Annotated in this window: 48 protein-coding genes and 1 rRNA gene (1 of these 49 cut by a window edge); 36 read left to right on the top strand and 13 right to left on the bottom strand. The window is 67.1% G+C overall.

Features of this window, described 5'->3' with window-relative positions; all coding sequences use genetic code 11:
- The 3 genes from rrf to IEV56_RS03920 all read left to right on the top strand — a co-directional run.
- A 5S ribosomal RNA gene (rrf, locus tag IEV56_RS10695) occupies positions 1–76 on the top strand; the annotation flags it as partial.
- A gap of 142 nt (positions 77–218) precedes the next feature.
- Positions 219–2,264, top strand: a complete 2,046-nt coding sequence (locus tag IEV56_RS03925) for a tetratricopeptide repeat-containing sulfotransferase family protein (protein WP_188447923.1) — start codon at positions 219–221, stop codon at positions 2,262–2,264.
- A 10-nt stretch (positions 2,265–2,274) separates the two neighbouring features.
- Entirely contained in the window at positions 2,275–4,842 is a 2,568-nt protein-coding gene (locus IEV56_RS03920; protein ID WP_188447921.1) for a TonB-dependent receptor, read from the top strand.
- Positions 4,843–4,939: 97 nt separating this feature from the next.
- Here the strand turns inward: IEV56_RS03920 and IEV56_RS03915 are convergent, their stop codons facing one another.
- A complete protein-coding gene (locus IEV56_RS03915; protein WP_188447919.1) occupies positions 4,940–5,878 on the bottom strand; it encodes a carbohydrate kinase family protein in 939 nt (312 codons plus the stop codon).
- 157 nt (positions 5,879–6,035) lie between these two features.
- On the opposite strand from IEV56_RS03915, the gene IEV56_RS03910 reads away from it, so the two are divergent.
- The 9 genes from IEV56_RS03910 (at position 6,036) to ubiM (ending at position 16,248) form a co-directional block, all read left to right on the top strand.
- Positions 6,036–7,085, top strand: a complete 1,050-nt coding sequence (locus IEV56_RS03910) for a rod shape-determining protein (RefSeq protein ID WP_188447917.1) — start codon at positions 6,036–6,038, stop codon at positions 7,083–7,085.
- Between the two features lie 3 nt (positions 7,086–7,088).
- Positions 7,089–8,012, top strand: a complete 924-nt coding sequence (gene mreC, locus IEV56_RS03905; RefSeq protein ID WP_188447915.1) for a rod shape-determining protein MreC — start codon at positions 7,089–7,091, stop codon at positions 8,010–8,012.
- Positions 8,009–8,491: a rod shape-determining protein MreD gene (gene mreD / locus IEV56_RS03900; RefSeq protein WP_188447913.1), complete on the top strand. Its 483-nt coding sequence runs from the start codon at positions 8,009–8,011 to the stop codon at positions 8,489–8,491. Before mreC ends, mreD begins: the two co-directional genes overlap by 4 nt.
- 2 nt (positions 8,492–8,493) lie before the next feature.
- Complete coding sequence (gene mrdA / locus IEV56_RS03895; RefSeq protein WP_188447911.1) at positions 8,494–10,383, top strand: penicillin-binding protein 2; 1,890 nt, start codon at positions 8,494–8,496, stop codon at positions 10,381–10,383.
- On the top strand, positions 10,376–11,485 hold the full coding sequence (gene rodA / locus IEV56_RS03890; protein ID WP_188447909.1) for a rod shape-determining protein RodA: 1,110 nt from the start codon (positions 10,376–10,378) through the stop codon (positions 11,483–11,485). Before mrdA ends, rodA begins: the two co-directional genes overlap by 8 nt.
- A gap of 63 nt (positions 11,486–11,548) precedes the next feature.
- Positions 11,549–12,667, top strand: a complete 1,119-nt coding sequence (gene mltB / locus IEV56_RS03885) for a lytic murein transglycosylase B (RefSeq protein ID WP_188447907.1) — start codon at positions 11,549–11,551, stop codon at positions 12,665–12,667.
- On the top strand, positions 12,664–13,620 hold the full coding sequence (locus tag IEV56_RS10680; RefSeq protein ID WP_308419388.1) for a septal ring lytic transglycosylase RlpA family protein: 957 nt from the start codon (positions 12,664–12,666) through the stop codon (positions 13,618–13,620). The genes mltB and IEV56_RS10680 overlap by 4 nt, the downstream gene beginning before the upstream one ends.
- A 42-nt stretch (positions 13,621–13,662) precedes the next feature.
- Positions 13,663–14,877, top strand: a complete 1,215-nt coding sequence (locus tag IEV56_RS03875) for a D-alanyl-D-alanine carboxypeptidase family protein (protein WP_188447904.1) — start codon at positions 13,663–13,665, stop codon at positions 14,875–14,877.
- A gap of 129 nt (positions 14,878–15,006) precedes the next feature.
- Positions 15,007–16,248, top strand: a complete 1,242-nt coding sequence (gene ubiM, locus IEV56_RS03870) for a 5-demethoxyubiquinol-8 5-hydroxylase UbiM (RefSeq protein ID WP_188447902.1) — start codon at positions 15,007–15,009, stop codon at positions 16,246–16,248.
- Between the two features lie 70 nt (positions 16,249–16,318).
- Here ubiM and IEV56_RS03865 read toward each other — a convergent pair whose 3' ends face one another.
- On the bottom strand, positions 16,319–18,496 hold the full coding sequence (locus tag IEV56_RS03865; protein WP_188447900.1) for a M3 family metallopeptidase: 2,178 nt from the start codon (positions 18,494–18,496) through the stop codon (positions 16,319–16,321).
- A 128-nt stretch (positions 18,497–18,624) separates the two neighbouring features.
- Between IEV56_RS03865 and IEV56_RS03860 the strand changes: the two genes are divergently transcribed.
- The 6 genes from IEV56_RS03860 to yedA all read left to right on the top strand — a co-directional run bounded on the left by IEV56_RS03860 (position 18,625) and on the right by yedA (position 24,535).
- Positions 18,625–18,900 (top strand): DUF493 family protein, encoded by a 276-nt coding sequence (locus IEV56_RS03860; RefSeq protein WP_188447898.1) that lies wholly within the window; start codon positions 18,625–18,627, stop codon positions 18,898–18,900.
- Positions 18,888–19,571 (top strand): lipoyl(octanoyl) transferase LipB, encoded by a 684-nt coding sequence (gene lipB / locus IEV56_RS03855; RefSeq protein WP_188447896.1) that lies wholly within the window; start codon positions 18,888–18,890, stop codon positions 19,569–19,571. Before IEV56_RS03860 ends, lipB begins: the two co-directional genes overlap by 13 nt.
- Positions 19,571–20,560, top strand: a complete 990-nt coding sequence (gene lipA / locus IEV56_RS03850; protein WP_188447894.1) for a lipoyl synthase — start codon at positions 19,571–19,573, stop codon at positions 20,558–20,560. Before lipB ends, lipA begins: the two co-directional genes overlap by 1 nt.
- 62 nt (positions 20,561–20,622) lie before the next feature.
- Entirely contained in the window at positions 20,623–22,782 is a 2,160-nt protein-coding gene (locus IEV56_RS03845; protein WP_188447893.1) for a carboxy terminal-processing peptidase, read from the top strand.
- 46 nt (positions 22,783–22,828) lie between these two features.
- A complete protein-coding gene (locus tag IEV56_RS03840; protein ID WP_188447891.1) occupies positions 22,829–23,650 on the top strand; it encodes a bifunctional transcriptional activator/DNA repair enzyme AdaA in 822 nt (273 codons plus the stop codon).
- A gap of 6 nt (positions 23,651–23,656) precedes the next feature.
- Positions 23,657–24,535, top strand: a complete 879-nt coding sequence (gene yedA / locus IEV56_RS03835; RefSeq protein WP_188447889.1) for a drug/metabolite exporter YedA — start codon at positions 23,657–23,659, stop codon at positions 24,533–24,535.
- Between the two features lie 10 nt (positions 24,536–24,545).
- Here yedA and IEV56_RS03830 read toward each other — a convergent pair whose 3' ends face one another.
- The 8 genes from IEV56_RS03830 to IEV56_RS03795 form a co-directional block, all read right to left on the bottom strand.
- Entirely contained in the window at positions 24,546–25,391 is an 846-nt protein-coding gene (locus IEV56_RS03830) for an alpha/beta hydrolase family protein (protein ID WP_188447887.1), read from the bottom strand.
- 64 nt (positions 25,392–25,455) lie between these two features.
- Positions 25,456–26,637 carry an ABC transporter permease gene (locus IEV56_RS03825; RefSeq protein WP_188447885.1) on the bottom strand — a complete coding sequence of 394 codons (1,182 nt, stop codon included), beginning with the start codon at positions 26,635–26,637 and terminating at the stop codon, positions 25,456–25,458.
- A 1-nt stretch (position 26,638) separates the two neighbouring features.
- Positions 26,639–27,796 (bottom strand): ABC transporter permease, encoded by a 1,158-nt coding sequence (locus tag IEV56_RS03820; RefSeq protein WP_229730157.1) that lies wholly within the window; start codon positions 27,794–27,796, stop codon positions 26,639–26,641.
- Position 27,797: 1 nt separating this feature from the next.
- Positions 27,798–28,502 carry an ABC transporter ATP-binding protein gene (locus IEV56_RS03815; RefSeq protein ID WP_188448009.1) on the bottom strand — a complete coding sequence of 235 codons (705 nt, stop codon included), beginning with the start codon at positions 28,500–28,502 and terminating at the stop codon, positions 27,798–27,800.
- 14 nt (positions 28,503–28,516) lie between these two features.
- Positions 28,517–29,737 (bottom strand): efflux RND transporter periplasmic adaptor subunit, encoded by a 1,221-nt coding sequence (locus IEV56_RS03810; RefSeq protein ID WP_188447882.1) that lies wholly within the window; start codon positions 29,735–29,737, stop codon positions 28,517–28,519.
- Between the two features lie 44 nt (positions 29,738–29,781).
- The gene (locus IEV56_RS03805; protein WP_188447880.1) at positions 29,782–31,176 is read right to left on the bottom strand and encodes a leucyl aminopeptidase family protein; all 1,395 of its coding nucleotides are present in this window, start codon (positions 31,174–31,176) and stop codon (positions 29,782–29,784) included.
- Positions 31,173–31,868 (bottom strand): HAD family hydrolase, encoded by a 696-nt coding sequence (locus IEV56_RS03800; protein ID WP_188447878.1) that lies wholly within the window; start codon positions 31,866–31,868, stop codon positions 31,173–31,175. Before IEV56_RS03800 ends, IEV56_RS03805 begins: the two co-directional genes overlap by 4 nt.
- A gap of 43 nt (positions 31,869–31,911) precedes the next feature.
- Positions 31,912–33,318, bottom strand: coding sequence for a trypsin-like peptidase domain-containing protein (locus tag IEV56_RS03795; RefSeq protein ID WP_188447876.1), 1,407 nt, complete (start codon positions 33,316–33,318; stop codon positions 31,912–31,914).
- Between the two features lie 283 nt (positions 33,319–33,601).
- Between IEV56_RS03795 and IEV56_RS03790 the strand changes: the two genes are divergently transcribed.
- The 7 genes from IEV56_RS03790 to IEV56_RS03760 all read left to right on the top strand — a co-directional run bounded on the left by IEV56_RS03790 (position 33,602) and on the right by IEV56_RS03760 (position 40,303).
- Positions 33,602–35,764: an adenosylcobalamin-dependent ribonucleoside-diphosphate reductase gene (locus tag IEV56_RS03790; protein WP_229730156.1), complete on the top strand. Its 2,163-nt coding sequence runs from the start codon at positions 33,602–33,604 to the stop codon at positions 35,762–35,764.
- A 45-nt stretch (positions 35,765–35,809) separates the two neighbouring features.
- The gene (locus IEV56_RS03785; RefSeq protein ID WP_188447872.1) at positions 35,810–36,280 is read left to right on the top strand and encodes a hypothetical protein; all 471 of its coding nucleotides are present in this window, start codon (positions 35,810–35,812) and stop codon (positions 36,278–36,280) included.
- Between the two features lie 66 nt (positions 36,281–36,346).
- The gene (locus IEV56_RS03780; protein WP_188447870.1) at positions 36,347–37,129 is read left to right on the top strand and encodes a TSCPD domain-containing protein; all 783 of its coding nucleotides are present in this window, start codon (positions 36,347–36,349) and stop codon (positions 37,127–37,129) included.
- Positions 37,130–37,226: 97 nt separating this feature from the next.
- Positions 37,227–37,931 (top strand): hypothetical protein, encoded by a 705-nt coding sequence (locus tag IEV56_RS03775; protein WP_188447868.1) that lies wholly within the window; start codon positions 37,227–37,229, stop codon positions 37,929–37,931.
- Between the two features lie 108 nt (positions 37,932–38,039).
- On the top strand, positions 38,040–38,627 hold the full coding sequence (locus IEV56_RS03770) for a hypothetical protein (RefSeq protein ID WP_188447866.1): 588 nt from the start codon (positions 38,040–38,042) through the stop codon (positions 38,625–38,627).
- Between the two features lie 36 nt (positions 38,628–38,663).
- Positions 38,664–39,461, top strand: coding sequence for a PhzF family phenazine biosynthesis protein (locus tag IEV56_RS03765; RefSeq protein WP_188447864.1), 798 nt, complete (start codon positions 38,664–38,666; stop codon positions 39,459–39,461).
- Positions 39,462–39,535: 74 nt separating this feature from the next.
- The gene (locus tag IEV56_RS03760; RefSeq protein ID WP_188447862.1) at positions 39,536–40,303 is read left to right on the top strand and encodes a class I SAM-dependent methyltransferase; all 768 of its coding nucleotides are present in this window, start codon (positions 39,536–39,538) and stop codon (positions 40,301–40,303) included.
- 7 nt (positions 40,304–40,310) lie between these two features.
- Here IEV56_RS03760 and IEV56_RS03755 read toward each other — a convergent pair whose 3' ends face one another.
- Complete coding sequence (locus tag IEV56_RS03755) at positions 40,311–41,387, bottom strand: fatty acid desaturase family protein (protein ID WP_188447860.1); 1,077 nt, start codon at positions 41,385–41,387, stop codon at positions 40,311–40,313.
- On the bottom strand, positions 41,384–42,457 hold the full coding sequence (locus IEV56_RS03750) for a ferredoxin reductase (RefSeq protein WP_188447858.1): 1,074 nt from the start codon (positions 42,455–42,457) through the stop codon (positions 41,384–41,386). The genes IEV56_RS03755 and IEV56_RS03750 overlap by 4 nt, the downstream gene beginning before the upstream one ends.
- A gap of 116 nt (positions 42,458–42,573) precedes the next feature.
- Here IEV56_RS03750 and fabR point away from each other — a divergent pair, with 116 nt between their 5' ends.
- From fabR to IEV56_RS03700, 10 genes are all read left to right on the top strand, one after another.
- Positions 42,574–43,230 (top strand): HTH-type transcriptional repressor FabR, encoded by a 657-nt coding sequence (fabR, locus tag IEV56_RS03745; protein ID WP_229730155.1) that lies wholly within the window; start codon positions 42,574–42,576, stop codon positions 43,228–43,230.
- A gap of 43 nt (positions 43,231–43,273) precedes the next feature.
- Positions 43,274–43,996 carry an HAD family hydrolase gene (locus IEV56_RS03740; protein WP_188447856.1) on the top strand — a complete coding sequence of 241 codons (723 nt, stop codon included), beginning with the start codon at positions 43,274–43,276 and terminating at the stop codon, positions 43,994–43,996.
- A gap of 7 nt (positions 43,997–44,003) precedes the next feature.
- A complete protein-coding gene (locus IEV56_RS03735) occupies positions 44,004–44,825 on the top strand; it encodes a DUF3025 domain-containing protein (protein WP_188447855.1) in 822 nt (273 codons plus the stop codon).
- Positions 44,826–44,866: 41 nt separating this feature from the next.
- Entirely contained in the window at positions 44,867–46,612 is a 1,746-nt protein-coding gene (locus IEV56_RS03730) for an autotransporter assembly complex protein TamA (RefSeq protein WP_188447853.1), read from the top strand.
- A 2-nt stretch (positions 46,613–46,614) separates the two neighbouring features.
- A complete protein-coding gene (locus tag IEV56_RS03725; protein WP_188447851.1) occupies positions 46,615–50,340 on the top strand; it encodes a translocation/assembly module TamB domain-containing protein in 3,726 nt (1,241 codons plus the stop codon).
- Positions 50,341–50,350: 10 nt separating this feature from the next.
- Entirely contained in the window at positions 50,351–51,337 is a 987-nt protein-coding gene (dusA, locus tag IEV56_RS03720; protein WP_188447849.1) for a tRNA dihydrouridine(20/20a) synthase DusA, read from the top strand.
- The gene (locus tag IEV56_RS03715) at positions 51,334–52,242 is read left to right on the top strand and encodes an arginine deiminase-related protein (RefSeq protein WP_229730154.1); all 909 of its coding nucleotides are present in this window, start codon (positions 51,334–51,336) and stop codon (positions 52,240–52,242) included. The genes dusA and IEV56_RS03715 overlap by 4 nt, the downstream gene beginning before the upstream one ends.
- A gap of 82 nt (positions 52,243–52,324) precedes the next feature.
- The gene (locus tag IEV56_RS03710; protein ID WP_188447847.1) at positions 52,325–52,714 is read left to right on the top strand and encodes a hypothetical protein; all 390 of its coding nucleotides are present in this window, start codon (positions 52,325–52,327) and stop codon (positions 52,712–52,714) included.
- Between the two features lie 40 nt (positions 52,715–52,754).
- Entirely contained in the window at positions 52,755–53,435 is a 681-nt protein-coding gene (locus IEV56_RS03705) for a response regulator transcription factor (protein WP_188447845.1), read from the top strand.
- Positions 53,436–53,451: 16 nt separating this feature from the next.
- The gene (locus IEV56_RS03700; RefSeq protein WP_188447842.1) at positions 53,452–54,852 is read left to right on the top strand and encodes an ATP-binding protein; all 1,401 of its coding nucleotides are present in this window, start codon (positions 53,452–53,454) and stop codon (positions 54,850–54,852) included.
- On the opposite strand, the gene IEV56_RS03695 is transcribed toward IEV56_RS03700, so the two are convergent.
- Complete coding sequence (locus IEV56_RS03695; protein WP_188447840.1) at positions 54,849–55,055, bottom strand: hypothetical protein; 207 nt, start codon at positions 55,053–55,055, stop codon at positions 54,849–54,851. The two genes, IEV56_RS03700 and IEV56_RS03695, sit on opposite strands and share 4 nt — an antisense overlap.
- A gap of 131 nt (positions 55,056–55,186) precedes the next feature.
- Here IEV56_RS03695 and IEV56_RS03690 point away from each other — a divergent pair, with 131 nt between their 5' ends.
- A protein-coding gene (locus IEV56_RS03690) for a DegV family protein (protein WP_188447838.1) crosses the window boundary here: on the top strand, positions 55,187–56,641 show its 5' portion. It continues 366 nt past the right edge of the window; 1,455 of the gene's 1,821 nt are visible here — the first part of the coding sequence; it begins with the start codon at positions 55,187–55,189; the stop codon falls past the right edge of the window.

Genomic DNA, 56,641 nt, shown 5'->3' with positions numbered 1-56,641 from the left:
TCCCGAACTCGGAAGTGAAACGCAACTGCGCCGATGGTAGTGTGTGCATACATGCAAGAGTAGGTCATCGCCAGGGTCTTTACCCCAAAACCCCAGCCCCAAAAGGCTGGGGTTTTTTATTGCGCCGGGGCGGCTGGCAAATAGTGACTTCCGGGGGCTTTTAATACGCGGAATCTGTGCTAGATTTAATCCATAATTAACAAAATCGGGAGATGGGGATGTCTGCCGTTAGCAGCGCCGAGGCCACGCCCGGCCTCGAAGACGCGCTTGCCCTGGCCGCCAAATCGGTGGCCGGCGAGCCGCGGCTCGCCCTCGCGCAGACATCGGAAATCCTCAAGGTGCTACCCGAACAGCCGAACGCCCTGCTGCTGCAGGGGGTGGCGCTGGCGAAATTGGGCGAGCTCAAGCCGGCGTTGACCGTTCTGGCCCGGCTTGCCGCATTGCGGCCGAAATGGCATGCCGTCCACCTCGAGCTGGGATTGCTGTTGCGCCGGCTCGGTGAGGGCGATCGCGCCATGGCGGCATTCCGTGAGGCGGTGGCGTTGAAGCCGGATTCGCCGAAAGCCTGGTTGGCGATCGCCGACCTGCACGCGGCCAACGGCGACGCCAAGGCCGCCGACGACGCCTACATGATGCAACTGCGCCATTCCGACGGCAATCCGCAGCTGTTGGCCGCCGCCGCCGCGATGACGGAAAACGACGTACCGGTCGCCGAGCGCCTGCTTAAGGCCTATCTGGCCGCCAATCCGACCGACGTGGCGGCGATCCGCATGCTGTCGGAAGTGGCGGCCCGGCTCGGCCGCGACGCCGACGCCGAAGTGCTGCTGCAACGCTGCCTAGAGCTCGCGCCGGGCTTCAATTTCGCGCGGCAGAACTACGCCTACATCCTGAACCGCAACAACCGCTTCGCCAAGGCGCTGGAGCAGGTGGAGATCCTGCTGCAGGGCGATCCGCGCAACATGAGCTACCGCAACCTGAAGGCGGTCGCGCTCGGCAAGGTCGGCGATTTCGACAACGCCATCAAACTGTACGAAGAGGTGCTGGCCGAGCATCCGGGCTATTCGCGCATCTGGCACAGCTTCGGCCACACCTTGAAGACCGCCGGTCAGACGCAGCGTGCGGTCGAGGTCTACCGCCACAGCATCGCGCTGGAGCCCAACTACGGGGAAGCCTATTGGAGTCTGGCCAACCTGAAGACCTTCCGTTTCAGCGACGACGACATCGCCGCCATGCGGGCGCAGCTTGCGCGCAGCGACCTCGGTGAGGAAGACCGTTTCCACTTCGATTTCGCTCTGGGCAAGGCCCTAGAAGACAAGAAACTGTACGAGTCCTCGTTCGCGCACTATGAGGCCGGCAACCATCGGCGCAAGCGTCTCATTCAATACAGCGCCGACCGCAACACCCTGAAGCTGCGCCAGAACCAGCGCCTGTTCGATGCCGCGTTCTTCGCCGAACGTGCCGATTTCGGCGTACCCGACCGCGACCCGATCTTCATCCTCGGCATGCCGCGTGCCGGCTCTACGCTGCTCGAGCAGATCCTCTCCAGCCATTCGCAGGTGGAAGGCACGATGGAGCTGCCCGACGTCATCGCGGTGACCAAGGACCTGTACCGGCGCGAAACCGATCCGGCGGCGCGCACCTATTATCCGGCGCTGGCGCGGATGTCCGCCGCGCAGGCGGCCGCTTACGGCCGGCAGTATCTGGAAAACACCCGCATCCAGCGCCGCAGCGGCGCGCCGCTGTTCATCGACAAGATGCCGAACAACTACGCGCATGTGGCATTGATCCAGCTGATGCTGCCGAACGCGAAGATCATCGACGCCCGCCGGCATCCACTGGCCTGCTGCTTCTCCAACTTCAAGCAGCATTTCGCCCGCGGCCAGAACTTCAGCTACAGCCTGGACGACATGGGCCGCTACTACCGCGACTACGTCGAGCTGATGGCGCACTTCGACGCCGTGCTGCCCGGCCGCGTCCATCGCGTGCACTACGAGAACATGGTGTCCGACACCGAGGCGGAAGTGCGCCGTCTGCTCGATTACTGCGGCCTGCCCTTCGAGGAGGGCTGCCTGCGCTTCTTCGAGAACGACCGGCCGGTGCGCACCGCCAGTTCGGAGCAGGTGCGCAAACCGATATACACCGAAGGCGTCGACCATTGGCGCAATTTCGAACCCTGGCTGGGGCCGCTGAAGGACGCACTGGGCCCCGTGCTTGAACTGTACCCGGAAGTTCCGGTTTTCAACTGTGGCAAATACCAACAATAAGGGAGAGACGATGAAAACACCGAATAAAGGCAAGACGCGGGCGGCTGCCGCCCGGCTGCCGCTGACCGCCGCGATCTACGTGGCGCTCACCGCCGCGGCGATGGCGGAGGACCAGGCCGCCGTCGAGGAGAAGAAGGCGGTCCTCGACACCGTGACCGTGACCGCGCAGAAGCGCACCGAAAACCTGCAGGAAGTGCCGATCAGCATCCAGGTGCTGGGCACGCAGAAGCTGGCGGAGATGAACGTCAACGATTTCGACGATTACGCCAAACTGCTACCGGCCCTGTCCTATACCCAGGGCGAGGGCGGCGGCTCCGATCCGTACATGCGCGGCGTGGTCAGCGGCGGCGACGGCAACCACTCCGGACCTTCGCCGTCGGTCGGCATCTACCTCGACGAGCAGCCGGTCACCGGCGTCGGCGGCTCGATCGAACCGCACATCTACGACATCGAGCGCGTGGAAGCGCTGGCCGGCCCGCAGGGCACCTTGTACGGCGCCAGCTCGCAGTCCGGCACCATCAAGATCATCACCAACAAGCCGGATGCCAGCGGCTTCGCCGCAGGCTATGGCCTCGAGGTCAACAGCCTGACCAACGGCGGCACCGGCCATGTGCTGGAAGGCTTCCTGAACGCGCCGATCACCGACAATGCCGCCATCCGCGTGGTGGCCTGGAACAAGCACGAAGCCGGCTGGATCGACAACGTCTACAACGAACGCACCTTCCCGACCTCGGGCATCACCGACGACAACGCCGATTTCGTCGAGAAGGACTACAACGACTCGCACACCGTCGGCGCCCGCGCCGCGCTGAAGATCGATCTGGGCGAGAACTGGTCGATCATGCCGACCATCATGCACCAGACCGAGAAGACCGGCGGCAGCTTCGCCTTCGATCCGGTGGTCGGCGATCTGGAGATTTCCCGTTACTATCCGGAATCCCTGACCGACAAATGGACCCAGGCCGCGTTGACCGTGACCGGCAAGGTCGGCAACTTCGACCTGGTGTATTCGTTCTCGAATCTGGACCGCGACACCGCCTCCGAATCCGACTACAGCGATTACGGCTTCTGGTACGACGTGGTGTCCGGCTACGGCGCCTACGCATACGACAACAACTACGAATACATCAACCCTTCGCAGTTCATCCAGAGCTCGGGCGAGCAGAAGAAGCGCAGCCACGAAATCCGCATTTCCTCGCCGCAGGACCAGCGCTTCCGCTTCATCGCCGGCTACTTCCAGATCGACCAGTACCGCGATATCCAGGAGCGCTACCTGATCGCCGACTGGTACGACGGCTACGAAGTGACCGGCTGGGAAGACACCATCTGGCTGACCAAACAGGACCGACGCGACAGCGAGCGTGCCGTGTTCGGCGAGTTCAGCTTCGACTTCACCGACAAGCTGACCGCCACCGCCGGCTTCCGCCATTTCGAAAGCGAGAGCAGCATCCGCGGCTTCTTCGGTTTCTCGCGCGCGTTCAGCAGCCAGGGTTCGCGTCCGGGTAACCAGCGTTACGGCGAAGCGGGTTGCGCTTTCGTGCACGGCAGCACCGATCCGGCCGACTGGCCGAAATTCAACGGCGCGCCCTGTGAGTTCATCACCAACCCGGATGGCAGCTTGGGCAAGACCACCGAGGAATCCGGCACGCTCGGCAAGTTCAACCTGACCTACAAGATCGACGACAGCAAGCTGATTTACGGCACCTGGTCGGAAGGCTACCGTCCGGGCGGCATCAACCGCCGTGCCACCTTGCCAGCCTATCTGTCCGACTACCTGACCAACTGGGAGCTTGGCTGGAAGACGAGCTGGATGGACAACCGCCTGACCTTCAACGGCGCGCTGTTCCGTCAGGAATGGAAAGACTTCCAGTTTACGATTCTTGGCCAAAACGGCCTGACCGAAATCAAAAACGCCAACCAGGCCCAGATCGACGGTCTGGAAATGGATGTCAATTTCGCGGCTACGTACAACCTGCAGCTCAGCGCCGGCGTGGCGTTCTACGACGCCAAGTTGACTGAAAACTACTGCGGTGCGACGCTCAATGGCTCTCCGATTACCGAGTGTCCTGTGGGCTCATCGCTGTTGACCGATGCCGGACCGTTGGATTTCGCAGGTGGTCCTGAAGCGCCGAAGGGTACCCGTCTGCCAGTCACCGCCAAGTTCAAGGGCAATCTGACCGCCCGTTACACCTTTGACTGGAATGGCTATGAGCCGTTCATCCAGGGATCCATGGTGTATGAGGGTAAGCGTACCTCCGATTTACGCACCTTGCTCTACGACAACGACCACGAGGACTTCATCAATAACGATATCTTGGGCAGCATGCCGTCCTACATGATGTTCGACCTGTCGGCCGGCATCCGCAAGGACAATTGGACGCTGAATCTGTACGTGAAGAACCTGTTCGATGAGCGGGCGGAGTTCAATCGGTTCGTTATGTGCCCCGATACCGTTTGCGGCAACGCGTTCCCGGGCAACAACGCGTTCCCGGCGCCGTCCGAGTACGCCAATGGCCAGGTCTACACGGTGGCCGCGCAACCGCGCACCATCGGCCTGCGCTTCTCGCAGGAGTTCTGATCCAAGGCGTCATGCGCAACGGAAAAACCCCCGGCTTGCCGGGGGTTTTTTCATGGCCGGAAGAAAGCGGCCGAAGCGCCGGCGGCGGAGCGCCGGATCAGTCCAGCGCGTAGCCGAACTGCTGCTTGAACTGCAACGCGAACTCGGCATAGCCGAAGCGCTGGTTCTGCGGGCCGAGGTTCTCGATCTTCAACGCGCCCATCAGCGACGCGATGCGGCCGGCGGTGGCCATGTCCATGCCTTTCATCAGGCCGAAGATCAGGCCGGCGCGGTAGGCGTCGCCGCAACCGGTCGGGTCGACCACGCGGATGGCGTCGGCGGCCGGGATCTGCAGCAGGCCGCCGGCGGTATGGATTTCCGAGCCTTTGTCGCCGCGGGTGATGATATAGCCCTTGACCCGCTCGGTGATGTCCTTGACGCTCAGGCCGGTCTTGTCCGACATGAGTAACGATTCGTAATCATTGACGGTGACGTAGGTGGCCTGCTCGATCATGCGCCGCAGTTCCTCACCGTTGAACAGCGGCATGGCCTGTCCGGGGTCGAAGATGAACGGGATGCCGGCCGCGCTGAATTCATCGCAGTTCTGCAGCATGGCCTCGTAGCTGTCCGGGCCGACGATGCCGAACGCGACGTCCGGCACGTCCGCCACGTGGTTCTCGAACGAGCGCATCATCGCGCCCGGGTGGAAGGCGGTGATCTGGTTGTCGTCCAGGTCGGTGGTGATGAAGGCCTGCGCGGTGTACAGGTCCGGCACCACCTTGACGTGGGTCAGCGGGATGCCGCAGGCCTCGAAATGCTCGCGGTAGGGCTCGAAATCCTGGCCGACGGTGGCCATCGGCACCGGGCTGCCGCCCAGCAGCTTCAGGTTGTAGGCGATGTTGCCGGCGCAGCCGCCGAACTCCCGGCGCATGCGCGGCACGAAGAACGACACGTTCAGGATATGGACCTTGTCGGGCAGGATGTGGTTCTTGAACTGGTCCTGGAACACCATGATGGTGTCGTAGGCGAGCGAGCCGCAGATCAGCGCACGAGACATCGTAAATCCCTGAAATCCATGAAGTCGGCCATTTTACCCGATTGCCCGGCATCTGTCTGAATCATAAGGGCTCCCGGCGCAGGAATCGCTTGTCCGGCCGGGGCGGAAACGGTATCCTAGTGGCCTGCCAAACCCCCATTTCATAAGGCTTTCCCCGATGTTCAAGAAGCTGCGCGGCCTGTTCTCCAACGATCTCTCCATCGACCTGGGCACGGCCAACACCCTGATCTACGTCCGCGGCCAGGGCATCGTGCTGAACGAGCCGTCGGTGGTCGCCATCCGCACCGGCCGCAACAGCCACCATTCGCATATGGTCGCCGCGGTCGGCGCCGACGCCAAGCAGATGCTCGGCCGTACGCCCGGCAACCTCACCGTGGTGCGCCCGATGCGCGACGGCGTCATCGCCGACTTCACCTACACCGAAGAGATGCTCAAGCATTTCATCCGCAAGGTGCACACCTCGCGCATCCTGCGCCCGAGCCCGCGCGTGCTGATCTGCGTGCCCTGCGGTTCGACCCAGGTCGAACGCCGCGCGATCCGCGAATCGGCGCTTGAGGCCGGCGCGCGCGACGTGTTCATCATCGAGGAGCCGATGGCGGCCGCGATCGGCGCCGGCATCCCGGTGGCCGAAGCGCGCGGCTCGATGGTCATCGACATCGGCGGCGGCACCACCGAGATCGCGGTCATCTCGCTCAACGGCATCGTCTACTCGCAGTCGGTCAAGATCGGCGGCGACCGCTTCGACGAAGCCATCATCAACCACGTGCGCCGCACCCGCGGCACCCTGATCGGCGACGCCTCGGCCGAGAAGATCAAGCTCGAGATCGGCTGCGCCTTCCCGCAGCAGGAGATCAAGGAAATGCGCATCTCCGGCCGCAACCTGGCCGAGGGCGTGCCGCGCGAAATCGTGCTGAACTCCAACGACGTGCTCGAAGCCCTGCGCGAGCCGCTGTCCGGCATCGTCAGCGCCATCAAGCTGGCGCTGGAACAGACGCCGCCCGAGCTGTGTTCGGACATGACCGAGCGCGGCATCGTGCTGACCGGCGGCGGCGCGCTGCTGAAAGACCTCGACAAACTGATCTCCGACAAGACCGGCCTGCACGTGCACGTCGCCGACGATCCGCTGACCTGCGTCGCCCGCGGCGGCGGCAAGGCGCTCGACCTGATCGACATGCACGGCGGCGGCGAGTTCTCGACGCGCGAATGATCCGTGGCGTCGGATAAATTCAGTCCGTCCCCCTCCAGTAGCGGCCTCGGCGCCTGGCTGCCGGCCCTGTTCATGGCCTTGCTGTCGGTCAGCCTGATGGCGGTCGACGCCCGCTTCGGGCTCGGCCCGGTCATCCGCGCCTACACCAGCGAGCTGGCTTCGCCGGTGTGGTGGCTGGCTTCGCGTCCGAAAGCCCTGTTGCAGGGCGGCATCGACGCCATGAACACCAACGCCGCGCTGCATGAACGCGTGACGCGCTTGGAACGCGAGCGCCTGCGTTCCGATTTGGCCCTGCAGCGCCTGATCGCCCTGCAGGCCGAAAACGCCGAACTGCGCGTCCTGCTCAAGGTGCAGACCGAAAGGGCGCCGGGTTCGCGCGCGGTCGAACTGGTCAACGTCAATCCCGAACCGTCGCTCAAACGCCTGGTGATCGGCGCGGGCCGCCGGCAGAACGTGCGCGTCGGCCAGGTGGTGATCGACGCCGGCGGACTGGTCGGCCAGGTGTCCGAGGTCTATCCGTCCAGCGCGGTGGTCATCGCCATCACCGACGCCGACCATGCGGTGCCGGTGATGGTGGCGCGGTCCGGCTTCCGCGCCATCCTGTTCGGCCAAGGCAACGACAACCGCCTGTCTTTGGCCAACCTGACGCCCAGCGACGACATCAAGGCCGGTGACGTGCTGCTGACCTCCGGCCTCGGCGGCCGTTTCCCGCCGGGGATTCCGGTCGGCGTGGTCAAGACCTTCCGCCAGGATCCGGCGTTGACCTTCCTCTCGGCCCAGGTCCAACCGTTCGCGCGCACCGGCTATGGCCGTCATTTGCTGTTGCTCGACGCGGTTCCGGCCGCGCCTGCGGCGGCAGCCGCCGCACCGCCTGCGGCATCGGCTCCGGCAACTCCCAAACCGGCCGTGGCGGAGGCCAAGCCGTGATCCGCCGCGACACGCCCGGTTTGCGCTGGACCAGCCTGGCGTTGGCCTTCTTCGTCATGCTGCTGCCCTTGCCGGAATGGCTGGCCGCGCTGCGGCCGTTCGTGCTGGCGCAGGTGATGGTGTATTGGGTGCTGGAGACCCCGCAGCGGATGGGTTTGGCCCGCGTGTTCCTGATCGGTCTGCTGCTGGATCTGGCCAGCTTCAGCCTGCTCGGCGAGCATTCGCTGCGTCTGCTGCTGATCGCCGCCGTGGTGCATGCCTTCCGCAACCAGTTCCGCTTCTATCCGGTCTGGCAGCAGTCGCTGTTCCTGCTCGCGATCCTGTACGCCGACTTGATCCTGCTGTGGTTGCTGAGGCGTTTCCAGGACGCGCCGTCGCCGTCGCCGGAGACTTGGCTCGCGCCGATCCTGGCCTTCCTGCTCTGGCCGTGGCTGTACATGCTGCTCGATAACCTGCGCCTGCGCAGCCGTTCGAAGTAGGCATGGCGGCGCCGATCAAGAACCCGTCGTTCGAAGCCGAGCTGTTCCGGCGACGGGCGCTCGTGGCGCTGGCCGTAGCCGCGGCGGCGCTGGCGCTACTGGCCGTCGGCTATTTCCGGCTGCAGGTGCTGCAGTTCGACGAATACCGCCGTCAGGCCGACAGCAACCGCGTCAAGCTGCGGCCGACCATGCCCGCGCGCGGACTGATCTACGACCGTGACGGCATGCTGCTGGCCGATAACGTCTCGGCCTACCGGCTGGAACTGATTCCCGAGCAGGTCGAGGACGTCGACGCCACCTTGGCCCGCATCGGCAAACTCATTTACCTCTCGCCCGACGACCTGCGCCGCTTCAAGCGCGCGCGCGACAACTCGCGCCGCTTCCTGCCGATCACCGTCAAGCTGCGCCTGAGCGAAGACGAGGTCGCGCGCTTCTCGATCAACCGCTTCCGCTTTCCGGGCGTCGAAGTGGTGCCGTACCTGACCCGTCGCTACGCCCATGGCGACCTGTTCGCGCATGTCATCGGTTATGTCGCGCGGCTGGACGAAGCCGACCTGAAGGCGATGGGCGACGAACGCTACTCGGTGCTGACCCATACCGGCAAGACCGGCATCGAGCGCGCTTACGAAGAAAAGCTGCGCGGCACCATCGGCTACGAAGCGGTCGAGACCAACGCCCGCGGCCGCTCGCTCGGCGTGCTCAACCGGCATCTGTCCGAGGCCGGCACCGACCTGCGCCTCAGCCTCGACATGGACCTGCAGCAGGCCACGGTCGAGGCCTTCGGCGAACGCACCGGTTCGGCGGTGGCGGTGGATCCGCGCACCGGCGAAGTGCTGGCGATGGTCAGCCTGCCGGCGTTCGACACCAACCTGTTCGTCAACGGCATTTCGACCACGGACTACCGCGCGCTGTCGACCGATCCCTCGCAGCCGCTGTTCAACCGCAACGTGCGCGGCGGCACGCCGCCGGGCTCGACCATCAAGCCGTTCGTGGCCTTGGCCGGGCTGGAGTCGGGCCTGCGCAAGCCGGAAGACACCATCTATTCCAGCGGCGAATTCTTCATTCCGGGCCAGCGCCGCGGCTACCGCGATTCGCACCGCGGCGGACACGGTATGGTCGACCTGTATTCCTCGATCGCCGAGTCGGTGAACACCTACTATTACAAACTGGCGATGGACATGGGCATCGAGAAGTTCGATTACTACATGCGCCGGTACGGCTTCGGCCGACCGACCGGCATCGACCTGGTCGGCGAGGTCTCCGGCATCCTGCCCTCGCCGGAATGGAAGCGGAAACGCTTCAAGCAGCCTTGGTATCTGGGCGAGACGGTGATCGCCGGCATCGGCCAGGGCTACTGGGTGGTGACGCCGCTGCAGCTGGCGCAGGGCACCGCCAGCCTGGCCAACGGCGGCCGCCGGATTCCGTTGCGTCTGGTCAAGCAGACCCGAACCGGCCTGAATGCGCCCTGGAAGGCCTTGCCGCCGCCGGCGTGGAGCTCGATCGGCGCCACGCCGGAACAGCTGCAGGCCATCCGCACCGGCATGGAGGCGACCATGCATTCGCCGCGCGGCACCGGCTGGTCGATCGCCGCCGGCGCGCCGTACCGCATCGCCGGCAAGACCGGCACCGTGCAGAAGATCAGCCGCAAGGGCAGCATCAGCATGGATCCGCGCAGCCTGCCGCTGCATCTGCGCCACCAGGCGCTGTTCATCGGCTACGCCCCGGCCGAGGATCCGCGCATCGCCGTGGTGGTGGTGGTCGAGCACGGCGGCTACGGCGCCAGTTCGGCCGGCCCGATCGCGCGCCGGATGATGGACGCCTATCTGCTCAAACCAAAGCCCGCGCCGGCCGCCGCGCCGGCACCGGCGCCAACGGAGCCGCGTGATGGTTGAGGCGATTATCTCCCTGCGCCGCTTCATCCGCCGCCTGCTGGCGCGCGTCGACGCGCCGCTGATGCTGGCGCTGATGACGGTGATGGCGGTCAGCCTGCTGGTGCAGGCCAGCGCCGGCGAAGATCCGTTGCGCGCGGTGCTGGCGCAGGGCGCGCGTTTCGTCATCGGCTCGGCCGCGCTGGTGCTGATCGCCAACACCTCGCCGGCCAATCTGCGCGCCTGGACGCCCTGGGTGTACGGCTTCACGCTGGCGTTGATGCCGCTGGTGTTCCTGTTCGGCAGCGGCCGCAGCGCCAACCTCTGGCTTGATCTCGGCGTGTTCTACCTGCAGCCCGGCGAGCTGCTGAAGCTGAGCGTGCCGATGATGCTGGCCTGGTATCTGAACCGGCAGACGCTGCCGCCGAGCTGGCGCACGCTGTTGGTCAGCGCCGTCATCGTCGGCGCGCCGGTGGCGCTGATCGTCAAACAACCCGATTTCGGCACCGGCATGCTGGTGCTGGCCTCCGGCGGTTTCGCGCTGTTCCTGGCCGGTCTGCAATGGCAGCGCATCGCGTTCGCCGCCGCCGCCGCCGCCGCCGCCATTCCGATCGGTTACCAGTTCCTGATGCCGTACCAGAAAGACCGCATCCATGTGTTCCTGAACCCGGAAAGCGCGCCGCAGGGCGCCGGCTGGAACATCATCCAATCCAAGATCGCCATCGGTTCCGGCGGCCTCACCGGCAAAGGCTGGGGCGACAGCACCCAGGCCAATCTCGACTTCCTGCCCGAACACACCACCGACTTCGCGTTCTCGGTGTTTTCCGAGGAGTGGGGCTGGCTCGGCGTGCTGGCGATCCTGCTGGTCTACTTCTTCATCATTTCGCGCGCGCTGTGGATGGCGATGAACGCCAGGGACGCCTATTCGCGCCTGCTGGCCGGCGCGCTGGCGCTGACCTTCTTCATCTACATCCTGGTCAACGCCGGCATGGTCGCGGGTTTCCTGCCGGTGGTCGGCGTGCCGATGCCGCTGATCAGCTACGGCGGCACGTCCGCGGTCTCGCTGCTGGCCGGTTTCGGCCTGGTGATGTCGGCGTATTCGCACCGCAAATATCTGGCCGACTGAGCGGCGCGCGCCCGCGCGACTGTGGTAATTTTACCGATATGACGCATACGCAGGACCGCTGACATGAACAGACACCTTCCGCTGCTGGCCGTATTGGCCGCGAGCCTGGCCGGTTGCACCGGCACACCGGTGAAGCCGGTACCGGAGCCGGTCGCCGTCAGCGCGCCTGTGCCGCCGTCCGCGCCGCCGGCCGACGCCGAACCGCTGACGCAGGACGTCGCCGCGCGCAAGGAACGCTTCATCAGCGACACCGCGGCCAAATACGGCATTCCCGAGGACCAGCTGCGCGCGACCTTGGCCAAGGCGCAATACCGGCAGAGCATCGTCAACGCCATGGCGCGGCCGGCCGAGTCGACCCGCACCTGGGCCCAGTACCGCCCGATCTTCCTGACCGACGGCCGCATCGCGCAGGGCCGCGGGTATCTGTCCGACAACCGCTTCGAGGTCAATCAGGTCGCCGAGCGCACCGGCGTGCCGGCCGAGATCATCCTCGCCATCATGGGCGTGGAGACCGGCTGGGGCGGCAACATGGGCAGCCACAACGTGCTCGATGCCCTGTACACGCTGGCGTTCCACTATCCGGTCATCGACGGCAAAGTCAACGAGGCGCGCATCGCGTTCTTCACCGACGAACTGGCGCAGCTGTTCGCGCTCGCCAAGGAAGAGGGCTTCGACATCCTTACGCTGAAAGGCAGTTACGCCGGCGCCATGGGCCTGGGCCAGTTCATGCCGTCCAGCTACCGCCGCTACGCGGTCGACGGCGACGGCGACGGAAAGCGCGATCTGTTCGGCTCGAAGCGCGACGCGTTCGCGTCCATCGCCAATTATTTCATCGGCCATGGCTGGCAACCGGGCAATCCGGTATTCGTGCGCGCCAACGCCTTGCCGGGCGCGGCGCCGTTCAAGCCGGAGAACTGGGAAGCGAAATATTCCCTGGCTGAATTGGCCGGCAAAGGTTACACCCCGGTGGGCGGCGCGGTCGATCTGCCGGCCACCTTGCTGACGCTGGACGGCGCGCAGGGCACCGAGCACTGGATCGGCTTCAAGAACTTCTGGGTCATCACCCGCTACAACCGTTCGCCGATGTACGCGATGGCGGTCTGGCAGCTGGCGCAGGAAATCGCGCAGCGGCCGTACGCGCCCGTGCCGGCCGCAGCCATGCCGACGCCCGGCGGCCGATGAGCGCGGTGCGGTTCGCGCCCTTGCTGGCGTTGACGTTGGCCGCCTGCGGCACCGCGCCGGTCAAGCGCGAAACACCGCAGCAGCCGCAGGACACGCCGCCGGCTGCACCAGCGGTGTCTGCGCCGGCCGGCGAAACCGCACAAGCCGCCGGTGAGGCCGAACGCAACAACGCGCGCGTCTGTCGGCAGGTGATGCAGCACGACGAACGCAACTACACCGCCGGCGGCCTGTATGCGCCCGGCGTGGCCGACGCCCATCCCGACGGCGAGCTGGACGTCAGTCTGTTGCGTGAACCGGTGCCGCGCGCCGAACCGAAATCGAAATACGGCAACCGCTCGCCGTACAAGGTGCTGGGCAAAAGCTATTACGTGCTCGATTCGGCCGAAGGCTACCGCGAGCGCGGCATCGCGTCCTGGTACGGCACCAAGTTCCACGGCCGCAACACCTCCAGCGGCGAGCCCTACGACATGTGCCAGTTCAGCGCCGCGCACAAGACCCTGCCGATTCCCAGCTTCGCGCGCGTGACCCGGCTCGACACCGGCGAATCGGTGATCGTGCGCGTCAACGACCGCGGGCCGTTCCATCCCGGCCGCGTCATCGACCTCAGTTTCGCCGCCGCCAGCAAGCTCGGCATCAACCGCACCGGCACCGCCCAGGTCGAGGTCGAGGCCGTCACCGGTGGGGTCTTGCCGCCACCGGTGCCGATCGAGGTGCCCGATGCCGCCAAGCGCTATCTGCAGGTCGCGGCTTATGGCCAAGAGGACAACGCCCAGGCGATGACGGCCCGCTTGCGCGAGGCCGGCATCGATGCGGTGTTCATCCAGAAGCACCGCGGCTACGCCGGCACCGTCTGGCGCGTGCGCATCGGTCCACTGGGCGAGATCGAATCCCGGCAAGTTCAGGAAAAACTCGCCGGGCTCGGCCTGAAAGGGCTTCGGGTCGGGGCCGAATAGGCTTAAAATAGCGGGGTAGCCGTCCTTCTCCGGAGTTCCCCCATGCGTGTTTCCCGAATTTTCGCGGCCGGTGCCGCCTGTATCGTGGCTGTGGCCATGGCGCAATCCGTTCCTGCTCCCCTGCCGTCCGCGGCCGGCACGCCGGTGCAGATCCCGGCCGCGCCGGTGCCGACCGGCGCCAGCGCCTGGCTGGTGATGGATTACGCCAACGGCCAGGTATTGGCCAGCCAGAACGCCGACCTGCGCGTCGAGCCGGCCAGCATCACCAAGGTGATGACTTCGTATGTGGTCGCCGCCGAGATCAAGGCCGGCAAGATCAAGCCGAGCGACCAGGTGCTGATCAGCGAGAACGCCTGGCGTGGCGGCGGCGGCGGTACCGACGGCTCGACCAGCTTCCTGCCGCTGGGCAGCACGGTCGCGCTGGAAGATCTCGAGCGCGGCATGGTCATCCAATCCGGCAACGATGCCGCCATCGCGCTGGCCGAGCATGTGGCCGGTTCCGAGCAGGCGTTCGTCGAGCTGATGAACAGCTACGCGAAGAAGATCGGCATGGCCAATTCGCACTTCATGAATCCGCATGGCCTGCCGGACCCGAACCATTACTCGACCGCGCGCGACCTGGCGCTGCTCGGCCGCGCCATGGTGCGCGATTTCCCGGAAGCCTACGCCTACAACAAGATCAAGGAATACACGGTCAACGGCATCCGCCAGCACAACCGCAACGGCCTGCTGTGGAAGGACGCCTCGGTCGACGGCATCAAGACCGGCCACACCTCGGCCGCCGGCTATTGCCTGCTGGCCTCGGCCAAGCGCGGCGAACAGCGCCTGATCTCGGTGGTGCTCGGCATCCAGAGCGATTCGCAGAAGCAGGGCTTCGATCTGCGCGAGAACGGCAACCTGGCGCTGCTGAACTGGGGCTTCCGCTTCTTCGAGACCCGCACCCTGTACACGCCGGACAAGACCATCGCCGCGCCGCGCCTGTGGAAGGGCGCCGACGACACCGTCGCGCTGTCGGTGGCGGCGCCGTTCGAGATCACCGTGCCGCGCGGAAAGTTCGACGCCTTGAAGGCCAACATCGACGTGCCGAAGTACATCGTGGCGCCGTTGAAGGCCGGCCAGCCGGTCGGCACCCTGAAGATCAGCATGGACGGCAAGGTCGTGGCGCAGGCGCCGCTGGTGGCGAAAGCCGCGGCGGAAGAGGCCGGCTTCTTCGGCCGCCTGTGGGACGGCTTCCTGATGTGGTGGGACAAGCTGTAACCGCTACGCGCGACGAAACGGAAAAGCCGGCGCGAGCCGGCTTTTTCGTGTCCGCTGCTTGATGCGGATCAAGTCGTGTCGATGCGGCTTGGCTTAGCATATGACGACCCGTTCCCGATCGGATACGCCATGACCTACGATGTCGCCATCATCGGCGCCGGCCCCGCCGGCCTCACGCTTGCCGGCGCCTTGGCCCGCGAGGGCCTTTCCGTCGCCCTGATCGATCCGGCCGATGCCGGAACGCTCGCCGCGCCGCCGGATGACGGACGCGAGATCGCGTTGACCGCGCTGTCGCGCGAATTGCTGACGCAGTGGCGGCAGTGGCCGCTGCTGGCGCCGGACGAGATCACCGCGATGCACGAGGCGCAGGTGTTCGACGGCGATGCGCAGGTGCCGATGTCGGTTCGCGCGCCGGCCGGTGCCGAGGCCTTGGGTTGGATGGTGTCCAACCGGGCGTTGCGCCGCATCGCCTATCAGGCCGCGGCGGAAGTGCCGGGCATCGACTGGCATCTGTCGCGGCGCGCGCGTGCCCTGGAGAACGGCCCGGACGGCGCCCGTGTGCGCTTGGACGACGGCCGCATACTCGAAGCGCGATTGGTGGTCGCGGCCGACAGCCGCTTTTCCGAGGCCCGCCGCATGGCCGGGCTGCCGGCGCGGCATCGCGATTTCGGACGCAGCATGCTGGTCTGCCGCATGCGTCTGGAACGTCCGCGCCCGGGTATCGCTTGGGAATGCCTGGATTACGGGCAGACCCTGGCGTTGTTGCCGCTCGGCGGCGATCTGGCCTCGGTGGTGATCACCCTGCCGCCGGCCGAGATCGCGCGTCTGCAGACCTTGCCGGCCGAGGCGTTCGCGCGCGAAACGGCCGAGCGTTACCGCGGCCGTCTCGGCACGATGCGGCTGGAGGGCGAACGGCATGTCTATCCGCTGGTCGGCGTCTGCCCGGACCGTCTGGTGGCCGGCCGCTTCGCCTGCGTCGGCGACGCCGCCATCGGCATGCACCCGATCACCGCGCACGGCTACAATCTCGGACTGCGCGGCATCGGCATGCTGGTGCGCCGTATCCGTTCCGCCATCGAAACCGGCGGCGATATCGCCGCGCCGGCGCTGTTGGCGGGCTACGAGCGCGAGCTCCAGGCCATCAGCCGGCCGCTGTACCTGGCGACGGAATCGATTGTCCGGGTGTACACCGACGACCGCGCGCCGGTGCGTTTGCTGCGGCGCGCCGGCCTGCGTTTCGGCGGAGGCTTCGCGCCGTTCCGGCATGCCTTGGCCACGATCCTGTCGGGCCGCGAGCTCTCGCCGCCGCTGCCGTTGCGCGTGTTCGGCCGGCTGCTGTCGGCGCGCCGGCCGCGGCTGCAGGCGCCCTGAGCCGCGCGGCGGAATCCGGGCCACAAAAAAGCCGGCTTGCGCCGGCTTTCTTGTTTTCAGCAATTGGCGGTCACTTGGTTTCCGGCTCGGCGGTCAGGCCGCGGCGTTCCAGCAGCGGCTGGATGTCCGGCTCCTGCTCGGCGAAGTCGCGGAACAGCTGCAGCGCGTCCTTGCTGCCGCCGCGCGACAGCAGCTTGGCGCGGAAGCGGTCGCCGTTGGCGCGGGTCAGGCCGCCGTGGTTCTTGATCCACTCCACCGTGGTGGCGTCCAGCACTTCCGACCAGATGTAGGCGTAGTAGCCGGCCGCGTAGCCGCCCATGATGTGGCTGAAGTAGTTGGTGCGGTAGCGCGGCGGCACGGCGGCGTAATCCAAGCCGACGTCCTGCAGCGCCTTGGCCTCGTACGCCATCACGCCGTCGGCGTCCGGCAGCTGGTCGGCCGATACCTGGTGCCAGCGCTGGTCGAGCAGGGCGGCGCCCAGGTATTCGGTGGTGGTGTAGCCCTGGTTGAACTTCTCGGCCGAGAGCACCTTGTCCAGCAGCTCCTTCGGCATCGGTTCGCCGGTCTGCCAGTGCACGGCGTAGTTGGCCAGCACCGACGGCCAGGTCGACCACATCTCGTTGACCTGCGACGGGAACTCGACGAAGTCGCGCGGCACGTTGGTGCCGCTGAAGTACGGGTACTTCACGTCGGAGAACATGCCGTGCAGCACGTGGCCGAATTCGTGGAACGCGGTGTTGACGTCGTCCCAGGTCAGCAGCGCCGGCTTGCCTTCGGTCGGCTCGGTCACGTTCAGGTGGAACGCCACCACCGGCTTGGTGCCCATCAGCTCGGACTGGTCGACGTACGAGCTCATCCAGGCGCCGCCGCGCTTGGAGGAGCGTGCGAACGGATCGACGATGATCAGCGCCAGCTCGGAGCCGTCGGCGTTGAAGGCCTCGTAGACCTTGACGTCCTCGTGGTACACCGGCAGGTCGGTGCGCTGCTTGAAGGTCACGCCGTACAGTTCGGTCACGGCGTGGAAGATGCCCTTCTCGAGCACGTTGTTCAGTTCCAGGTACGGCTTCAGCTGGTTCTCGTCGAAGTCGTACTGGGCCTTGCGCACCTTCTCGGTGTAGTAGGCCCAGTCCCACGGCTCGAGCGCGAAGGTCGGCTGCTTCTTGGCCTTCTGCTCCTGGTCGATCATGGCCTGCAGCACGGCGCCTTCCTTGCGGGCGTTGGCGACCGCGGCCGGCGCCAGCTTGGCCAGCATGGCGTTGACCGCTTCCGGATTCTTCGCGGTCTCTTCGGCCAGGCCGAACGCGGCGTAGCTGGAATAGCCCATGATCGCGGCGCGTTCGGCGCGCAGCTTGGCCACGCGCGCGACGATGGCGCGGTTGTCGAAGGCGTTGCCGCGGCTGCCGCGGGCGACCGACGCTTTATGCAGACGCTCGCGCAGGGCGCGGTTGTCCAGCTGCGGCAGCAGCGGCTGGCCGGTGGTGTTCAGCAGCGCGATGCGGTACTTGCCCGGCATGCCCTTTTCTTCGGCGCTCTTGGCCAACACGGCGATCTGCTCGTCGCTCAGGCCGGCCAGTTCGGCGCGGTCGGACACGATCACCGCCGAGTCGTTCACTTCGGCCAGCACGTTCTGGCTGAACTGGGTGGTCAGCGTCGCCATTTCGGCGTTGATTTCCTTGACCCGGGTCTTCTGCGCGTCGGTCAGGTTGGCGCCGGCGCGCACGAAGTCGGTGTAGTAGCGCTCGATCAGACGAACGCCCTGATCATCCAGGCCGAGGCTGGCGCGCTTCTCGTAAAGCGCCTTGATGCGCGCGAACAGCTTGGCGTTCAGGTAGATGCTGTCGCGGTGCGCGGCGAACTTCGGCGAGTACTCGGCGTCGAGTTTGTCGAGCGCGTCGTTGGTGTTGGTGCTGGTCAGGTTGCCGAACGCGATCGCGGCGCGGGTCAGCAGCTGGCCGGAGCGCTCCATCGCCAGGATGGTGTTGTCGAAGGTCGGCGCCTTGCGGCTGTCGGCGATGGCCTGGATCTCGCGGGCCTGCTCGGCCATGCCGCGGTCGAAGGCCGGCGCGAAGTCGGTGTCCTTGACCTTGTCGAACTGCGGGTACTGGTAGGGCAGGGGGCTTTGCTGGAAGAAGGGATTCATGGTCTGGCTGGCGTGGTTGGCGGCCGGTTCGGCCGGGGCGGCGCCGGCGCCCAGGCTGGCGGTGGCCAGGGCGAGCGCGATGGAGAGGGTGACGGGGTTTTTCAACATGGGGTACGGCCTCGAGTGGATAACTCTTCGATTTTACGCCAACGCGCGTTAAGAAAATGTGCCGGAAGCCATGGTTCGCGCGCCTGGCGGCACTTGGGTTTTGGCCGGATTGCCCCGATAATAGCGGCATGACCAGCGAAAATCCGAAAGAACAGGGCTTCAGCTTCCCGGGCGTGTTCGAGATCACCGCCATGGGCGCCGCCGGCGCCGGCTTGGAGACCGCCGTGCCGCACGAGCTGACGCAGGCCGGGCTGACCGTGCTGCACGAAACGCTGTCCTCGCGCGCCTCCAGCGCCGGCCGGTTCGTGTCGATTTCGGTGCGCTTCAAGGCCGAGTCCCGCGCCGACTACGAGGCCGCGCACCACGCCCTGCGTGCCCATCCCGAGATCAAGTGGACGCTGTAAAACCCGACTGGCGCGTTTATCGGCTCGGCCTGCAACCCTACCAAGCGGTCTGGGACGCCATGGAGCGGCACACCGCTGGCCGCGGCGAAGAGGCCGGCGCCGACCAGCTCTGGCTGCTACAACACCACCCGGTGTATACCCTGGGCCAGGCCGGCAAGCCCGAGCATGTGTTGTTGCCGGGCGACATCCCGGTCATCCGCTGCAACCGCGGCGGCCAGGTCACCTACCACGGCCCCGGCCAGATCGTGGCCTACCCGCTGGTCGACATCCGCCGCCTGGGCATCGGCGTGCGCGAACTGGTGCATCGCATCGAGCAGGCCCTGATCGACACCCTGGCGCGCTGGGGCGTGGCGGCCGAACGGCGCGAGGGCGCGCCCGGCGTGTACGTCGGCGCGGCCAAGATCGCCGCCTTGGGCCTGCGGGTCAAACGCGGCTGCAGCCTGCACGGCCTGGCGTTCAACATCGACATGGATCTGAGCCCGTTCCACGGCATCAATCCCTGCGGCTTCACGGGGCTGGCGGTGACGCAGATGGTAGAATTGACCGGTGCCCTGGCCTTGGCCGAGGTCGAAGCCGAGCTGGTCCGCCAGCTGTCCGTCCAACTAGGCCTCAACCCGGTCCCGGCCGACGGCCTGCCGCCGGCACTTTCCCCCGAATCCGCGAGTTCCTGATGTCGAACGAGAAAACCATCGCCGCGCAAACCGTCACCTCGCTGGAGACCGGCGCCAAGCAGCTGGGCGAGAGCAAGATCGCGCGCAGTCCGGTGCAGTTCGCCGAGGCGCCGGTGCTGCGCAAGCCGAGCTGGATCCGGGTGCGCATTCCGGCCGGCAACGCGGTCGCCAAGCTGAAGGCGCAGCTACGCGAGAACCGCCTGGTCACCGTGTGCGAGGAGGCCAGTTGCCCGAACATCCACGAGTGCTTCAGCCACGGCACCGCCACCTTCATGATCCTGGGCGAGGTCTGCACCCGCCGCTGCAGCTTCTGCGACGTGGCGCACGGCCGGCCGAAGCCGCCGGATGCGGCCGAGCCGCTGAACCTGGCCACCACCATCGCCGACATGAAGCTGCGCTACGTGGTGATCACCTCGGTCGACCGCGACGACCTGCGCGACGGCGGCGCCGAGCACTTCACCCGCTGCATCGACGAGATCCGCCGCTTCAGCCCGGGCATCAAGATCGAGATCCTGACCCCCGACTTCCGCGGCAAGGGCCGCATGGAGCGCGCGCTGGAGCTGCTCAACCGGTCGCCGCCGGACGTGTTCAACCATAATCTCGAGACCGTGCCGGACCTGTACCCGAACGTGCGCCCCGGCGCCGACTACGCCTGGTCGCTGCGTCTGCTGAAGGAATTCAAGGCCGCCAACCCCGGCGTGCCGACCAAGTCCGGCATCATGCTCGGCCTGGGCGAGACCATGGACCAGGTACGGCAGACCCTGCGCGACCTGCGCGCGCACGACGTCGACATGATCACCGTCGGCCAATACCTGCAGCCGACCCCGCACCACCATCCGGTGATGCGCTACTGGACGCCGGAGGAATTCGCCGAAATCGAGGCGTTCGGGAACCAATTGGGCTTCACCCATGTCGCATCCGGACCGATGGTGCGTTCCAGCTACCACGCCGACCGCATGGCGATCGAAGCCGGATTCGTGCAGACCTGACCAATGGCCCATGCGTTCCGGGCCGGAACGCGCATAATGCTGGCAATCACCCGAGGCGACACATGAAAAAACGTTACGTTCTGGCCCTGACCGCCCTGCTGCCGCTGGCCATCGCCTTCGCCGCCAACCAGGGCCGCAGCACCACGCCCGAATCCGAGCTGGTGCCGACCGAGGCGCAGGCGCTGACCGGCAACCTGGTGTACCAGCTGCTGTCCGGCAGCAACTATGCCTACAAGACCCTGCCGCTGGACGACGCGCTGTCGGCCGACATCTTCGACAACTATCTGGAGTCGCTGGACGGCAACAAGCTGTTCTTCACCGCCGCCGACATCGCCCGCTTCGAGGCCTACCGCAGCCGGATGGACGACGCCATCCGCGACCGTGAGCTCGATCCGGCCTTCGAGATCTTCAAGACCTACCTGATCCGTGTCGACCAGCGCGTGGCGCACGCCCGCGGCCTGCTCAAGCAGGAATTCGACTTCAGCGCCGCCGAAACCTACCGCTACGACCGCGAGGACGCCGCTTGGGCCAAGGACACCGCCGAGCTCGATGCGCTCTGGCGCCAGTCGGTGAAGAACGACGTGCTGCGCCTGAAACTGGCCGGCCGGCCGATGGCCGAAATCCGCACCACCCTCGACAAGCGCTACGCGCAGCTGTCCGAACGCCTGCACCAGCTGCGCGGCGACGATGTGTTCGAGAACTTCATGAACGCCTACGGCAGCGCCATCGACCCGCATACCTCGTACATGAGCCCGCGCAGCGCCGACAATTTCAACATGACCATGAAGCTCTCGCTCGAAGGCGTGGGCGCGGTGCTGCAGGCGCAGGACGAGTACGTGGTGTTCCGCACCATCATGCCCGGCAGCCCGGCCGAGAAATCCGGCCAGATTAAGACCGGTGACCGCGTGCTGGCCGTCGGCCAGGGCGAAAGCGGCCCGATGGTCGACGTGGTCGGCTGGCGCATCGACGACGTGGTGGCCAAGATCCGCGGTGCCAAGGGCACCGTGGTCCGGCTCGACGTGCAGTCCGCCGACGAAGGCCCGGACGGCCCGCGCAAGATTGTGCGCATCGTGCGCGACAAGGTCAAGCTCGAGGAGCAGGCCGCCAGCCGCCGCATCATCGAGACCGGCGGCAAGCGCATCGGCGTGATCGAACTGCCGACCTTCTACCTCGATTTCGAGGCCGCCCGCCGCGGCGATCCGGACGTGCGTTCGGCCACCAGCGACGTGCGCAAGCTGCTGACCGAACTGAAGGCCGAGAACGTCGACGGTGTGGTGGTCGACCTGCGCGACAACGGCGGCGGTTCGCTGATCGAGGCGGTCGAGCTGACCGGCCTGTTCATCGAGCGGGGCCCGGTGCTGCAGGTGCGCAACGCCAACGGCGAGGTCGAAGTGGAATCCGACGAAGACGCGGCGGTGGCCTGGACCGGCCCGCTGGCGGTGCTGGTCAACCGCTCCTCGGCCTCGGCGTCGGAGATCTTCGCCGCCGCCATCCAGGATTACGGCCGCGGCCTGATCATCGGCGAGCCGACCTTCGGCAAGGGCACGGTGCAGACCCTGGTCGACCTCGACCGCTTCCCGCGCCGCAAGGACATCCAGTTCGGCCAGCTGAAGATGACCGTGGCGCAGTTCTTCCGCATCGACGGCGGCACCACCCAGAACGCCGCGGTCACTCCGGACGTGCCGTTCCCGGTCAGCGTCGACGCCTCCGAGTACGGCGAAAGCACCTTCGACAACGCCCTGCCGTACACCCGCATCGCGGCCGCCGAGTACGCCCGGCTGGGCAGCTTCCAGGCCATCCTGCCGCAGCTGATCGAGCGCCACGGCAAGCGCGTGGCCGCCGACCGCGAATTCTCCTGGTGGATGCAGGACGTGGCCCTGTTCAAGGCCGAGCGCGACAAGAAAAGCGTGTCGCTGAACGAAGCCGAACGCATCCGCGAACGCGACGAACGCAAGGCCCGCCGTGAAGCGCGCGATGCCGAGCGCAAGACGCTGGGCCTGAAATCGGTGGCGGTCGACGACCGCGACGACGGCCTGCAGGCCGACGAGCGCCGGATCAGCGAGCAGGTCGCCCAGGAAAAAGCGGCCAAGGAACTGCCGGATCCGCTGCGGGATGAATCGGCCGCGATCCTGGCCGACGCCATCGGTCTGCTGGAAACCGACAAGCCGCTGCTGACCCGGGTGTTCCCGAAATCGGCCTCGGCCACCCGCTGGACCGAATGACAGGATGCGGATAACGCCGCCGGCCGCTGCGGCGTAGGATGGCGGCATGGACACATCGCCCGATCCCCGACTGGAAAACGCGCGCGCCCTGCTGGAATCGGGCGCGTTCTCCCTGCCCGAACTCGCCGCCGAAGTCGGCCTGAGTCCGGCCTATCTGCAGAAGCGCTTCAAGCAGGCCTATGGCCTGAGTCCGGCCGAGTACGCCGGCCAGCGCCGGCTGATGCGCCTGAAACAACGCCTGCGCGAAACCGAGGACGTCACCCAGGCCTGGGTCGACAGCGGTTTCGGTTCCTGTTCGCGCGTGTACGAGAACGGCGCTGCCAAGCTCGGCATGTCGCCGGCGCAGTACCGCAAAGGCGGCCGCGGCCTGAAGATCCACTGGACGGTGACCGATACCGCGCTAGGCAACGCGCTGGTGGCGGCGACCGCGCGCGGCATCTGCGCCGTGGCCTTGGCCGACAGCCAAGACGCGTTGCTGGCGGAGCTGCGCCGGGAATTCCCCGAAGCCGAACTGAACCACGTGCCGGACGACGACGGCGCCATCGCGCCGACCGTGCGCGCCGTCGCCGATGCGCTGGCCGGCAAGGCCGCCGCATTGCCGCTGGAGCTGGTCGGCACCGCGTTCCAGCACCGCGTCTGGCAGGCGCTGATGCGCATCCCGGCCGGCGAGACCTTCAGCTACGCCGAGCTGGCGCAGGTGCTGGACATGCCCAAGGCCGCGCGCGCGGTGGCGCGCGCCTGCGCCGGCAATAAAGTGGCGGTGCTGGTGCCCTGCCACCGCATCGTGCGCGGCGACGGTTCGCTCGGCGGCTACCGCTGGGGCTTGCCGCGCAAACAGACCCTGCTGGCGCGTGAACGCATGCGATAATGGCGCATGAGCGATTCACCTAAACGCAGCCACGTGTTCGCCGCCTTGCTGGCGGTTTATGTCCTCTGGGGTTCCACCTATTACGCGATCAAGCTGGCCTTGCCGGGTTATCCGCCGTTCCTGCTGACCGGCACGCGCATGCTGATTGCCGGCGGCTTGATGTTGGCTTGGCTGGCCTGGCGCCGGCACCCGCTGCCCACGCGCTCGCAATGGCCGTCGCTGGTGGTGCTGGCCACGGTGATGACGGTGCTGTCGAACGCCTTCGTCAACGTCGCCGAGCAGACCGTGTCCAGCGGCGTGGTCGCCATCGGCGTGGCGGCGATGCCGCTATGGGCCGGATTGTTCGCGGCGCTGCGCGGCTACCATCCCAACCGCATCGAGTGGAGCGGGCTGCTGCTCGGTTTCCTCGGCGTGATCTGGCTCAATCTCGGCAGCGAGCTGCGCGTTTCCACCGTCGGCCTGCTGTGCGTGCTGGCCGCGCCGCTCGGCTGGGCCTGGGGTTCGATGTGGAGCAAGGGCCGCGACCTGCCCGATCCGGTGGCGCTGTCGGCCTGGCAGATGGCCATCGGCGGCGTCATCTCCAGCCTGCTCGGCCTGGCCATCGGCGAGCGCTTCACGCACGCGCCCGGGCTCGAGGCCACGGCCGCCATGCTGTATCTGGCGGTGTTCGGTTCGGTCATCGCCTATTCGGCCTTCGTCTGGCTGGTCAAGCACGTGCGTCCGGCGCTGGCCACCAGCTACGCCTACGTCAATCCGCCGATCGCGCTGCTGCTCGGCGTGCTGCTGCTCGACGAACCGATGAACTCGCACACGCTGGTGGCGATGGCGCTGATCCTGGTCAGCATCGGCATCGTCACCCTCGGCAAACGCCTGCACGGCGGCTGAGCCGCCGCGCCTATTTGGTCTCGACGCGGATGCCCGCGCCGCGGTAGCCGCCGGCGCATTTTCCCGACCGCACGCCGGCCAGGAACGCATCGATGCTGCCGGTGATCAACGCGGTTTCGGCCGCCGTACCGCCGCCGCCGAAATCGCGGTGGTTTCCGCCTTCGACTACCCCCTGCCATTTGCAGCCCGGCGTCATGTTCCGGTACGGTTGCAGGCGCGATGTCCAATCCGCGTCGATCTCTGCGTCTTCGGTACCGGTCAGCGAATATACCGGCGCCCGGATGCCACGCCAGGCGTTCGCCGGAAAGATATGGCCTGCGCCCTGCGGCGACAGCGCGATGTAGGCGTCGAACGCGATGCGGGTGTCGAGCCCGAGCCGGTTGTCGGCACCGGCCAACAGCATCGTGGTGGCGGCGCCCATCGAATGGCCGATCAGCACGCTGAAACCGGAACGGCAACGCGCTTTGCCCCAATCGCGCGCGGCCTGGATGTCGGCGAAGCGGTCGCGGTAGGCGTCGGCGTCGGTCACCAAGCCGCTCAATCCTTCCTTCACCGCGCCCCGCAAGCGTCCCTGCGGTATATGCGCGCGCAACGCGGCTCGGCCGCTCAAGGCGTGTCCGGGCACGATGGCCAGATAGCCGCCGTCGCGTAGATGCGCGGCCAGATAAGCCAAGCCCTTTTCCGAACCGCCGGCACCGTGGCTGAGCACGGCGATGCCACGGCAGACGCCCGTCGGCGCGTAGACCGCGGCGGTGGTCACGCCGTCCGGACGCGGAATGCGGCGGGTTTCCTGCGCCGATGCGGCAGCGCAGGTGGAGATGAGGATCAGGGCCAGAGTGATCGAATGGCGTGTCATCGGAGTCCTGCCGAACGGGGCTGTCCATCCAAGATGCGGCGGATGCCGCATCGGTCGCGTATTCTCAGCCGCCGCGCAGCGCGGCCGTGACTGGCAGGCGCGCGGCGCGCAGGGCCGGCGCCAGGCCGCCCAGGAAACCGATGCCCAGCGCCCAGATCAGGCCCTGCAGCACCAGGCCGGGCGTGACCGCGAAATTGAACGCGACCTGGGTGAAGCTGCCGCTCAGCGTGGATACCGAATAGTCGTTGAACAGCAGGTAGGCGGTGACCGCGCCGATCACGCCGCCGAGCAGCGACAGCGCCATGGCCTCGGCCATCACCGAGGCCACCACCGGCGCGTTGCCGAAACCGAGCGCGCGTAGCGTGCCGATTTCCGCGGTGCGCGCCGAAACCGCCGAGTACATGGTGTTGAGCGCGCCGAACAGGGCGCCGAAGGCCATGATCACCGCCACGATGTTGGTCAAAAAGCCGATCTGGCGGGTCAGCCCGGACGATTGCGCGCTGAAGAACTCCTGCTCGGTCTTGACCTCGACATTGAGCTGCGGATCGGACTCCAGCCGGCGCTTGAGCGCGCCGAGCGCGTCGCGGTAGGCCAGGCGCGCCACCACCGAGGACGCGCCCGACCGGCCGAACGCGCTCTGCACGGTCTCCAGATCGGCCCACAGTTCGGAGTCGTGCGCGTCGCCGGTCTCGAACACGCCGACCACCTGCCAGTACGAGCCGCGGAATTTCAGCCTGGAGCCGACCTGCAGGCCGTCGAACTGGGTGTAGGCGCCCTTGCCGACCATCAGCTCGCGCAGTCCGGGCGTGAAGCGGCGGCCTTCGAGCAGTTTCAGTTCCGGCCGCAACGTGAAGCCGGCGGGCTCGACGCCGCGCAGCGAGACGTTGGCGCCCGAGCGTTCGCCCTTGCGCGGCACCTCGGTGATCACGATCAGTTCGGCCGACGCCACCGGCAGGCCGTCGGCGCCGCGCGCGATGGCCGGATCCTGCTTGATCTGGGTGACCGAAGCACGTTCCAGGAAGCTGGCCAGTTCGCCGTTGGCGCCGCCGCGCAGCACGATGGCGCGGTCCGGATCGCCGGTGGCGGTCAGGGTCTTGTTCAGGCCGGTCGACATCGACAGCATCGCCACCAGCACGCCGACCACGCCGGCGATGCCGATCACGATCACCAGCGACGCGCCCAGGCGCTGCGGGATGCTCCTCAGGTTCATCAGCACGATTTCGCGCACTTGCGTGAAGGTGCTCATGTCAGCGCCCCGCCAAGGCATCGACGATGCGGACGCGCATGGCGTGCCAGGCCGGCGGCAGGCCGACCGCCGTCGCCAGCAGCGCGGTGCTGGCCAGGGCGAACAGCCAGACGCGGGCATCGGCGCGGATCGGATATTCCGGCGGCAACGCGCCGGTCACGGCGCTGGCCAACAGCAGGCCGGCCAAGGCGCCGAGGAAGCACAGCAGGAACGCTTCGGCCAGCACCAGCGCCAGCACGGTGCGGTCGGTGAAGCCCAGGCATTTCAGCACCGCCAGCTCCGGCACGCGTTCGCGCACGGCCTGGCTCATGGTGTAGCCGGTGAGGATCAGGATGGTGAAGAACACCGCGCCGGAAATGGCGTTGACGATGAAGCCGATGTCGCCCAGCTGCTTCAGGAAGCCGAGCTGGAACTCCTGCTCGCTCTGGGTCTTGGTCTCGTCGGCCGAATTCTCGAAGCGCCGGTCGATTTCGGCGGCGATGCGGCCGGAATCCATCGGGTTCTTGACCCGCACCACGAACACGCCGGCCAGTCCGCGCGTGCGCTCGATGCGGGCTTCGTCGAACTGGCCGTAGTTCAGGTACATCAGGTTGGCGCGGTCGCTCCATTCCCGGTCGCGGCCGCCGAAGATGCCGACCACGCGCCATTGCCAGACACGGCTGCCGTCCTTCTGGGTCCAGATGAAGGAGTTCAGCGGCACGATGTCGCCGACCTTCCAGCCGTATTTGTCGGCCAATATCCTCCCGACGATGGCGCCGTCCTGGGTCGAGATGAAGGCGCGCCACTGGTCCTCCGGCATCGTCCATTCCGGATAGGTGTCGCGCAGGCGTTGCGGATTGACCGCGAACTGCGGGAAGAAGTTCTTCGGATCCTGGTACACGCCGCCGAAGAACTGCGAGTGCCCGACGTGCTCGACGCCCGGAATCGCTTCGATCTGCGGCAGCAGGCGCATCGGCAGCGGCGTGGTGAAGCTGATCTTGGCCTGGGTGATCAACCGGTTGGCGCCGAGGAAATCGGCGCCGCCGGCCAGCACCGAGTTCACCGCCTGCAGCAGGCCGATCAGCAGGAAGGCCGCCGCCAGCGACAGCAGGGTGAATGCCGTGCGCGTCTTCTTGCGCATCAGCGCGCCCCAGACCAGCGGCAGGTATTTGCCGATCACCTCAGTGCTCCGCGCCGCCGGCCAACGTGCCCTGGTCGACCAGGGTGCCCTTGTCCAGATGCACGGTGCGGCGCGCGTATTCGGCCGCCTTCGGATCGTGCGTCACCATCACGATGGTCTTCTTGAAGTCGCGGTTCAGGCGCTGCAGCAGGGTCAGCACCTCGTCCGCGGTCTTGCGGTCGAGGTCGCCGGTGGGCTCGTCGCAGATCAGGATGCGCGGGTCCGACACCAGCGCGCGCGCGATGGCCACGCGCTGCTGCTGGCCGCCGGACAGTTCATTCGGCTTGTGTCCGGCGCGGTCGCCGATGCCGACCAGGTCGAGCGCGATGGCGGCGCGGCGCCGGCGTTCGCCGGTGTCCATGTCGGTCAGCAGCAGCGGCAGCTCCACGTTCTTCTGCGCGCTCAGCACCGGCATCAGGTTGTAGCTCTGGAAGATGAAGCCGACCGTTTCCGCACGCCAGGCCGCCAGCGCGTCGCCGGACAGCTCGTCGATGCGCCGGCCTTCGATCTTCAGCTCGCCGCCGGTGGGCGAGTCGATGCCGCCGATCAGGTTCAGCAGGGTGGTCTTGCCGGAGCCGGAGGGGCCCATCAGCGCCACGAAGTCGCCTTCGGGGATGTCCAGGTCGATGCCGTGCAGCACTTCCAGCACCTGCTTGCCGCGCACATAGGATTTGCGCAGGCCGCGGATTTCGACCAGCGGGAACAGCGCGTCGCCGCCGTTCATTTCGCGGCGCCTTCCTTGCCGGCCACGGCGGCGCCGTCGGCCAAACCTTCCGGCGGCGAGACGATCACCGAGTCGCCCTTGCCCAGGCCCTTCACCACGCGGCTGTCGCTGTCGTTGGCATCGGCCACGGTGACCGGCACGCGCTTGGCCTTGCCATCGACCACGGTGAACACGAAGGCCTTGTCGCCGTCCTTGAGCACGGCGGCGTTCGGGATCCAGAAGCCGGCCAGCGGCTTGCCGGCCTCGGCCTTCTCCAGGAAGCTGACGCGTACGCCCATGTCGGGCACGATGCGCGGGTCCTTGCTGTCCAGCGCCACGCGCACCTTGACTGTGGCCTTGGAGCGGTCGGCGGTCGGGATGATGGCGATCACCGAGCCGGGGATGCGCCAGTCCGGATACGCGTTGAGCATCGCTTCGATCGGCATGCCCGGGGTGACGCGGCCGATGTAGGCCTCGTTGACGTCGACCTGCACCTCCAGCGAATCCATGTCGACCAGGGTGCCGATGCCGGTGCGGATCGAACCGCCGCCGGCCGAGATCGGCGAGATCATCTCGCCCGGCTGCGCCGCCTTGGCGATGATGACGCCGGCAAACGGCGCGCGGATCACGGTGTTGTCGACGCCCAGTGCCGCCACGGCGCGTTGGTCGAGCGCCAGCGCCACCGATTTCTGCAGGCTGGCCAGACGCGCCGCGCGCGAATCGCGTTCGGCCTTGGCGGTATCCAGCGCCTGTTTCGACACCAGCTGCTGCGCGGCCAGGTCGCGGGTGCGGCGGAAATTGCTTTCGGCCAGCGCCAGCTGCGCCTGCGCTTCGGCCAGCTGCGAGCGGCTGGCGGCCACCTGCGATTGCGCCACGTCGAGCTGGGCGCTGGCGTCCTGGTCGTCCAGGCGCGCCAGGATCTCGCCTTCGGCGACCTGCTGGCCTTCCTCGATGTAGACTTCGCGGACTTTGCCGGTCACCTTCGAGGACACCGTGGCGATGCGGCGTGCGGTCACGTAGCCGGAGGCGTCGAGCACCGAGGCCGGACCGGCTTCGGCGGCCGACCGCGGATTGACGGTGTCCACCGCCAGCGGCTTGCCGCCGCGCAGCAGCAACAGCGCGAGCAACACCACGATCGCGATGGCGGCGTAAAGCGGCCAGCGCCGTTTGCCGGCCGGGCGGCCGCCGCGGCTGCGGTCGATCTTCAATTCATGCAAGGCACTTTCTGGACGGCTCATCGTCGGATCCTGGGAGAACGGTTCGGTGGGAGTATGCGGCGTCTTCAGGCCGAAGCCGAGTGCCGGTTGTCATATGTTTGCCGCAGCAGGGTGAAGGCGGCGCGCAAGCCCTGCGCCTCGCCGCCGGCCGGCTTGCCCGGGCGGTCGCCGTCGTTCCAGCTGTACACGTCCACGTGCGTCCAGGCGATGTCGGCGGGCACGAAGCGCTGCAGGAACAGCGCGGCGGTCACGCTGCCGGCCATCTTGCTGCCGGCGTTGGCCAGGTCGGCCACATTCGATTTCAGGTAGGTGAGGTACGGCTGCCACAGCGGCAGGCGCCAGAGCGGATCGTGCTGCGCCTCGCCGGCGGCCAGATAGGCCTGCGCCAGGTCGTCGCGGTTGCTGTACAGCACCGGCAGGTCGGGGCCGAGGGCGATGCGCGCGGCGCCGGTCAGCGTGGCGAAATCCATGATCAGCGCCGGCCGCAGTTCGCCGGCCAGAGCCAGGGCGTCGCACAGCACCAGGCGGCCTTCGGCGTCGGTGTTGTCGATCTCCACGGTCATGCCTTGGCGGGTGGTGATGACATCGCCGGGCCGGAAGGCGTTGCCGGCGACGCTGTTCTCCACCGCCGCGATCAACAGCGTCAGCCGGATCGGCAGCCGGCTCTGCATCACCAGGCGCGCCAACGCCAGAGCGTGCGCGGCGCCGCCCATGTCTTTTTTCATGTTGCGCATGCCGTCGGCCGGTTTCAGGTCCAGGCCGCCGGTGTCGAAGCACACGCCCTTGCCGCACAGCACCACGCGCGGATGCGCCTCGTCGCCCCAGTCCAGCCGTAGCAGGCGCGGCGCGCGGTGCGCGGCGCGGCCGACCGCGTGGATGGTGGGGAAGCCGCGTTCCAGCAGGGCCTCGCCGACCACGGCTTCGCTGCGCGCGCCGAATTCACTCGCGGCGGCGTGCACCAGCTGTTCCAGTTGCTCCGGTCCCATGTGCTCGGCCGGCGTGTTGACCATATCGCGCACCAGGGTGCTGGCGGCCAGCAACGCCATGCTCTGCGCGGCATGCCCTTCGGCGTGCAAGCGCGCCGGTTCGCGGCGCTCGAGATAGCGTTCGAAGCGGTAGGCACCCAAGCCCCAGCCCAGCGCCAAGGCATCGGCACCGATGGCGTCGCCGGCGCCGCGGTGGTAATCGCCGGCGGGCAACAGCTTGGGCAGGTGCGCCACGGCATAGGGATGGTCGCCGTCGAGCACCGCCAGCACGCGCTGCCAATGCCCGGATTCGTCCGGCAGCAGCGCGAATCGTCCGCCTTTGCCGGCGAAGTCCTGGCTGGCCAGCCAGTTGCGGCAGAACTCAGGCTGCGCCGCCAACCAAGCCGCGTAGCCGGCCGGCGTGACGAAATCGATCGGGCGCGAGGCGGCGGCGCGCTCAAAGCGCAGTCCGGGCGTGGCGGGGCTCAGGGTCATGCGGCGTTCTCCTCCAGCCAGTCGGCCAGTTGCGTGAGGTCGGTGACGGTGACGTGCGCGGCGGCGATGTCCGCCGGCCAGACCGCTTCGGTGCGGTTGATCCAGGCCGAGCGGAAGCCGGCGCCGTGCGCGCCCTGCACGTCCAGCCAGGGGTCGTCGCCGACATGCAGGATCTGCGCGGCGTCGAGGTCGAGACGGCGGCGGGTGGCTTCGAAGATCGGCGCATGCGGTTTGGCGTGGCCGATGTCGCGCGCCGACACGCAGCCGAGGAAGAAGTGGCCGATGCCGGTGCGTTGCAGGTCGGCGTTGCCGTTGGTCAGTGCGATCAGCGGGAAGCGCGCGGCCAGGCGCTCCAGCGCCGGCAGGCAGTCCTCGTACAGGGTGACGTCGTTGCGGGCGCGGAAGAAGGCGTCGAACGCCGGATCGACCAGCGCCTCGGATTCGCCCGAGAGCCGGAACGCGTGCTGTAGCGACAGCTTGCGCTGGGCGGTGAAGTCGTGCGCCAGCTCCGGATGCGCCTGCGCGATCTGCTCGCGCACGTGGCGCATGGCCGGAATCGGGAACTGCGCGGCGGTGGCCGGCGCGTGCACCAGCAGGAATTCGTGCAGCGCGGTTTCGGCGCGCTCGATGATCGGCCAGATCGGCCAGAGGGTGTCGTCGAGATCGAGACTGAGGGCTTTGATGGCGGGCATAGGCGCTTAGGATACCGCGAAGCGCGTGCAGGCCCCGTGTTTTTCAGCGCATCTCCAGATAGCCCGACTGCCGGCCGCGCGCCAGGCCGAGCTCGAGCCGGCGCGGGCTGGCTGACAGCAGCGCGCGCAGGCCGGCCAGATCGGCCACCGACTGCCGGTTCAGCACCAGGATGCGGTCGCCGGCCTCCAGGCCGTTGCGCTCGGCCCGGCTGCCGCCGGCCACCTTGCTGACGATGACGCCGCGCATGCCGGTCTGCCGGTAGCGCTCGGGCGTGTCGATCAGCACCGCGCCGGCCAGGCGCGGATCCAGCTGTCCGGCGTCGAGTTCCTTGGGCGCGGCTTTCAGCTGCGCGCTGAGTTCCAGCCGTTGCGCGCCGCGCATCAGCTGCAGGCGCACCGGCGCGTTCAGCGGCAGCAGGCCCTCCAGATTGCTGAGCGCTTCGCCGCTTTCGATGCGCTGGCCGTTGGCCTGCAGGATGACGTCGCCGGGCCGGATGCCGGCGGCCTCGGCCGGGCTGCCGCGGTACACGCGGGTCACCATCGCGCCTTTGACGAACGGCTGCTCGGTGGTCTGCGCGGTTTCCGCGTCCAGTCCCAGCGAGCCGCGCCGCACTTCGCCGTAGGCCATCAGCTGGCGCATGATCTCCTTGGCCAGGTTCGACGGGATGGCGAAGCCCAGGCCGATGTTGCCGGCCGCGCTGCCGCGCGGGTTGAAGCTGGCCACGTTGATGCCGACCAGTTCGCCGTTGAGGTTGACCAGCGCGCCGCCGGAATTGCCGGGGTTGATCGAGGCGTCGGTCTGGATGAAGTTCTGGTAGCCCAGGCCCTGCAGGCCGCTGCGGCCGACGGCCGAGACGATGCCGCTGGTGACGGTCTGGCCCAGGCCGAACGGATTGCCGACCGCGACCACGTAGTCGCCGACCCGCAGCTTGGCCGAATCGGCCATCGGCAGCGCCTGCAGGCCGGTGGCGGAAATGCGGATGACCGCGATGTCGGTGTCCGGGTCGGAGCCCACCGGCTGCGCCTCGAAGGTGCGGCCGTCGGTCAGGCTGACCGAGACCTCGTCGGCGCCTTCGACCACGTGGTTGTTGGTCAGGATCAGGCCGCGCGCGGCGTCCACGATCACGCCCGAACCCAGCGATTGCGAGATGCGCTCCTGCGGATAGCGGCCGCCGCCGAAGAATTCGGCGATCGGATTGTTCACCCGCACGCGTTGCTTGGTGTAGATGTTGACCACCGAGGGCGTGACCTTGTCCAGCATCGGCGCCAAGGTCGGCATCGCTTGGCCGGTGCCGGGCGTGCCGGCCGCTTGCGCGGCGGGAATGCCCCATTCCGGCACCTTGCCGGTTTCGGCCGGTGCCGGCGCTTGGCTGAAGTACAGGCCGGCGGCCAGGGCGCCGGTGGCGGTGCCCAACAGGGCGAAGGCGACGGTTCGCAGGGTAGGGCGCATGATCGACCTCGAATCGGTGGGTTGGGAAGTATAGCAAGCACGAAAAATTCCCGGATTCACGCCCGGTTCCACGCCTGTAAAACCAGTCTATCCGGCTGTTTATTAAAGCAATATGAATTGACACGGGGTGACAATTTTCCGGTTGACAGGCCTCCGACAGGTGTTTAATGTACGCAGAGGAAACACAACATCTTGTGTTTTTAAAACGATAAACCCCAATATGTAGTACGGGGCGGCACAGATGTGCTGGAATCCATCGAATTATCAGGGAGATAAGCAACTCATGAGTACACCCCGCCTGGAAGCCGTTCCCGCAAGCGTGCCCGCCCCGAACACCGACGCCTTGCCGCTGCAGCCGGCCTCCTTGGACATCTGGGACAAGAAGTACCGCCTGAAGGCGAAGAACGGCACCCCGGTCGACCTGACCATCGACGACACCTACCGCCGCGTCGCCAAGGCGCTGTCGGACGCCGAGCCGGACGCCGAGCGTCAGGCCTATTGGAACGAGCGCTTCCTGTGGGCGCTTCGCCGCGGGGCGATTCCCGCCGGCCGCATCACCTCCAACGCCGGCGCGCTGGAACACAAGCCGGCCACCAGCACCATCAACTGCACCGTGTCCGGCACCATCCCCGATTCGATGGACGGCATCCTGGACAAGGTGCATGAAGCCGGCCTGACCCTGAAGGCCGGTTGCGGCATCGGCTACGAATTCTCCACCCTGCGTCCGCGCGGCGCGTACGTGTCCGGCGCCGGCGCGCACACCTCCGGCCCGCTGTCGTTCATGGATATCTACGACAAGATGTGCTTCACCGTGTCCTCGGCCGGCGGCCGCCGCGGCGCGCAGATGGGCACCTTCGACGTCTCGCACCCGGACGTCAAGGAATTCATCGGCGCCAAGCGCGAGGACGGCCGACTGCGCCAGTTCAACCTCAGCCTGCTGATCACCGACGGCTTCATGGACGCGGTGGCCAAGGACGCCGACTGGCCGCTGGTGTTCCCGGTCAGCGTCAAGGAGCAGGGCGACATCGACCTGAACGATGCCGCCAAGGTGGTCTGGCGCGACTGGCCGGTGACCGCCGGCTACGTCACCCGCGACGACGGCCTGGTGGCCTGCAAGATCTACGGCCATATCCGCGCCCGCCAGCTGTGGAACCGGATCATGGCCTCGACCTACGATTTCGCCGAGCCCGGCTTCATCCTGATCGACCGCGTCAACGAGATGAACAACAACTGGTGGTGCGAGAACATCCGCGCCACCAACCCCTGCGGCGAGCAGCCGTTGCCGCCGTACGGCGCCTGCCTGCTGGGTTCGGTCAACCTGACCCTGTTCGTGCGCCATCCGTTCACCGACCAGGCCGCGTTCGACTGGGACGAATACAAGGAAGTGGTGCGTGTGTTCACCCGCATGCTCGACAACGTGGTCGAGATCAACGGCCTGCCGCTGGAGCAGCAGCGCAACGAAATCATGCGCAAGCGCCGCCACGGCATGGGCTTTTTGGGCCTGGGCAGCACGCTGACCATGTTGCGCATGAAATACGGTTCCGAGCAGAGTCTGGAATTCACCGAGCAGGTCTCGCGCGAGATGGCGCTGGCCGGCTGGGAAGTAGGCTTGGCGCTGGCCGAAGAGAAGGGCCCGGCGCCGATCATGGACGAGGACTTCAAGGTCACCGCCGAGATGCTGCGCAAACGTCCGGAAATGAAGGCCGACGGCTGGAAGGTCGGCCAGAAGATCAAGGGCCGCGTGCTGCACGCCAAGTACTCGCGCTACATGCAGCGCGTGGCCACGGTGGCGCCGGAACTGGTGGCGCAGCTGGCCGAGAAGGGCTCGCGCTTCACCCACCACAGCTCGATCGCGCCGACCGGCACCATCTCGCTGTCGCTGGCCAACAACGCCTCCAACGGCATCGAACCGAGCTTCGCGCACCACTACAGCCGCAACGTGATCCGCGAAGGCAAGAAGTCCAAGGAAAAAGTGGAAGTCTACAGCTACGAGCTGTTGGCCTACCGCGAGCTGGTCAACGCCAAGGCGATGCCCTACAGCGCCGATCCGGAAGCCGCGTTGCCGGAGTACTTCGTGGCCGCCGACGACATCTCGCCGAAGGAGCACGTCGACATCCAGGCCGCCTCGCAGAAGTGGATCGACTCCTCGATCTCGAAGACCGCCAACGTGCCGACCAACTATCCGTACGAGGACTTCAAGGACATCTACACCTACGCCCACCAGCAGGGCCTGAAGGGCTGCACCACGTTCCGCTTCAACCCGGCCGCCTTCCAGGGCGTGCTGGTCAAGGAGTCCGACCTGGAGAACACCACCTACCGCTTCGAGCTCGAGGACGGTTCCGTGGTCGAGGTCAAGGGCAACGAGGAAATCGAATACGACGGCGAGATGCACACCGCCGCCAACCTGTTCGACGCCCTGAAAGAAGGTTACTACGGCAAGTTCTGAGCGGTTCCACGGCAAGTTCCTAGAATCCCGACGGGGGGTGATGCGATGGCAACGAAGAAGTCCGGAAGTGCGGTGCAGGGTGCGGTGAAGAAGGTGCAGGCGGAGGCCAAAAAAGCCGCCGCCGCGATCGGCCGCAAGGCCGCGCCGGTGGTCAAACAGGCCATCGCCAAGGCCGAGCGTTCCGACGCCGCCAAGGCGGTGAAGCAGGCCATCGCCAAGGCCGAGCGTTCCGATGCCGGCAAGGCGGTCAAGCAGGCGATCACCCAGGCCGAGCGTTCCGCGGCGGCCAAGGCGGTCAAGAACGCCATCGCGTCGGTGAAGGCCAAGCTCGAGAAGAAAGCCGCCGCGGCCAAGAAGGCACCAGCCAAGAAAGCGGCGGCCAAGAAAGCCACCGTGAAAAAGGCCGCGGCCAAGAAGGCGCCCGCCAAAAAACCGGCAGCCAAGAAAGCCGTCAGCAAGAAACCGGCGGCGAAGAAAGCCGCCAAGAAATCGGCGAAGAAGTCCGCCGGCAAGTAATCCGCGCCGCGCGGCTCCGGCCGCGCGCGCCGTCCGAATCACGAATACCCAGGAGTCAGAGCAGTAATGGCCATCAAAATTACAAAAAAAATCAAATCCTACAGCGTGCAGAAGCCCGAAGACAAAGCCGCCGCCGAAACCGCGGCCGCCGCCCCGGTGAGCGCCGCGCCGGCCGTGCTGGGCGCCGAGATCATCCACATGCACGAGAAGGTCGAGCGCCCGGAATCGCTGGTCGGCGCCACCTACAAGATCAAGTCGCCGCTGGTGGAGCACGCCATGTACGTGACCATCAACGACATCGTGCTCAACCCGGGCACCGACCACGAGCTGCGCCGCCCGTTCGAGGTGTTCATCAACTCCAAGAACATGGACCACTTCCAGTGGGTGGTCGCCATCACCCGCATCATGAGCGCCGTGTTCCGCAAGGGCGGCGACGTGACCTTCCTGGTGGAGGAGATGAAGGCGGTGTTCGACCCGCGCGGCGGCTACTTCAAGGCCGGCGGCGTGTACATGCCTTCCATCGTGGCCGAGATCGGCTCGGTGGTGGAGGAGCACCTGAAATCCATCGGCATGATCGTGGATCCGGAGCTCAGCGACGCGCAGCGCGCGCTGATCGCCGAAAAACGTGCGGCCTACGAGAACCGCACTAAAAAAAAAGCAGTCTCTCCTGAGGGCGACCTCGCCGTGGATGCCGGGCGCTCCAGCGCCGACGAGGCGGCATCGCAGTCCGGCGAGGGAGCCTCTTTTCCTCCCACCGCCACCATGTGCCACAAGTGCAGCACCAAGGCGCTCGTGCTGATGGACGGCTGCCAGACCTGTCTGAACTGCGGTTACAGCAAATGCGGCTGAGCCGTCCTTGCTGACCGGAAAGCCGCCTTCGGGCGGCTTTTTGTTTTAATGGCATACTGTGCCTGATTCCATCCATACGACAAACCGGGGAAATTCCATGCGCCATCCGTTCCGACTTCTCGCCGCCGTCGCCCTGCTGGCGTACTCCACCTTCGCCTCCGCCGACCAGGTCGTTCCGCTCGACGTGGGCGGCAAGCAGGTCAAGGTCTCCGTGCCGAACGGCTACATACGCACCAGTCTGACGGTGCGTCCGTTGTACGACATCACCGCCGCCGCGCTGCCGGAAAGCAACCGCCTGGTGGAATACTTCATCGCCGAAAGCGACTACCGCGACATGCTGGCTGGCAAGGCCGATAAACTGCGCCGACCGGGTTTCCAGGTGCAGGTCATGCGTTCGATCGAGAACGCCGAGATCAGCGCCGCGGACTGGCAGGCCGGCCGCGTCGAGATCGCCAAGACCATGGGCCTGCTGGACACCAACGAGCTGATCAAGGCCGACAGCGCCAAGGCCAACGAGCGTCTCAGCGAGGTCGCCGGCTCCCAGATGGAAGTGAACTATGGCGAAATCGGCAAGCCGCAGGTGTACGGCAACGACCCCGGTTCGCTGCGCTTCACCCTGCGCGTGCCGATGAGCGTGCAGACCGCGGATGGCGTCCAGCAGGCGGTGATTTCCTGCGTCGGCGCGGTCACCGTGCTGAACGGCCGCCTGGTGTTCCTGTACGCCTACGGCGACGAGAAGCAGCTGCCGGAACTGCGCGTCGCGCTCGACCGTTTCGTGGACGGCAGCCGCGCCCTGCTGTGATTCCGCCGGCGCTGGACGGCCGTGCCGGCGCTTGCTAAAGTTGCCTCGACCGCCCCGGCATGCCGGGGCTTTTTCATCCGATAACATCTCAGGGGATTTATGCGCTCCATGCTCCGTGCCTTCTCCGCCGCCGCCCTGCTGCTGTGCGCCGGCCTCGCCGCCGCCCAGGAAACCGGCAAGCTCACCGTCGACATCGCCGCCTTCAACAGCGAAATCGAGCTCAAGCCCAAGATCAAGGCGCAGCTGGAATCCGGCGGCCTGGAGTGGGGCGCGAAGGACGGCCTGGTGGTGTTCACCATGGTCAACAAGCGCTTCATCAACTTCGATATCCCCAACTTCACCCGCTACGGCACGCAGCAGACCGTCGAACTGCCGGCCGGCGACTACAAGATCACCGGCATCGGCCTGATCCCGAGCACGGCGTTCTCGCCGGAGAAGATCCTCAATAAGGGCGCCTATTTCAACGAGGGCATCATGGCGTTCCGCATCGAGCCGGGCCAGACCGTGACCTTGAAGGTCAATCCGGTGATCCGCAAGAACGCCACCTTCTTCATCAACTACTTCATGCCGGAAATCCTGGTCGCCGTCGAGCAGAACGGCCAGACCGGCGCCGAAACCAGCGTGGTCGCCAAGACCGATGCGTCCACGCCGTGGGCCGGCTACACCGGTCCGCTGAAGTTCACGCCGGTCAAATAAGCCGATTTCGGCGGCGGCCGCGTTCCGGGGGGAACCATGAACTACGCGATGTACATCGTCGACGCCTTCGCCGACAAGCCGTTCACCGGCAATCCGGCGGCGGTGGTGCCTTTGGTGGAATGGCTGCCGGACGCGCTGATGCAGTCCATCGCGGCCGAGAACAATCTGTCGGAAACCGCGTTCCTGGTTCACCAGGCCGACGGTCGCTTCCACATCCGCTGGTTCTCGCCGATCAGCGAAATCCCGTTCTGCGGCCATGCCACGCTGGCCAGCGCCTTCGTGCTGATGCACGAGCTGGGGCGCGCGCAGCCGTTGGTGTTCCATGCCAAGGCGGTCGGCGACATCACCGTCACCGAATCCGGCGACGGCCTGATCGGCATGCGTTTCCCGAACCGCGCGCCGCAGCCGGTGGCCGACCCGCCGGCCGATCTGCTGGCCGGCCTGGGCGCTGCGCCGGCGGAAGTCTGGGCCAACGAGCAGGCCTGGATCGCAGTGTATGAAAGCGCCGCGCAGGTGCGCGCATTGCGGCCCGACGCCGCCTTGCTGACCCGCGTGGCGCCGCGCGACGTGTGCGTGACTGCGGCCGGCGACGCCGACGGCGTCGATTTCGTCTCGCGCTATTTCTGGCCGGCCAATGGCGGCTACGAGGATCCGGTGACCGGTTCCATTCATGCCGGCTTGATGCCGTTCTGGGCCGCGCGTCTGGGCCGGATGCACCTTACCGCCCAACAGGTCTCGGCCCGCACCGGCCTGCTGTATTGCGCGCTCGACGCCGAGGGCGTGTCGGTTTCCGGCCGCGCCCGGCGCTATCTGAAGGGCATCGTGTCGCTCTGAGCCGGCCAATGACTTCCGGCAGATGCCGGCATGGCGTGATGTCCGTATGCTGTGCGAAATTCCGGAGTCCTGCCATGCCCAACGTCTCTTCGTTCCTGACCGGCGCCCTCGTGCTGCTGGCACTGTCCCAGCCGGTGGCCGCCGGCGCCAATGGCCGCATCGCCGATGCGTTGAATGATCCGGCGCGCAGCGCCGCCGACCGCGAGCGCGACCTGCGCGAGAAACCGCAGCAGGTGCTGGCCTTGGCCGGTTTCGAGCGCGGCATGACCGTGGCCGACGTATTCGGCGGCGGCGGGTATTACAGCGAAATCCTGGCCGGCGTGGTCGGCAGGAAGGGCAAGGTGCTGCTGCTCAACAACGCGCCATATGAGCGCTTCGTGCAACGTTCGTTCGAGACGCGCCTGGCCGACGGCCGGTTGCCGAACGTGGAGTACCGGTTGATTGCAAACGACGACCTCGGCCTGGAGCCGGCCAGTCTGGACGGCGCGCTGATCAATCTGTCGCTGCATGATCTGTATTACGCCGATCCCGAACACGGTTGGCCGGCCATCAACGACCGGGTGTTCCTCGGCCAGCTGGTGGCCGCGCTCAAGCCCGGCGCGCATCTGCTGGTGGTCGACCATTCGGCCAAGGACGGCACGGGCACGCAGGACACCAAAAGCCTGCACCGCATCGAGGAGAAGTTCGTCATCACCGAATTGCGGCGCTACGGCCTGGAATGGACCGCGGCGATTCCGGTGCTGCGCAATCCGGCTGATGACCGCAGCCTGAGCGCCTTCGATCCGGCCATCCGCGGCCGCACCGACCGCTTCGTGCACCTGTACCGCAAACCGGGCGACTGAGCGAGGCTCAGGCCGCCGGTGCGGCCTGCCGCTTCGACGGGAAGGCGTGGCGCAGGATGCGCCACATCACGCTGCCGTACTGCTTCCAGAAGCCGCCGGTGTTGTAATGCACGCCGTATTTTTCGCAGATCGCGCGCACCTTCGGCGCGATTTCGGCGTAGCGCCGCGCCGGCATGTCCGGGAACAGGTGGTGCTCGATCTGGTGGCTGAGGTTGCCGGTCAGCATGTGGAACCAGCGGCCGCCTTCCAGGTTGCTGGAACCCAAGATCTGCCGCAGATACCAGCCGCCGCGGCATTCGTCGCGGGTCTCGCGGATGGTGAACAGTTGGGCGTCGGCGGTGAAGTGGCCGCAGAAGATCACCGCGTTGGTCCAGACGTTGCGGATGCCGTTGGCGATCAGATTGCCGAGCAGCACGCGCGGGAACTGCCAGAACGCCAGCGCCGGGAACAGCACGTAGTCCTTGAACACCTGCGAGCCGGCCTTCTTCAGGAACGGCTTGGCCAGCACGCGCATGCGCCGGGTGCTGACCCGGCCCTTCAGCCAGCGGCCCAGCTTCAGGTCCTGGATGGCGATGCCCCACTGGAAGTTGGCGGCCAGCATCAGGTAGCTCAGCGGCTGGATCAGGTAGGACGGCTTCCAGCGCTGCTTCGGGTCGAGGCGGAACATGCCGTAGCCGTAGTCCTCGTCCTTGCCCAGGATGTTGGTGTGGTTGTGGTGCTCGATGTTGTGCGCCTTGCGCCAGTTCTCGGGCGCGCAGGCCATGTCCCAGGAATAGGTGCGCGAATGCAGGCTGGGGTCGTTCATCCAGTCGTACTGGCCGTGCAGGATGTTGTGCCCGAGCTCCATGTTCTCCAGGATCTTGGCGTGCGCCAGCGCGGCGATGCCGGCGATCCAGCTGACCGGACCGACACCGAACATCAGCAGGCCGCGGCCGGCGATGGCACTGCCCTGCACGGCGGCGCGCACGCGGCGGATGTAGCGCGCGTCGGTTTCGCCGAGGTCGGCCAAGGTGTCGGCGCGCAGTTGGTCGAGCTCCTGGCGGAAGGCGTCCAGCTGTTCAGGGCTGAGGTCGGGTCGGTTCACGGGGTCATCTCCAGATGCAGGTCGCTGACCGGGGTCGAGACGCAGAGCTGGATCCACTCGTCGCCGTCGCCGGACAGGGTGTCGGTCAATTGGTTGTGTACGGTGCCGCCGAGCTTGCGGCAGGTGCAGGTCATGCAGATGCCGCGCCGGCAGCCGTGCGCCGGGTTCAGGCCCTGCCGTTCGGCCGCCTCCAACAGGTTCTGGCCGTTGCGGGCGGTGAATGCGGCTTGGCCGTCGGCGCCGAATACGCGGTATTCCGGCGCATCCGGGCGGATCTCGGTCTTGAAGGCCTGGAAGTGCTCCTGTTTCAGGCGTGCCGAGAGGCCGTGCGCGCGGTAGTGGCCGGCGATGTCGGCCATGAAGCCTTCCGGCCCGCACAGCAGGGTGTCGCGTTCGGCGTAATCCGGCACCAGCGCCGCCAAGTCGTCGGTGTGCAGGCGGCCGTCGCGGGCGCTGAAGCGGCTATGTACACGCAGTTCCGGCCATCGGTGAACGAGTGTTTGCAGTTCTTCCCGGAAAATCCAGTCGGACGCATGCCGGCAGCTGTGCACCAGCACCACGTCCGGACGCTTGCCGCGGCCGGCCCAGTCCTGCAGCATCGCCATCATCGGGGTGATGCCGCTGCCGGCCGAGAGCAGCAACACGCCGCGCTCCGGTTCCGGCAGGGTGAACTCACCCATGGCTTGGCCGATGGTCACCACGTCGCCGGCCTTCAGTTCCGCGGCGGCCTTGGATACGCTGCCGTCGTGCTTGATGCGGATGGTCAGGCGCAGGCTGCCGTCGCGTGCGGGGGCCTTGGAAAGACTGAAGCTGCGTGATTTCAGCACGCCGTTGCAGGGCAGGGTCAGGCTCAGGTATTGGCCGGGCACGAAGCCCTTGAACCGGCCGTTCGGCTTCAGGTGCAGGCTGACCGCATCGGCGCACTCGCGCACCACCGATAGCACGCGGGCGCGGACTTCAGTCAGCGACCAGGTCCGGTTGGCGAGCTGCAGCACGCGGTTCCAGGCCTCGACGTCGTTCAGCGGCTTCAGCCAGGGGATTTGCCAGAATGCGGCGGTGGAGGCAGTCATGTCGTTGCGGGAATTATAAGTGAACACATGTTCACTAAAATACCCGAGAAAGTCAATTTCGCGTTGCGCCGGGGCCGGCGGTGTTTATACTGGGTTCACTCCTTGGGAACGCCGACGTGTCCAGCCATCCGCCCGCCCTCACCGCGTCCGGCAACCGCCGCGACGCCCGCAAGCAGCACACGCGCCAGCAGTTGATGCAGGCGGCGCTGACGCTGGTCGGCCAGGGCCGGGGCTTCACCTCGCTCAGCCTGCGCGAGGTGACCCGCGAGATCGGCGTGGTGCCGGCCTCGTTCTACCGCCATTTCAAGGACATGGACGAGCTCGGCCTGGCGCTGGTGGAGGAGGGCGGCGTGACCCTGCGCCGGTTGCTGCGCGAAGCGCGCCGCAGCGGTTTTCCGCCCAAGGACATGCTGCACAACTCGGTGCTGGTCTATAAGCGCTACCTGGAGCAGAACCGGCTGATGTTCGCGTTCATCGTCGGCGAACGCAGCGGCGGCTCGCCGGTGATCCGCAAGGCCATCCGCCGCGAGGAGGAGCATTTCGTGCACGAGATGGCGCACGACATGCGCGAGCTCGGCACCGTGCCCGGCCTGTCCGGCCAGACCATCGAGCTGATCTGCAGCCTGGTGGTCAGCACCATGCTGAACGCCGCCACCGACATCCTCGACCTGCCGGCCGGCCGGCAGCAGGACGAACGCGAGCTGGTCGAACATTTCGTGCAGCAGCTGCGGCTGATCTTCCTCGGCGCCCGCCTGTGGCGCGAACCGGGCTGAGCCGGCGCGCTACAATACGCCGACACGAACCGAGGGCAAGGCCATGCTGAAACTGGTGGGATTCGACGCCGACGACACGCTCTGGCACAGCGAAGGCTTCTACCGCGAGGTGCATGCCCACTTCGAGCGCATTCTCGGCCATTACCTCGACCTGGACAACGCCAACGTGCACGATCGCCTGCTCGAGGTCGAGCGCGTCAACATCAAGGTGTTCGGCTACGGCGCCAAGGGCATGACCCTGTCGATGCTGGAGACCGCCATCGCCTTGACCGGCGAGCGCATCAGCGCCCGCCACCTGCACGAGATCATGAATCTGGGCAAGGAGGTGCTGTCGCACCCGGTCGAGCTGCTGGACGGCATCGCGCCGGCGGTGGCCGAGGTCGCCCGCGAGCACCAGGTGGTGCTGATCACCAAGGGTGATCTGTTCCATCAGGAAAGCAAGGTCGCCAAGTCCGGCCTGTCGGAGCTGTTCGGCCGCATCGAGATCGTGTCCGAGAAGGATCCCGCCACCTACCGGCGCGTGCTGTCCGAGTTCGGCCTGGCGCCGGAGCAGTTCCTGATGGTCGGCAATTCCCTGCGTTCGGACATCGCGCCGGTGCTGCACATCGGCGGTTCCGCCGTGCACATGCCGTATCCGCTGACTTGGGCGCTCGAGCACCACGACGATTTCGTCGGCGATCCCGAGCGCATGCGCACGGTGGCCGCGCCGGCGGAGATTCCGGCGGCGGTGCAGGCCCTGGCGCTGAACGCCGCCCGCCGGCACTGAGCGCCGCATGCGTTATCGGGCGCCCGCACGCGCCGAGGTACCGGCGTCGCTGTTCGCGCATCCGGCCTTCGACGGATTGACCGAGACCCAACGCGGTCTCTGCGTCCAGCCGCACTGGCCCGGCATCGACGACCTGAACGCGCTATGGTCGGCGCCGCTGTCGGATGCCGGCGTGCGCCTGCGTTTCACGGCGCAGGAAACGCTCGATGACGGCCTGCATTACGAGCGCCGAATCCATGACCACGGCCTGATCGCGACCCGCGGCGACAATTGGCACGACCTGTTCAATGCCTTCGTCTGGATGCGCTTCCCGGCGCTGAAGGCCGCATTGAACCGGCGCCAGGTCGAAGATCTGGCGCGCGTCGGCGCCAGCCGACGCACCCGCGGCCAAAGCGCGATGACCCATTTCGACGAAGCCGGCGCGATTGTCCGACTGGATGATGAACGCCTGCTGTCGGCCTGGGACGCGCACGACTGGCCGACGCTGTTCCGTGGCTGGCAGGCGGCCGAGCGCCGCGGCGCGTTGCAATGCTGGGTGTTCGGTCACGCGCTGATGGAACACGCGTTGACGCCGGCCATCGCCCTGGTGGCCAAGGCGCTGGTGATTGCGCATCCGGCGCCGATGGACGCGGCGCAGCTGGATGCGTTGTTGGCGGCGCATGTGAGCGCCGGCTTGTGTCTGAACGATCCGCAGGAACTGCGCCCGATTCCGCTCAGTGGCGTGCCGGGTTGGCATCCCGAACACGGTCACCCGGATTTTTTCCAGCGCCTGCCGTGCTTCCGGCCGAAACGGGAAGGCCGCCTGTACCCCGCGCCGATCCGGCCGTGAACGCGCTTGCCGTTGGCGCGCAACGGCCCGTAAAATGCGGTATGCGGCCGCTCATCCTCCTTCTGCTCGGACTCTGCGCCTTTCCCGCGCAGGCCACGCAATTGCTGCCGATGCGGATCAACGGCCTCGATCCGCTGCTGGAGGCGCATGTGCGCGCCGCCATCGCATTGCCAGAGGCTGGCGACAAGGCGGTCGAGATCAGCGAGGGGCGCTTGGCCTATTACGTCGGCAACATCAACCGGCAGGTGGAAGATAGCCTGGAGCCGCTGGGCTATTACGGCGCTAAGGTCAGCAGCCGGCTGGAACGCGAGGGCGAGGCCGTGCGTCTGGTGCTGGACGTGGCGCCCGGTTCGCCGGTGACCGTGCGCCAACGCAACCTGCGCATGGACGGCGCGGCCGGCGGCGATCGCTTCATCGGCTTCTGGCTGGAGGGCTTCGAGCCAGCCGAGGGCCAGCCGTTCGTGCACGGCATCTACGAGGACAACAAGGCCGCCATCGGCCAAGCCCTGCTCGACCGCGGCTATTTCGACCAACGCAACACCGTGCACGCGGTGCGCGTGACCCGCGCCGCCGGCGCCGCCGACATCGACCTGGCCTGGGACAGCGGTCCGCGTTACCGCTACGGCGCGGTGCGTTTCGAAGGCCACGGCTTCGAGCCCGGCCTGCTCGACAAGCTGGTCGATTTCGAGCGCGGCAAGCCGTATTCGCAGCCGCAGATCAACCGCCTGCAGGAGTCGCTCGGCAAGCTGGATTACTTCAGCTCGATTCAGATCGTGCCGGAGTTGTCGGCCAAGCAGGACGGCGAAGTGCCGATCCTGGTCAACCTGACCCGCGCCCAGCGCACCAACCAGCACGCCAGCGCGCGTTTCGGCACCAAGACCGGCTTCGGCGTCGAGTACGGCGTCGAGCGGCGCTGGATCAACCGCCGCGGCCACAAGCTGGACGCCAACGCCGCCTGGGCGCAGAACGAGCAGAGTTTCACCACGCTGTACCGCATCCCGGCCTTCCAGTGGCTGGACGGCTGGTACGGCATCGGCCTGGTCGCGCGCAACGAGGAATACACCGGTTCCAACAGCCGCTATCTGGAGGCGGTGTTCAGCCGCAGCGGCCAGATCCGCAAGTGGGAGCTGCTGGCCAGCGTCAACGTCCGCCGCGAGCGTTTCGACGAATTCATTCCCGACGTCGACCAGAACGTGCCGTTCGACCTGTACACCTCGGTGCTGTATCCGGAGTTCAATGCGGTCTGGCGCGACAGCGACGATCCCAACTACCCGCGCGACGGCCGCGCCTGGCACTACCAGCTGCGCACCGGCTACGAGTTCAGCGAATCCAAGTCGCCGTTCGTGCAGGCCGGCGTCAAGCACAAACGCGTGCTCGGCCTGGATAACGGCAACCGCTTGCTGCTGCGCGCCGAACTGGGCGCGATCTGGACGCCGGATTACGCGCTGTTCCCGCCGTCGCTGCGCTACTACGCCGGCGGCGACCAGAGCGTGCGCGGCTACGGCTACAAGGAAATCGGCCAGTACATCGGTAGCTACAACTTCGGCGGCCGCTATCTCGCGGTGGCCAGCGCCGAATACGAGTATCGGCTGAATCCCGAGTGGGCGGTGGCCGGCTTCATCGACGTCGGCGACGCCTTCGACCGCAAGCCCAGCGCCCATCTCGGCATCGGCGCCGGCGCGCGCTGGCGCTCGCCGATCGGACCGGTGCGCTTCGACCTGGCCTACGGCTTCGACGGGCCCAAGCCCGGCATCGGCATCCACTTCGCCATCGGGCCCGACCTGTGAACGTGCGTCGCCTCCTGCGTTGGCTGTGGTTGCCGCTGCTCCTGCTGCTGGCGTGCGTCATGCTCTTGCAATGGCTGCTGCGCACCGAATCCGGCCGCGATTTCGCGCTGGCGCGACTGCAAGGGCAGTTGCCGGCCGGCGCCAGCCTGAGCTGGCAGCGGGTCGACGGCCGCATCCTCGACGGCCTGCGTTTCGAACGCATCCGCTACCGCGACGCCACGCAGCGCTTCGAGGCCGGCAGTCTGGAGATCCGTGCCGCGCTCAGCCCGCTGCTGGTGCGCAACCTCAACATCGAGCTGCTGCGCGCCCGGCGCGTGCGCCTCCATCTGGCCAAGGACGATACGCCGTTTGAGTTCCCGCGTTGGCCGGACAGCCTGCCGGCGCTCGATTTGCCGCTCGGCGTGCGGGTCGACAGCCTGCAGGTTTCCGATTTGCAGCTGTTCGAACAGGACACGCCGCTGTATGCGCTGAAGTCGGTCACCGGCGGCTTCGATCTGCAGCCCGGCCATCTGCGCATTCCCGGCCTGCAGGCGGTGTCCGAACACGGCCTGATCGAGTTCCAAGGCCATTACCGGCCGAACCGCCAGTACGACACGGCGCTGTCCGGACGCGTGCGCCTGGATACCGGCGACACGCCGCAATCGCTGCGCCTGCGCGCCGACGGCAACGCCACGCGCTTCCGCCTGGCGCTGGACGGCGCGATGCCGGAACCGGCCCGATTGGAATGGCAACTCACCGAGCGCGACGGCAAGCCGTTCTGGTTCCTCAGCGCCAGCACCGAAGCGTTCGAGCCGCGTCGGCTCGGCTTCGTCGACGACAGCGTGTACCGCGCGCAGTTGGCGGCCTCCGGCGGCAGCGGCCATGCCCAGGTCGCCGGCGAGCTCAGCCGCGACGGGCAGACGCTGGTGATCGAGCCCTCGCGCATCGCGCGCGCCGAGGGGCGCATCGTGTTGGAGGAACTGCAGCTGCTGTTCGGCGGCGGCCGTTTCCGCGCCACCGGCAGCTTCGCCGACAGCGGCGATTTCGCCAGCGACGGCATCACGCTGCAGGTGCGCGATTATCCATTACCGTTGGCCGACGGCGAAGCCGGCGGCACGCCGGTCAAACTCAGCGGCGAGGCGCAGTGGTCCGGCAGTCTCGCGAAGTGGCAGGTGCGCGGCGATGCGCGCTTGGCTCGCGCCGCCGAGAGCGCGAAAGTCCGTTTCCAAGGCACGGGTGGCAAGTCCTCGGCCGAGTTGCCGACGCTGACGGTGGAAACCGCGCAAGGCGGCTTGAACGGGCGCCTGAAAGCGGTCTGGTCGCCGCGTCTGGAGTTCGCGTTCGAGGGCGGCCTGCGCCGTTTCGATCCAGGTTATTTCCATGCCGCATTCCCCGGCGCGGTCGATGCCGACATCCAGGCTTCGGCCATCGGCGAGACCGGCAAGGACTGGCGTGGCGCATTGCGCATCGACCGGCTCGGCGGCAGCCTGCGCGGCCGCGCCTTGACCGGCAAGGCCGATCTGCGCTTTACCGGCATGGCCGTGGACGGCGAAGCCGACCTGGGCATCGGCGGCTCGCGCTTGCGTCTGAAAGGCGAGGGCGGCGCGCGGATCCGGGTCGATGCCGCGTTGCAGCCGCTGGTGCTCGACGATTTGCATCCCGACTGGCGCGGCCGCATCGAGGGCACGGCGCATCTGGAAGGCGATCCGCGCCTGCCGGATTACCGGGTCGATCTGCGCGGTAGCGGATTGTCGGCGTTCGGTTATCGCATCGGCGCGCTGCGCCTGCAGGGCGACACCGTGACCGGCGCGCTGACAGTGCTCGAGGCCGACGAGCTGGCGTTCGACGGCCAGACGCTGCAGTCGCTGCGTGCCGAGATGCGTGGTCGCCCGGCCGATGCCGGTCTGCGCGTGATGGCGCGCGCCGGTACCTATGCCTTGGACGCCGACGGCCGTTTGCAGTGGTCGGAAACCGAACCGCGCGTGGCGCTGCAGAGCGTGCGATTGAATGGCGACGCGTTCGGCCAATGGCAGTTGGCTGCGCCGATGCAGTTGCGCTTCCCGGCGGCGGGTTACGCTTTCAGCCCGTTCTGCTTGGCCAATGCATCCGGCAGCGCGCGCCTGTGCGCGCAGGACATGGGCGGCCGCATCGCCTTGGACGGCCGGGATTTCCCGTTGGTCCTACTCGAACCCTGGCTCAACAACGCCGGCCGGGAGTTCACCTACCGTGGCATGGCCTCCCTGACCGGTGAATTGCCCAAGGATTTCGCGCTGGCCGCCGGCGGTTTCGCCGAGCTGCGCGTGCCCAGCCTCGGCATCGGCGTCAAATCCGGCAACGGCGCCGACGTGGCGCGCCTGGACGATGTGCGCGTGGACGCCGAATGGCTCGGCCGGCGTTTCAACGGCCGGATCAGCGCGCGCTTGCCGCAGGACGGCTTCATCGACGGCGAATTGGCCGCCGGTTTCGAGGACGCCTCGCCGCTGTCCGGCAAATTGCGCTTGCAGGTCAATCGCCTGGATTGGCTGGAACTGTTCTCGCTCGATCTGGCCCAGCCGACCGGCCGCATTGCCGGCGAGGTCACGGTGGCCGGCACGCGCGCCGAACCGCTGATCAACGGCGCCTACCGCCTGCAGGATTTCAGCGTGCAGATTCCCGCGCTTGGTTTGAAATTGAGCGACGGCCAGATTACCGCTACCAGCCGCGACAACCTGGCGATGCTGGTCAAGGGCTCGATCCGTTCCGGCGAGGGCCGCTTGACGGTGACCGGCGTCTGGGACCCGGCCGACCAATTGCCGCAGCCGATCGACCTGCGTCTGCGCGGCCGCGGCATCGACCTGGCCGACACGCCCGACCTGCAGCTGACCGCCGACACCGACCTGTTGCTCGGTTACACCGGCGGCGTGTACAGCCTGGCCGGCGACATCGCGCTGACCGAAGGTCTGGTCAATCTGGAGAAGATCAGCACCGGCGTCACCGTGTCCGCCGACGTGACGGTGGTCGATCCAGTGCCGGAGAAGACCGCTGCCGACCTGCTCAAGCTCGGCCTGAAACTTCAGGTCAGTGCCAGCGATAAGGTGCGCGTCACCGGCTACGGACTGGACGGCACGGTCAGCGGCAAGGTCGCGGTGAACAGTCCGCACGACGCGCCGACCCGGCTGACCGGCACCCTCAACCTGGGCGGCCGTTACGCCGCCTACGGTCAGGCGCTGCAGATCAAGCGCGGCAACATCGCCTACAACAACAGCCCGGTGTACGAGCCGCGCCTGGACGTATTGACCGAGCGCGTGATCGAGGACGCCAACATCACCGTCGGCCTGGAGATCACCGGCCTGGCCTCGCGGCCGCGCACGCGCGTGGTGTCCAATCCGGCCATGTCCGATTCCGACGCGCTGTCCTGGCTGCTGTTCGGGCGTCCGATCACCCAGGTCAGCGCCGGCCAGGCCAACTCCATCAACGCCCGCTCGATGGCGCTGAACGCCGGTGGCTCGGTGCTGGTCGGCACGCTCGGCCGGCAGATCGGCCTGGACCAGGCCTCGATCAGCGATTCGCGCGCGCTCGGCGGCTCGACACTGACTATCGGCAAGCAGCTGTCGCCCAAGTTCTTCGTCAGCTACGGCGTGTCGCTGCTCGGCATCGGTCAGGTCATCACGCTGAAGTACCTGCTGCAGAAAGGCCTCGACATCACCGTCGAATCCGAACAATCCGACCAGCGCGAGCAGACTTCGGCCGCGCTCAACTGGCGCAAATGAACCATACCGCATGACCGATTATCCGAATTCCATCCGCCTGTCCGTCGCCCCGATGATGGACTGGACAGATAGCCATTGCCGCGTGTTCCACCGCATCCTGGCGCCGCAGGCGCGCCTGTACACCGAGATGGTGCACGCCCGCGCGGTGATCCAGGGCGACCGCCCGCGCCTGCTCGGCTTCGACGCCAGCGAACATCCGGTGGCCTTGCAGCTGGGCGGCAGCGATCCGGCGCATCTGGCCGAAGCCTGCCGCATCGCCGAAGGCTTCGGTTACGACGAAATCAACCTCAACGTCGGCTGTCCGTCCGACCGCGTGCAGGCCGGCCGCTTCGGCGCTTGCCTGATGAAGGAGCCGGCGCTGGTGGCCGAATGCGTGGCCGCCATGCGCGGCGCCACCCGATTGCCGGTGACGGTGAAGTGCCGGCTCGGCGTGGACGAACACGAGGACTACGGTTATTTCCGCGCCTTCATCGATGCCGTGGCCGCCGCCGGCTGCCGGGAGTTCATCGTGCATGCGCGCAAGGCCTGGCTGAACGGCCTGAGCCCGAAGGAGAACCGCGAGATTCCGCCGCTGCGTTACGACTGGGCGTACCGGCTGAAGGCCGAGCGTCCGGACCTGCGCATCGTGCTCAACGGCGGACTCACCGAAACCGCGCAGTGCGATGAGGCCCTCCGGCATGTCGACGGCGTGATGATCGGCCGCGCCGCCTACCATGAGCCGTACCGCCTGCACCAGATGCAGTGCGCGCTGTTCGGTACCCCCGAAGCCGACCGCGAATCGCTGCTGCGGCGGATGGAGCCGTATGTGCGGGCGCAGTTGCAGCGCGGCGTGGCGCTCAAGCACATCAGCAAATGCCTGCTCGGCCTGTACCATGGCCAACCCGGCGGCCGCTTGTTCCGGCAAGTACTCAGCCAGGAGGCGCCGTTGCCCGGCGCCGATTGGTCGGTGATCGAAAAGGCGCTGGCCGCCACCCGCATCGGCGGAGATCGCATGTGATCACCCGCGACATCGATTCTTTCATCGCGCTGGCTGCCGGCTTGCCGGTCGTCGCGCCGACCTGCGCCCGCGCGGTGTTCATGGTCTCGCCCGATGGCTTCCGCCTGGCCGAACAATCGGCCCGCGACAACCGCTACATGGCGATGGGCGAGGCGGTGGACGAAGCCTGCGCCCTGGCCGAACACCGGGCGTTGCAGGCGGCGGTGCGCCGGGTATTGCCGGTCACCGTGTTTCCGGGCGATGCCGCCACGCCGGACGCGGTGTTCCCCAACAACGTGTTCGCCACCGCGCCCGGCCGCTACCTCGTCGGCCACATGCGGCACGCGGTACGCCGGCGCGAAGCCGAACGCGCCGATATCCGCGCCTATTTCAAGCAAACGCTTGAGCGGCGCGAAATCGACCTCAGCCTTCAGCCGGGCGTCTGCGAGCTGACCGGTTCGCTGGTGATCGACCGCGCCCGCGGTATCGGCTTCTGCGGCTTGAGCGAGCGCTGCGACGAGACCGGCGCGCGCGCGATGCACGAGGCCTTCGGCCTGAACGTCACCTTGCTGTTCGACCTGGCTGACGGCGAATACCACACCAATGTCGTGCTCAGCGTGCTGGCCTCGCGCGCCGTGGCCGTCGCGTCTTCCGGCTTCGCCGATGCGCGCGTGCCGGAAGCCGTCGCCGCGCTGTACGGCGGCCAGGCGCTGCGGCTGGACGCCCGGCAGAAGGCCGAATACGCCGGCAACTGCATCACCCTGGCCGAGGACGCGCTGTTCCTCAGCCAGCGCGCCCATGACAGCTTGGATGCCGGGCAACGCGGGCAGCTGGCGGATTGGGGCTTCACCCTGCACGTGGTGCCGATGCCGATGCTGGAAAAGGCCGGCGGCTCCCTGCGCTGCTGTGTCGGCGAGGTGTTTTGAGGCCGATTCAGAGGGAATTCATAGGCTCCATGCCACACTAACTTTTATTTAACTAGCGGCCGGTTTGCATTACCATACGCCCATGAAGATCCGCCTGATCATTCTGTTGTCGTTCGGTGCCGGCCTGTATGCCGCCGGCACGGGGGCGACGCCGACGCGTCCTGCCGCAGCCCGGCAGGCGCAACCGGCGGCACAGACCCAGGCGCCGCCCGTGCGCAATGCCCCGAACGCCAAGACCTCCTTCGGCAGTTCTTCCAGCCGGCGGCCGGTCACCCTCGGTCAGGTCGAACGCCAGACCGGCGGCAAGGTCATCGGCGCGGTACCGGTCACCGTCGAAGGCCGCCAGCTCAATCAAATCAAGGTGCGCATGCCGAACGGCCGCATCGTCATCGATCGCCGTTTATTTGACGGCAATGGCCGTTCCGTGGACACTGTCAACGTCGACGATGCGGGTTCCGATCCGCGCCGGTGACGCTCTTTTCCCGTATCCGAACACCCGAGAGGTTTGAGCCATGCGCATCCTGTTAGTGGAAGACGAAGCCCCGCTCCGGGAGACCTTGGCCGCGCGCCTGAAGCGCGAAGGGTTCGCCGTGGATACCGCCAGCGACGGCGAAGAGGCCCTGTTCCACGGCCGCGAAGTGCCGTTCGACCTGGCGGTGATCGACCTCGGCCTGCCCAAGCTCTCGGGCATGGACGTGGTGCGCGGCCTGCGCGACGCCGGCCAGAAATTCCCGATCCTGATCCTGACCGCGCGTTCCAGCTGGCAGGACAAGGTCGAAGGCCTGAAGTACGGCGCCGACGATTACCTGGTCAAGCCGTTCCACGTGGAAGAACTGCTGGCGCGCATCAACGCGCTGCTGCGCCGCGCCGCCGGCTGGAGCAAGCCCTCGCTCGAGTGCGGCCCGGTCAAGCTCGATCTGGCGGCGCAGAAGGTCACCATCAATGATGCCCCGACCGACCTGACCAGCTACGAGTACAAGGTGCTGGAATACCTGATGCTGCACGCCGGCGAACTGGTGTCCAAAGCCGACCTGACCGAACACATCTACCAGCAGGATTTCGACCGCGATTCCAACGTGCTCGAAGTGTTCGTCGGCCGCCTGCGCAAGAAGCTCGACCCGGACGGCACGCTGAAGCCGATCGAGACCGTCCGCGGCCGCGGTTACCGCTTCGCCATCCCGCGCAACGAATAAGCCCGGCGCCCGCGCCATGTTCCCGATGCGCCGGGCCCTGTCGCTGCACGCGCGGCAACTGATCGCCGCCAGCCTCGGCCTGATCGCCTTCCTCGGCCTGACCGGGATGGCGCTCGACCAGGCTTTCCGCAACTCGCTGGTCGACAACATGGAGGCGCGCATGGCGCGCCACGCCGACGCCTATTGGAACAAGGTCGGCTTCGACCGGCGCGGGCGCCTGCTGCCGGCCGCGCTCGACAAGGCGCCCGACGCGCGCTTCAACGAATTCCGCAGCGGCCTGTACGCCCAGATCCAGGGCGAGGGCGTCAACTGGCAGTCGCAGTCGGTGGCGCTGTTCAGCCTGCCGGCGTTGCCGGCCCGCGAGGTCGGCGACGCGCCCGAATTCGACGGCCCGCTGCCGCTGCCGATCGGCGAAGACATCCGCATCAACGCCTACCGCTATACCGATACGCTCCGGTTCGAGACCAAGAGCGGCCCGCGGGTGCTGACCCTGCACATCTACGAAAGCGAAGAGGAGATATTCAAGCAGATCGCCGAATACCGGCGCACGCTGTGGGGCTATCTCGGCATCGCCGGCGTTCTGCTGGTGCTGGTGCAGATCGCCATCCTGCGCTGGAGCCTGCAGCCGCTGCGGGTTCTGGAGTCCGAGATGCAGGCGCTGCAGTCGGGCCGGCAGGCGCGCCTGGGCCGGCGCTATCCGACCGAGCTCGGCCCGATCGCCGGCAGCATCAACGCCCTGCTCGACAGCGAGCGCGGCAACCTGGAAATGAGCCGCAACACCTTGGCCGACCTGGCGCACAGCCTGAAGACGCCGCTGGCGGTGCTGCAGTCGCAGATCGACAACGGCGACGATCCGGCCCAGTTCAAGCGCGAGGTCTATACCCAGCTGCAACGCATGAACGACATCGTGTCCTACCAGCTGTCACGCGCCGCGCGCGCCGGACACGCGCTGTATTCGGCCCCGATCGACGTGCTGCCGCACGCCGAGAGCATCGTCGCCAGCCTGGAGAAGATCCACCGCGCCAAGGGCGTGTACTGCGAATTCGAGATCGACCCCAAATCGCAGTTTTCCGGCGAGGCCGGCGACCTGCAGGAGCTGCTCGGCAATTTCCTGGAGAACGCCTTCAAATGGGCCGCCCGCCGCGTGCTGTTGACCGTGCGTCCGGTATACGAGCCCGGCGCCAAGCGTCCGGGCCTGCACATCTGCGTCGAGGACGACGGCCCGGGCATCGCGCCGGAGGACATCGGCCGCATCCTGCAGCGCGGCGTGCGCGGCGACGAGCGCGTGCAGGGCCACGGCATCGGCATGGCCATCGTGCAGGACATCGTCAGGTCCTACCACGGCACGCTGTCGGTCGACCGTTCGCAGGAGCTCGGCGGCGCCCGCTTCGCGATCGATCTGCCCTGCCTGGCTTAGCGGAACATGCCGGGGATGACCCGGTGCCAGCGCGGCAGCCGGCTGCTCTTGGCTTTGGAGACCGCGGCGGTCGGGGGCGCGCCGGCGCCCGCCGCCGTGCTTTCGGCGTTCAATTTGAAGCGGACCGGGGCCTGCGGCGTGCCGCCGGTGGACAGCAGCAGGAATAGGGCGCATAGGGCGAACACGAGCAGCGGGGATTTCACGGCGCTTCCTTTCCGTTTCAGATGCCTAGTATAGATGCGCCGGAACCGAAAAAAGTTGCAAGAACCGGGGTGGTGCCTTAAAAATGGGTGTTTACCAAGAGCCCTGACAGGGGCCGGACGAAGAAAACCGGATGAATACATTGCCCATCGATCCCTGCGCGCCGCTGATCCGCGCCCCGATGTTGCGCCGTGCGCTGATTTCAGGCGCCCGTCGGGTCATCGCGCAACGGGATTTGCTCAATAAAATCAACGTATTCCCCGTCCCCGACGGCGATACCGGCAGCAACATGGCGTTCACCTTGGGCAACATCCTGACCGGCGCCCTGAGCCGCAAGGCGCACAGCACCGGCGAGCTGCTGCGACGGGTCAGCGAACACGCCATCGACGGCGCGCGCGGCAATTCCGGCGCCATCCTGGCCCAGTTCTTCACCGGCATCTCCGAGCGCATCGGGCCGGCCCGCGTGGCCAGCTTGGAGCAGATGGGGCAGGCCATCCGACACGGCGCCGATACCGCGCGCCAGGCCCTGTCCGAGCCGAAGGAAGGCACCATTCTCAGCGTCATCACCGCCTTCGCCGACGCCATCCAGCGCGACCCGGGCGGCTTCCACTTCAAGGGCTGGTTCGAGAGCGCCCTGCAGGATGCCCGCAAGGCACTGGCCAATACTCCGAACCAGCTGCCGGTGCTGCAGAAAGCCGGCGTGGTCGATGCCGGCGCGCAGGGTTTCGTCGATATGCTGGAAGGCGTGTATCAGTTCATCCTCGACGGCGACATCGACCTGGACGACGTGGCCGAGAACGATTGCGCCGATTTGGAGTTGTCGCAGGCGCATAGCGAATTGGCCGAAGGCGACCCCGAGCACCGCTGGTGCAGCGAGTGCCTGATTCTCGGCGACGGCCTGGACCGCAGCGGCCTGCGCGCCGCGGTCGGCGATTTGGGCGCGTCCTGCGTGGTGATCGCCGGTTCCAGTTCGCGCATCCGGCTGCACGCGCACGTGAGCGACCCGAAGACGCTGTTCGAGACCGCTTCCCGCTTCGGCCGCATCGAAGGCACCAAGGCCGACGACATGCAGGCGCAGGCGCGCACCGCCGCCGGCGACAAAGCGGTGGTGGTGATCACCGACAGCTCGGCCGACCTGCCGGCCAACATCGCCGAAACCCTGAACGTGCACAGCGTGCCGCTGCGGTTGAGCTTCGGCGAAACCGACTACCTGGACAAGGTCGGCCTGAGCACGGCCGAGTTCTACCGCAAGCTGCGTACCGAGCTGGTGCTGCCGAAGACCAGCCAACCCTCGCCCGGCGATTTCCGCCGGCAATTCGAGTTTCTGCTCTCGCACCATCCGCATGTGGTCTACGTCGGTCTGTCGCGCGCGGTCAGCGGTACCCTGCAGTCGGCCGAGACCGCGGCCAAGCGCGGCCATGCCGAACGCATCCACCTGTTCGACAGCGCCAACGCCGCCGGCGGCCAAGGCCTGCTGGTGATGGCGGCGGCGGAAGCGGCGCGTGCCGGGCAGACGCCGGAGCAGATTGTCGCCCTGCTGGAATCCCTGCGCCCGCTGACCCAGACCTGGGCCTGCACCGCCGACATC

The organism is Arenimonas maotaiensis (genome assembly GCF_014638745.1).
Taxonomy (GTDB): domain Bacteria; phylum Pseudomonadota; class Gammaproteobacteria; order Xanthomonadales; family Xanthomonadaceae; genus Arenimonas; species Arenimonas maotaiensis.
The sequence above is the reverse complement of the archived record's forward strand: the minus strand, read 5'-3'. Positions and strand labels throughout refer to the sequence as shown.

Excerpts from the sequence above, each read along its gene's own strand:
- IEV56_RS03925 (WP_188447923.1), top strand. The coding sequence starts at position 219 with ATGTCTGCCGTTAGCAGCGCCGAGGCCACGCCCGGCCTCGAAGACGCG.
- IEV56_RS03920 (WP_188447921.1), top strand. The coding sequence starts at position 2,275 with ATGAAAACACCGAATAAAGGCAAGACGCGGGCGGCTGCCGCCCGGCTG.
- IEV56_RS03915 (WP_188447919.1), bottom strand. The coding sequence starts at position 5,878 with ATGTCTCGTGCGCTGATCTGCGGCTCGCTCGCCTACGACACCATCATG.
- IEV56_RS03910 (WP_188447917.1), top strand. The coding sequence starts at position 6,036 with ATGTTCAAGAAGCTGCGCGGCCTGTTCTCCAACGATCTCTCCATCGAC.
- mrdA (WP_188447911.1), top strand. The coding sequence starts at position 8,494 with ATGGCGGCGCCGATCAAGAACCCGTCGTTCGAAGCCGAGCTGTTCCGG.
- rodA (WP_188447909.1), top strand. The coding sequence starts at position 10,376 with ATGGTTGAGGCGATTATCTCCCTGCGCCGCTTCATCCGCCGCCTGCTG.
- mltB (WP_188447907.1), top strand. The coding sequence starts at position 11,549 with ATGAACAGACACCTTCCGCTGCTGGCCGTATTGGCCGCGAGCCTGGCC.
- IEV56_RS10680 (WP_308419388.1), top strand. The coding sequence starts at position 12,664 with ATGAGCGCGGTGCGGTTCGCGCCCTTGCTGGCGTTGACGTTGGCCGCC.
- IEV56_RS03875 (WP_188447904.1), top strand. The coding sequence starts at position 13,663 with ATGCGTGTTTCCCGAATTTTCGCGGCCGGTGCCGCCTGTATCGTGGCT.
- ubiM (WP_188447902.1), top strand. The coding sequence starts at position 15,007 with ATGACCTACGATGTCGCCATCATCGGCGCCGGCCCCGCCGGCCTCACG.
- IEV56_RS03865 (WP_188447900.1), bottom strand. The coding sequence starts at position 18,496 with ATGTTGAAAAACCCCGTCACCCTCTCCATCGCGCTCGCCCTGGCCACC.
- IEV56_RS03860 (WP_188447898.1), top strand. The coding sequence starts at position 18,625 with ATGACCAGCGAAAATCCGAAAGAACAGGGCTTCAGCTTCCCGGGCGTG.
- lipA (WP_188447894.1), top strand. The coding sequence starts at position 19,571 with ATGTCGAACGAGAAAACCATCGCCGCGCAAACCGTCACCTCGCTGGAG.
- IEV56_RS03845 (WP_188447893.1), top strand. The coding sequence starts at position 20,623 with ATGAAAAAACGTTACGTTCTGGCCCTGACCGCCCTGCTGCCGCTGGCC.
- IEV56_RS03840 (WP_188447891.1), top strand. The coding sequence starts at position 22,829 with ATGGACACATCGCCCGATCCCCGACTGGAAAACGCGCGCGCCCTGCTG.
- yedA (WP_188447889.1), top strand. The coding sequence starts at position 23,657 with ATGAGCGATTCACCTAAACGCAGCCACGTGTTCGCCGCCTTGCTGGCG.
- IEV56_RS03830 (WP_188447887.1), bottom strand. The coding sequence starts at position 25,391 with ATGACACGCCATTCGATCACTCTGGCCCTGATCCTCATCTCCACCTGC.
- IEV56_RS03825 (WP_188447885.1), bottom strand. The coding sequence starts at position 26,637 with ATGAGCACCTTCACGCAAGTGCGCGAAATCGTGCTGATGAACCTGAGG.
- IEV56_RS03810 (WP_188447882.1), bottom strand. The coding sequence starts at position 29,737 with ATGAGCCGTCCAGAAAGTGCCTTGCATGAATTGAAGATCGACCGCAGC.
- IEV56_RS03805 (WP_188447880.1), bottom strand. The coding sequence starts at position 31,176 with ATGACCCTGAGCCCCGCCACGCCCGGACTGCGCTTTGAGCGCGCCGCC.
- IEV56_RS03800 (WP_188447878.1), bottom strand. The coding sequence starts at position 31,868 with ATGCCCGCCATCAAAGCCCTCAGTCTCGATCTCGACGACACCCTCTGG.
- IEV56_RS03795 (WP_188447876.1), bottom strand. The coding sequence starts at position 33,318 with ATGCGCCCTACCCTGCGAACCGTCGCCTTCGCCCTGTTGGGCACCGCC.
- IEV56_RS03790 (WP_229730156.1), top strand. The coding sequence starts at position 33,602 with ATGAGTACACCCCGCCTGGAAGCCGTTCCCGCAAGCGTGCCCGCCCCG.
- IEV56_RS03785 (WP_188447872.1), top strand. The coding sequence starts at position 35,810 with ATGGCAACGAAGAAGTCCGGAAGTGCGGTGCAGGGTGCGGTGAAGAAG.
- IEV56_RS03780 (WP_188447870.1), top strand. The coding sequence starts at position 36,347 with ATGGCCATCAAAATTACAAAAAAAATCAAATCCTACAGCGTGCAGAAG.
- IEV56_RS03775 (WP_188447868.1), top strand. The coding sequence starts at position 37,227 with ATGCGCCATCCGTTCCGACTTCTCGCCGCCGTCGCCCTGCTGGCGTAC.
- IEV56_RS03770 (WP_188447866.1), top strand. The coding sequence starts at position 38,040 with ATGCTCCGTGCCTTCTCCGCCGCCGCCCTGCTGCTGTGCGCCGGCCTC.
- IEV56_RS03765 (WP_188447864.1), top strand. The coding sequence starts at position 38,664 with ATGAACTACGCGATGTACATCGTCGACGCCTTCGCCGACAAGCCGTTC.
- IEV56_RS03760 (WP_188447862.1), top strand. The coding sequence starts at position 39,536 with ATGCCCAACGTCTCTTCGTTCCTGACCGGCGCCCTCGTGCTGCTGGCA.
- IEV56_RS03750 (WP_188447858.1), bottom strand. The coding sequence starts at position 42,457 with ATGACTGCCTCCACCGCCGCATTCTGGCAAATCCCCTGGCTGAAGCCG.
- IEV56_RS03740 (WP_188447856.1), top strand. The coding sequence starts at position 43,274 with ATGCTGAAACTGGTGGGATTCGACGCCGACGACACGCTCTGGCACAGC.
- IEV56_RS03735 (WP_188447855.1), top strand. The coding sequence starts at position 44,004 with ATGCGTTATCGGGCGCCCGCACGCGCCGAGGTACCGGCGTCGCTGTTC.
- IEV56_RS03730 (WP_188447853.1), top strand. The coding sequence starts at position 44,867 with ATGCGGCCGCTCATCCTCCTTCTGCTCGGACTCTGCGCCTTTCCCGCG.
- dusA (WP_188447849.1), top strand. The coding sequence starts at position 50,351 with ATGACCGATTATCCGAATTCCATCCGCCTGTCCGTCGCCCCGATGATG.
- IEV56_RS03710 (WP_188447847.1), top strand. The coding sequence starts at position 52,325 with ATGAAGATCCGCCTGATCATTCTGTTGTCGTTCGGTGCCGGCCTGTAT.
- IEV56_RS03705 (WP_188447845.1), top strand. The coding sequence starts at position 52,755 with ATGCGCATCCTGTTAGTGGAAGACGAAGCCCCGCTCCGGGAGACCTTG.
- IEV56_RS03700 (WP_188447842.1), top strand. The coding sequence starts at position 53,452 with ATGTTCCCGATGCGCCGGGCCCTGTCGCTGCACGCGCGGCAACTGATC.